Raw genomic sequence first — 55,447 nt, 5'->3', positions numbered from 1 at the left:
CCCACCCCTGCACTGACCGCCTGATCGAACAGGATCACGCGGCAATCACCCGATACACCACCCGTTTGGACTTGACCTCGCAGCGAGTCTTTTCCGTGCGACCGAAAACTGTCGAATAGAAGGAGAATTGGGCTTCGAGATCATTCACCAAGATCTTCGTGAACGAAAACGACTGCTGCGGTGCGGGGGAACGCTGGGCACCCAGAACCTCTTCCCGGCTTCCCAGTTCGAAATGTATATCGAAGACGCGTTCGGTGATTCGGTATCCTGCTGCCGTTCGGGTCAGCGTGTCTCGGTAGACCCCGCACATTCGTACGTCTTGTCGGGGTGTGGGCCTGCTCCCATGTGGAAGACCCTGGCCGTGCAGGTTGTGGATGCGGTATCTCCGTCGATGTCGACGATCATGTTGCCCAACAGATGTTGAGAAGGTCCACAGTGGTCGAGGAACGATCGAATCATCGCGACGGTGGCCACCCGCCCTTCGATCGCCGGCGCGTCGGGACTGCCGTATCGAACGACGACGTCGGGGGCGAACACTTCGTCGAGGCGGCGCCAATCTCGGTCGTCGAGTGCGTAAGCGTATCGATTCACTACATCGGCAATAGCGTCGGATTCAGCTGTCATCGGCCCACGATTCCGGTCGGAAGGCATGAGAAGTACATGGCGGCATCGTAGGGAGGCCGGCCCGGCGGTCTTCGTGTCTTCTCTCGGTGAGCGAAACGAAGAGACGTCGCTTCGGTTCGCCGCGCCGGCGGCACGGCTTTCCCGATGGATGGAATGGCTCGACGATCTGCGGGCGCCGAGCTCCTAGCGTTGCGTGGTCGCGAGTGACCGAAATCGACATCTCGGAGGTGGGCAAGTGTTTTCGGAGCGGGCGTTCTTCTCGTTCATCGAACTGACCGATCCCGACAGGCATCGGGAATACAACGAATGGCATCAGCTGGATCACCGGCCGGAGAATTTGCTGCTACCAGGGGTCGCGTGGGGCGATCGCTGGGCCCGCCGCCGAGACCGCGGCGCAGAGCTCGGGACTGCCGCGGGGGAGCTGGCCGGTACCGACTATATGGCCATGTATTGGTTCCGGCCGCCGTACGAGCAGAGTATCGCCGAATGGACCAAGCTGGGTGAAGACTCCTTCCAGTGGGGGCGGGGCCCGATTCTGCCGGGGATCCGGCGGTCCCTGCTGGCGTTCTTCACTCCGGTGAAAGGCTATGTGGCACCACGGGTTCTGGTGTCGGCCGACGCGCTGCCGTTCCGGCCGAACCGCGGGCTGCACGTCACCCTCACATATCTGGCCGACCCGCACGGTGTGCCCGCGCACGAGCAGTTTCGCTGGCAGGATCGGGTGCGGATCCCCGATCTGCTGGGGTGTCCCGGGGTGGCGGGCGCGTGGTCGTTCGCCCTGCATTCGGTGCAGACGCATCCGACACTGCCGCTCGGGGAGGCACGGCGAGAGTATTCCAGCGGTGCGTTGCGGATTCGCCTGTTGTATCTGGACGGCGATCCCGAGACGGTGTCGAGCGAACTTGCCGAGCATGAGCGGGAATGGGACGCGGCGGGCCGTGGTGCCCCCTGTCCAGAGGCCGAGGAGGTGCTGTTCGCCGCGCCGGTGCATTCGATCGTTCCTTGGCAGGACTGGTAGCGGCGATGCGGAGCGCCGAGTTGTCGTCCAGACAGTCCGGAGGATTGGCCGAGGCGATTCCGGTACGACTCCTCACGCACGCGTCCGGTGCGGCGGCAGGGCGTTTCCGAACCGCGGACAGATCCGGTCCGCGCTCCTCGCACGTGCTAGCGTATGATCGCGCGACCCGGTGAATACCCGTTCGCCGAACCGGTCCGGGAGGTGATGCGGATGCCGTCTGCGAAGCAGCGTGTGACCGCGACCGATGTTGCCCGTTCACTCGGACTGTCGCGCGCGACTGTCGGGTTCGTCCTCAACAACACTCCCGGGCAGACGATTCCGGAGAAGACCAGGCAGCGGGTGCTGGCCGAAGCCGAGCGGCTCGGATACCGGCCCAACCGAGCGGCGCAGACATTGCGCCGTGGCAGTAGTCGCCTGGTGCTGTTGGTGCTGCCCGACTGGCCGGTCGAAGACAGTATGGCGGAGTATGTCGACGAAATGGCTTGTGCGCTGGATCGAGCCGGCTATTCGCTGATCACCTACACCCGCCGGGCGGCGGATCGCTCCCGGCCGCTCTGGGAGTCGGTCACCCCCGACGTGGTGATCGGTCTGGCCGATTTCGATGCGGAAGAACAGGATTCGTTGCGGGCCAGCGGGGTCCGCCGAGTTGTCATCGGAACGGTAGGGCGCTCGGAGGCGGCTGTCGCGGGGGTGGGGTTGCAGGTGGAGCACCTCTATTCCCTGGGGCATCGGCGGCTGGCCTATGCCACCGGCCGTGAGGAGAGACTCGCAGATCTCGTCGCCGCGCGAGTGGCAGCCGCGCAGGGGGCAGCCGAGCGGTTGGGGCTCGAACCGCTCGACGTTCGTGAAGTCGGCACGGGAGAGGCCTCGGCCGTGACGAGTGTCCTGGCCTGGCGTGACAGCGGTGTCACCGGCGTCGTGGCCTACAACGACACCGTGGCGGCGATCGTTGTCGGTGCTGCGATGCGGGCTGGTATCGGTGTCCCGGCACCCTTGGCGGTGATCGGTCACGACGACACCCGACTGGCGGCTGTGTTCGTACCTTCGCTATCGAGTGTGCGGATGGACGCGGCAGGGGTGGCTCGATATACCGCCGACCTCGCATTGCACGCCGCCGGTGAACTCGCCGCGGCGCCGGAGCCGGCGTTGCCGACCATGACGATGATCCGTCGCGAGTCCAGCTAGTCACCGCTAATCGCGTTGTGCTGCAGTGTAATCGCGCAACTCCACATCGAACGTCCCGAACCCGGAGCGTAGACCGGGGCGTTGCTACCGACATTGGAGCCCAGCCGTACTAACACGAGATAGTTAGGCATGTTTCGTGAAGGGTGGCTGCTGTGTTTTCCGGGCGCCTTCCCCGGCCGTATTCCGCTCGGCGGGAAATGCGATGCGCCGCGGGCACGGGCTCAGCCACTCTTACCGGATATGCGAACAGAAATTCCTGCAGTCGTTCCCGCGGCCGACGTCGAGGACTGGACCGGGCAAGCGGATGTCATCGTCGTCGGATTGGGCATCGCGGGGGGATGCGCGGCGGCGGAGGCCGCGGCACACGGCGCGAACGTACTGGTATTCGAGCGGGCTGCGGCCGGCGGTGGTACATCGTCGATGGCCGGCGGCCATTTCTATCTCGGCGGCGGCACCGCGGTGCAGACCGCCACCGGACACACCGACTCCGCGGTGGAAATGGAGAAATACCTCACGGCCGTTTCGCGGGAACCCGATGTGCGCAAGATCCACGATTACTGCGTCGACAGTGTGGCGCATTTCGAGTGGCTGGAAGGTCTGGGCTTTCGCTTCGAGCGGAGCTTCTATCCGGAGAAGGCCGTCATTCAGCCGGGGACCCAAGGCTTGATGTACACCGGCAACGAAAAGGTATGGCCCTTCTGCGAACTGGCTGTCCCCGCGCCGCGCGGCCACAAAGTGCCCGTGGCCGGTGACACGGGTGGAGCGGCGCTCGTGACCGGTCTACTGGTGCAGCGGCTCGAGCAACTCGGTGTCGAGATCCGGTACGAAACCGGAGCACAGCAGCTGATCTGCGATGAGAGTGGAGCCGTGGTCGGAGTGCGCTGGAAACGGTTCGCGGAATCCGGGGCCGTGAAGGCGCGTGCGGTGGTCCTCGCCGCCGGGGGTTTCGTCATGAATCCCGATATGGTGCGGCAATACGTGCCGCAGCTTGCCGAGAAACCGTATCCGCTCGGCTCGTCGTTCGACGACGGCCTCGGTATCCGGATGGGTATGTCGGTTGGGGCTGCCACCGCGCATATGGACCAGTGTTTCGTGACGGCGCCGGTGTACCCGCCTGCCCGGCACCTCACCGGAATCATCGTCAACGCGCAGGGGGAGCGGTTCGTCGCCGAAGACTCCTATCACGCCCGCACCGCCGGATTCGTCTTGGAACAGCCGGATGCGAAGGCATTCCTCATCCTGGACGAATCGCATTTGGCGAAGCGGGATTTCGAACTGGTGCCGTTCATCGACGGGTGGGAGACGGTCGGTGAGATGGAGACCGCGCTCGGCATTCCGCCGGGCAATCTGCAGCGGACGCTGGATGCCTACAACGCGCACGCCGCCGAGCGCTCCGACCCGGAATTCGGCAAGCGGCCCGAGTATCTGGAGGCGCAGGACCGCGGTCCCTGGGCGGCATTCAACCTGTCGCTGGGCGTGGCGTCCTATGCCGGATTCACCCTCGGCGGACTACGGACGACCGTCGACGGACAGGTCGAGCGCCCGGACGGGACCACCGTTGCGGGTCTGTACGCAGCCGGCGCCTGTGCTTCCACGCTGGCTCAAGACGGCAAGGGGTACGCCAGCGGTACACAGCTGGGTGCGGGGTCGTATTTCGGCCGCCGGGCCGGTCGGCATGCGGCGTTCTCGGCCGGCGGAGAAGCGGATTCGTCTCACTCGCGGAGCCCGATGACCAGTTGAGGCCGGCCTCCCCGACGGTGCCGGAGGGGATCGGGCCGTGCCGGGGAGTGTGCCGCTCACCGGGAAAGCGGGTTAAAGCCGTGCGAGCCCGGTGGACATGGCCTTGCTTCCGATACGCATGCTGCCCCAACGGAGAGATTCACATCTTCCCCAACTGCGGCACTGGGTGATGATCAAGCAGCAGGAAGCGTGGGAAGCGGCGGTTCTAGCGTTCCTCCGCCGCTGACAGTGCCGCCGGCGTCGTGTCGGTGATGACCGGCGCCGACATCGCACAGAAACTGTGACACACACGGTCTTTGACGAGCTGCTCGGGGCACTCCGGATCGAACCACCGGTCCACATGTCCCCAGTGCACCGGATGATTCATATAGGGCCCGAGCAGTGTGTCGAGATCGGCGAACTCCTGCTCCCAGACATGGGTCCAGGCCGACGTTCCGGAAGCGTGAGCGACGCGACTGAGCTGCCACGCCCGGATTCCCGGCAGATGTACGGGCATCTGCAGCATCGCGTGTTCGAACCGCCCGAGTTCCGCGGGCGAAGCGGAATCGTCCACGCGTAACAGCAACGTCCGATAGACCGAGGCCGGGCTCGACGAGTTGCGGCGTCCCGCCCGGTCCTGCCCGGGCGATCCACCGCGATATTCGGCGGCATCGACGTGGTGAACGGAGCTGCCGGAGGTCGCCGCGTCGATCGGTGCCCGCCAGCGCGACCATTCCGATTCCGACTCGAATTGCAGGTGGACGAGAAGGTCCCCGCCGTTGCGTGCTCCGGGCAGTGTGGGCGCGACGAGGGTGTACCGAGCGGGAATCGAATCGGCCGCGGCGGTGATGGTGCGTAGTACCGCCGCCCGGTCCGCGGTGTCGTCCAGATGGAGTAGTCGGGTCACCTTATACATGGCACAGCCCTTCTACGACATCGGCCGCGGCGGCCATGGACCGGGACCGTTCGACGATCATGGGGGAGACCGACTGCCACCAATGGGCGTACACCGGATCGTGGCGTCCCTTCACTGCCGCGGCCCACCACTGCTGCGGGCCCTCGACGGTCCAGGTCGCGGTGACGACATTGCTCTCCGCATCGATCCAGGCCGGCGGGCTGACCAGGACGCGGTCCAAGGTCAGACCGCGTTCCCGCGCGCCGGGGGCGTATTCGCTCAAATACGCGTCGATGAAAGCGCGCGCGTGGCCGGGTTTGAGCACTATCCGGTCGATGATGTAGATGGTGCTGTCGCTCATGGTGTTCAACGTAAGTGGTGCGCCGCCGAGTGGGTGATCTCGTTCCCGTCAGCCGGGAGCGGCCGGGGGCAATGGGTCCGGAATGCCTTGTAAGCTCGGCGATTATGGGTGCTGACGTCGATTCTTTCCCCAACTTGCCCGCCACCAGCTGGGCAGTATTGGGGATGTTGTCATTCGGTGAGGAATTGACCGGCAACGAATTGAAGAAATGGGCCGACTGGAGTATCGGATTCTTCTATTGGAGTCCGTCGGTAAGCCAGATCTACGGCGAACTGAAGAAGCTCGAGGACCTGTCGCTGGTGCAGTCCCGACTGGTCGCGGACGAGGGCGTGCGCAACCGGCGGCTGTATCGCATCACCGAGGACGGGCTGCGCGCGCTGCGTAACTGGTCGCGCGATGCCGACGTGGACATGCCGGTGCTCAAACATGGTGTGATGCTTCGCCTTTGGATGGGTCATCTGCACGATCCGGAGCAGTTGAAGCGCATCGTCAGGACCCATATCGACAACCTTCGCGAGCGCGCGCGGCGAGCGGGACGGCACGCCGACCGGTCGGATCCGGAGCCGGGATGGTCGTTCACGCAGATGAGTTTGCGATGGTCGCAGCGCTATTTCGAAGCCGAGATCGAGCTGGCCGAGCAGCTGCTCGCGGATATCGATGCTGCGGCCGAGCATTATCGCTCCTCGGTCGTCACCGACGAATTCGGACTTCCGGTGCCGCGTCATCCCGGAAGTTGGCGTGCTGTGGGCGCTGACGATCCGGACGCGGAGACCGGAACCGACCAGTCAGCCTTCGGCGAGAACGGAGGGCGCGGTCGGTAGCGATCGCAAGATGTTCCTGCGCTGCAACGTCGGAGTCACGAACCGGCCGGCGTTGAGGCTGCGCACGATGGCGGCGGCCGTGAGCTGCACCGGCGTGGTCATGCGGCTGTCGAACGACATCTTGTTGAGCGGACCGCAGATGGACACTGCGGTCCTGGCCTCACCCACCTCCCCGATCGGAGCGGCGATACAGCCGAACCCGGTCGGTGCGCCGTTTCGTTCGACGGCATAACCCAGCTGCCGGACCACCTCGCCGCCCGGTTCGGCGTGGTTGTCGTATGCCAGCAAAGCCTTGCCCAATGCCGTGCGGGCGGCGGGCAGGCGGCCGCCGATGCGCGTCGGAACCTGCGCGGCCAGCCGGCCGCCGATCTTGTCCAGGTACACCACATCGGCGCCGTCGAGCACCGCGAGATGCACCACCATGCCGGTGGCGCGGTACAGGTGATGCAGGTGTTCGCGCGCCGCGGCGTGCACCCGATCTTGGTGGACGGCCAGCGAGCCGAGCTCGACGAGCCTGATCCCCAGGCTGTAGCTGCGGCCCTGGCGCTGCAACCAGCGCAGGCGGACGAGCCGATCGAGCATCCGGTGCGCCGACGAGCGAGGCAGTCCGGTCCGGGACACGATCTCGGTCAGACCGAGACTTTCGTGTCCGTCGAAGGCGTCGAGGACGAGAGTCAACCGGTCGAGGATATTGCTGGGGGTGTTTGCCTCGGCCGCGTGAATCTCCTGCGTAACGGTCATGCTGTGCTCCTCGTTGACCACGGCGACGATCTGACGTGCCTATTTCGATTAGAAAATAGTGGCACATCGACGCCGATCTGTGAAGCGGGTCACGGAGTTTGCTGCCGTCGTGGCAGGTGTGCCGAAATTTCTGCGAACCGTTGTCCCGGTGAACGGGAACCGCCGTCCGCGACCGGGTGTCCGATCCGCACATAATCGCCGCTGACATCGATATGTGATGCACATCATGCGAGGAGCCCGGTGTGCCGACGAACACTCGGCGTGGCTCCTCCTCGCAGAAGGAGATCTCGGATCATGAAACTTGGCGGACTTGCTCGCCACCGGCGAACACTTGCCGGATTCAGCGCATTGGCCCTGATAGGGGCTTTGGGCGCGAGTGCATGTAGCAGCGACGACACCTCGAACAACAGCGCGATCGCCGGTGCCTCGACCACATCGCTGCCGGACAACCCGGCCTCCGGTACACCGGTGAAGATCGGGTTCGTCTCCACCGAGGGCGGCGCGGTCGTCTCGATTCCGGAAATGCGTCAGGGGGCCGAGGCCGCGGTCCAGTATGTGAACAAGAACGCCGGTGGGTTGGCCGGGCATCCGATCGACCTGGTCGTGTGCAAGCAACAGGAGGAACCGACCTCGGCGACCAAGTGCGCCAACGAGTTGGTCGAACAGAAGGTGGCGGCCGTCCTGTCGCCGGGAACCTCGCAGGGTCCGGCCATCGTGCCGATCGTCGCGGGGGCGGGGATCCCCTACGTCACCCTCAACGGTGTGTCGCAGGTGGAGCTGGCCTCGCCGGAATCATCGTCGCTGTCGGCCGGGTTGCCCGGCACGATCACCGCGATGGCGCAGGCGGCCAAGAAACAGAACATGAAGACGTTCACCATCTTCGCCAGTGACGGCGGCGGTATCGGCGCCATGATCAACGCGATGGGCGCTCCGATCTTCCAGGGGGCCGGCGTCGACCTGAAGGTGGTGCCGATCGCCCTCGGCGTGCCGGACCCGACTCCGCTGGTCACCTCCGGACTGTCCGCCAAGCCGGACGGTGTCAGCGTCATCGCCGATGCCGGAACCTGCACCTCGGTGTACAAGGCGATCCAGACCGCCGATCCGAACGTGCAGAAGGTCTACATCCCGACGTGCCTCGATCCCTCGGTCACCAACATCATCGGGATGGACACGGTCAAGGGCAGCATCGGCATCACCGCCACCGACTACCTGTCCGATCGCCCGGATTCGGTGCTCTACCGCTCCGTGCTGCAGCAGTACGCGAAGGATCTGAACGTCACCGGCGCCGCGTCCTCCGGCTACCAGCTCGTCATGGCCCTCGTCGGGGCCACGAAGAATCTGCAGGGCCAGGCCGATGCGGCGGGCATCAAGCAGGCGTTGAAGACGGCCCAGAACGTCGAGATGCCGGCCGGCGGCGGGATCACGTTCACCTGCAACGGCACCGCCGTGCCGCAGATGCCGTCGATCTGCTCGCATCAGATGCTGATCGGCAAGATCAACGACAAAGGTGTCCCGGTGGACCTCGAAGTGACCGGATAGGTCAAGGGTAACAACGGGATTCGGCCAGAGAGATCGCCATGACAGACCATCTTTCCTACCTCGTGCTCGGCCTCGGAAACGGGGCTGTGTACGCGGCCATCGGACTCGCGCTCGTAATGACGTTCAAGAGTTCCGGTGTGGTGAACTTCGCGACCGGCACGGTCGCGCTGTACACCGCGTACACCTACGCCTTGCTCCGCAAGGGGGAGTTGCTGGTTCCGATACCGGGACTGCCCAAGTCCGTCCATCTCGGTGGGCCCCTGGGTGTCATCCCGGCCATGGCGATCTCTCTGGTCTTCGCCGCCGTCCTCGGCGTCCTCTGCTACGCGCTGGTGTTCCGGCCCATGCGGACCGCGTCGGTGGTGGCGAAGGCGGTGGCATCTATCGGGTTGATGATCGTGATCCAGGCGCTGATCGCGCAGCGGGTCGGCACCGGACTCGTTGCCGTCCAGCCGATTTTCGCCCTGGACACCTTCCGGATCGGGGACCGAACCGTGCCCACCGACCGGATCTGGCTCGCGGCCTCGATCATCGGCATCGCGATCGTCGCGACGGTCGTGTTCCGCTTCACCCGCTTCGGTGTCGCGACCGAGGCGGCCGCCGAATCGGAGAAGGGCGCCTACCTGACCGGATTGTCCCCGGACCGGATCGCGTTCAGCAACTGGGCGCTGTCCTCGGTGGTCGCGGGCCTCGGCGGCATTCTGATCGCGCCGCTGGTGGCGTTGAATCCTGTTGCCTATTCGATGTTCATCGTGCCGGCGCTGGCAGCCACCCTGGTGGGCAATTTCAGTTCGATCTGGCTGACCGTTGCCGCGGGCATCGTAATCGGTGCCCTGCAGGCCGAAGCCACCAATCTCCAGGGGCTCTACAGTTGGATGCCGAAATCCGGTACCGCCGAGGCGATCTCGCTGCTGTTGATCCTGGGATTCCTGGTCGTGAAGGGACGTCCGCTGCCCGATCGTGGCAGTGTGGTGCGCAAGGCACTCGGACGCGCCCCGCGACCCGATCACATAGCGATCCCCGCAATGCTGTCGCTGGTGGTCGCCGTGGTGGCGCTGACCGCGACGTCCGGCAGCTACCGGGCCGCCGTCGTCAGCAGCATCATCTTCGGCGTGCTCGCCCTGTCGCAGGTCGTGGTCACCGGATATGCCGGTCAGATCTCGCTGGCTCAGCTCACCCTCGCGGGTGTTTCGGCCTATGCGTTGAGCGTGCTGAACCAGCACCTGGGGATCCCGTTTCCGTTCGCGCCGATCCTGTCCGCCCTGTTCGCGACCCTCGTCGGCGTGGTGGTCGGCCTGCCGGCGCTCCGAGTGCGTGGCCTGCCGCTCACCGTGGTCACGCTGGCGCTCGCAGTCTTCGTCGAAGCGTTCTGGTTCCGCAATTCCGACCTCAACGGCGGTGTCGCCGGTGCGCCGATCGACAATCCCCGGCTGTTCGGCATCGACCTCGGAATCGGTGCGGGACATGCCTATCCGCGCATCGCGTTCGGTGTGTTGTGCCTGGCGGTACTGACGATGGCCGGACTCGGTGTCGCCTGGTTGCGCCGCAGCAGCCTCGGTACCGACATGCTCGCCGTGCGCGCCAACGAACGTTCGGCGGCGGCCGCGGGCATCGATGTGTCGCGCACCAAACTGATCACCTTCGCGATCGGCGCTTTCATCGCCGGGTTGTCGGGTGCTCTGCTCGGCTATCAACAGACTCTTGCCACGCCGGAGCCGTTCGCGGTGTTCGCCGGCATCGGGCTGTTCGCCATCATGTACGTCGCCGGCGTCACCTCGATCACGGGCGCGATCCTGGCCGGTCTCATGGCTCCGGGCGGTGTGATCTACCTGCTGGTCGACCGCTTCCTGCACATCGGTGACTACTACGCCGTACTGAGTGGAATTCTGCTCATCATCACGGTGATGACCAATCCCGACGGCATCGCCAGTCGCCTGCCGCGGGTTCGGTGGCCTGCGCCGCGCCGCGGCGATCGCACCTCGTCCGGCGGGGTGGAGGTGACCGATGCCGTGACGCCGCGCGACACCGACATTCCGCTGCTGTCGGTCGACGGCGTCAGTGTGTCCTACGGTGCGGTGGCCGCGGTATCGAATGTCACCTTCGAGGTGTTCCCGGGTGAGATCGTCGGCCTGATCGGGCCCAACGGCGCCGGCAAGACCACGCTGATCGATGCCGTCACCGGATTTGCCTCGGCGAGTGGTGCCATCACCCTGGACGGCACCGCCATCGCCGGTGCACCGCCTCATGCCCGCGCTCGATCGGGACTGGGCCGCAGCTTCCAGGATGTCGAACTCTACGACGATCTCACCGTCGCGGAGAACGTCCGGGTCGGCGCCGCCCGATCACAGTCGAAACTTCCGGTTGCCCAGTTGGTTTCGCGCACACTGGCCGTCCTCGGACTCGGGGACATGGCCGATGCCGCGGCGGCCTCGCTGTCGCAGGGACAACGGCAACTGGTCTCGGTGGCCCGCGTGCTGGCCGCGGCCCCCGCGGTGGCGCTGCTCGATGAACCCGCCGCGGGACTGGACAACAACGAAAGCCGTTGGCTCGGTGAGAAGTTGCGTTCCGTGCGCGACAGCGGGACCGCGATTCTGCTGGTGGATCACGATATGGAGCTGGTACTCACCATCTGCGATCGGGTGATCGTGCTCGACCTGGGCACGGTGATCGCCAGTGGGCCACCGGAATCGATCCGGACGAATACCGAGGTGCTGCGCGCCTACCTCGGCGTCTCGTCCGACACCGTCGAAGTGGCTTCCGAAGCAGTGCCCGAATTGCAGTCCGGCGCTCTGACCACGCAGGAGGCATAGCCATGACAACAGTGCTGGAATGTCGCGACCTCAGTGCCGGCTACATCAAGCAGCGACCGTGCCTGCGCGGTGTGGACCTGGATCTGCACGCCGGGGAGATCACCTGCCTGCTGGGGCCGAACGGGGCGGGTAAGACCACGTTGCTCTCGACCTTGTCCGGACTGCTGCCTCGCGCCGGCGGTGAGATCCGGGTCGAGGGCGCCGACATCGTGAGCGGACGCCCACGAGCCGCGGTGCGTGCCGGAGTCGTGCTGGTGCCCGACGACCGGGCCTTGTTCCGGCAGTTGAGCACCCGGCAGAACCTGCGTCTCGCCGTAGCAGAGCGCGCCCGGCGCCGGACGGCGATCCCCGAAGTGCTGCAGTACTTCCCGGCCCTGGAGAAGCGGCTGTCGGTCGACGCCGGGCGCCTGTCCGGCGGCGAGCAACAGATGCTGGCCATCGGCCGGGCGATCCTGCAGCGCCCCAAGGTGCTGCTCATCGACGAACTCAGTATGGGACTGGCCCCGGTCATCGTCCGCGAAATCCTGGATGTGCTGCGTGCACTCGCCGACGACGGCATGAGCGTGCTACTGGTCGAGCAGCATGTGCACCTGGCGCTGGGAATCGCCGACCGAGCCGCGATCCTGGTGCACGGCACGGTCGCGGATTCCGATACCGCCGAAGCGCTGCGTGCCGATCCACGCCGAATCGAGCGGGCGTATCTCGGTGAGGCAATCGAGGAGTCGGCCGCGACGGCGGTCTCCTGATCCGGAGCTCGCCATGCGCGGCCGGCACCGGTGCGGACCGGGCACATCGGTGTCGCCGCAGTGGCCGGCCGAAACACCTGTCGCGATGCGGATCGGTCGACCCCGACTGTTCCGCTCCACGGGACGGCATCCGTGTTCGCCGGTAGGTTCGAGGGAGGATTTCGGTACTACCGTTGTCACCTGGTGTGCGCCGGTGGCGTTGTGTCGAGGAGGGCCGGGTATGCGCGGGATCAACCACGTCGTCCTGTACGTGTCGGACCTACAGCGCAGCCTGGACTTCTACGAGGGTGTACTCGGGTTCCGCCGGCTTCCCGGCGCATTTCCCGGCGCTGCCTTTCTGCGCCACGCGGACTCGGCCAACGATCACGATCTCGGTCTGTTCCAGGCCCGTGAGCGCGCGACGCCGGTATCCGGCGCTGTCGGCCTCTATCACGTGGCGTGGGAGGTGGACACCCTGGCCGAACTCGCGGCGCTGCACGAACGTCTCGCCGCGGCAAGGGCTTTGACCGGCACCGGCGACCACGGCTCCACCAAGGCCCTCTACGGGCGCGATCCCGACGGGATCGAATTCGAGGTGTGCTGGCTGGTGCCCGACGAATGTGTCGAGCAGGCCCTGGTGCCGGGTACTCCGCCGACCGCTCCGCTCGATCTCGCCGCCGAGATCGAGCGTTACGGCGCGTCCACTCCGGGCGGTCCCCGCACCGATCCGACCGTGTGGGAGCGCATCGCGGCACGGTACGCGGACGGGTTCTGACAGACCTCTCCCGCTGAATGGGAGGGCGTCGGCTGACGCCGATCGCGGAAACCTATCGTCCTGTCATGCCACGTGCTTGTGACCCAGTTCACCGCCGTGAACCGGGTGCACCGGGCCTCTCGGGCCACCGCCTTCGCACCCTGCGGTAGTCGTGGCTCACGTGTGCTGTGTAGCCGGGAACGCCACGGCTGCACCGACTTTCCGTCCCTATCACCGTTGCTGGAGGGCCTCACAATGACCAATCCCGTCGACACCGTCGCCGCCGCCGTCGCGGCGGCGCAAGCCCCGACCTACGAGGCCCGCAGGATCTCGACCGGATACTCCTGGCCGGAGTGCCCGCGCTGGCACGAGGGCACCTTCTGGTTCTCGGACATGTACACCGGAACGTTGAAGACCCTCGACGCGGACGGCAACGCCACCGTCGTCGTCGACGCGAACGCACGGGCGGCGAAGACCGACGTGCCGATCGTGCTGGGCGGATTCGGCTGGCTGCCCGACGGGCGGCTGATCGTGGTGTCCATGCACGAGAAGCTGGTGCTGATCCACGGCGGGGGCGGGCCCGAGGACCTGTCGGTGTACGCCGACATCTCCGAGCACTGCTCGGCCGCGGCCAACGACATGGTGGTCGACGCCGACGGGCGCGCCTACATCACCCAGCTCGGCTTCGATCTGTTCAAGGGCGAGGATCCCGTTCCGTCACCTCTGATCGTGGTGGAACCGGACGGCACCGTCGGCACTCCCGAGAAGGTCGGTCCGTTGTTGTGCGCCAACGGGATTGCCGTCAGCGCCGACGGGACCCGGGTCTACACCGCCGAGGTGATGGCCTTCAAGATCACCGTGATGGATCGCGCCGCCGACGGCACCCTGTCGAATCCGCGAGAGTTCGCCACCTGCCCGTTCATGCCGGACGGGATCGGCCTCGATGCCGAGGGCGGGGTCTGGGCGGCCATGCCCGGCGGCGGATATGTCGCGCGTTTCACCGAAGAAGGCATCACCGACGCCGTCTCGCTGCCGCTGGAGAACGGCATCGCCTCGGCCTGCCTGCTCGGCGGTCCCGATCGCAGCACCCTGTACCTGACCGCCGGCTACGAGGTCTTCGACTTCGAGAAGTCCGCTCGGGAAGCGCTGGGTGGCATCTGGGTGGCGGACGTGCCGCAGCACGGCGGCGACACCCGTCCCTGATCCCGTCCGAAGCCCACCGAATTCACAGAGCTCGAGGAAAAGATAATGGCAACACTGGATTTCAGCGACCGCATCGTCGTCGTGACCGGCGCGGGCCGGGGCATCGGGCGCGCCCATGCGCTGCTGCTCGCCTCGCGCGGTGCCTCGGTCGTGGTCGGCGACCTCGGTGCGAGCATCGACGGTTCAGGCGTGGACGGTGACGATCCGGCCGCGCAGGTCGTCGACGAGATCACCGCCACCGGCGGCACAGCGGTGGCGTGCGCTGCGGACGTGTCCACCGAGGACGGCGCCCGCGCCCTCGTCGACGCGGCGGTCTCCTCTTTCGGCGGTCTCACCGGCGTGGTGAACAATGCCGGCATCGTCCGCACCGCGCCGTTCGACGAGGTGCCCGACGAGGAATATCAACGCCACCTCGACGTCCACTACTTCGGCACGCTGCGTGTATGCCGGGCGGCGTGGCCGCATCTGCTGCGGGCCGAATCGCCGCGGATCGTCAACACCATTTCGCAAGCGATGCTGGGCAATCCGGGGATGTCGCACTACGGCGGCTCCAAGGGCGCGGTGTTCGGCCTGACCCGCAACCTCGCCCTCGAAGGGCTGGACAAGGGCATCAAAGCGAACGCCGTCGCTCCCGGGGCGGGTACCCGCATGGCCGAAGCCGCCGCCGACACCTTGTCGCCGGAAATCATGGAGTACATGCGCACCTCGCTGCTGCCCGAGCACATCGCACCGGTGGTGGCCTACCTTCTGCACCCCAGCTGCGATGTCACCGGTGAGGTGTTCAACGTGGCCGGCGGCATCGTGAACCGGCTGGCACTGGTCAACACCGTCGGCATCCATGACCCAGGCCTGACAGTCGAGAGCGTTGCGGAGCGGTTCGACCAGGTCATGGCGATCACCCCCGATGCCTTGCCGCAGGTCGTCGCGCCGGCGCAGATGCCGGTGTCCTGACCACCTTCGACAGCCCCGACTGGAGTTTGCTCATGAGTACGACAGAAACGGTCACCCCGACCGAATACCCCTTCGAGCCGGTGCCGCCGAAGGACGCCGTCGATCGTTACCGGGCTATCGCCGCGGAGCGGCCGATGACGAAGATGACGATGCCGTTCGGCGGCGACGTGTGGGTCATCCACCGCAACGCCGCCGCCCGCGAGATGCTCAGTGACGGCCGGTTCGTACGTGAACCGTTCCGCACCGGCGAACGGGTGGTGCCCTACTTCGTGGAATTCCCCGACTTCCTCAGGACGACACTGCAATTCGAGGACCCGCCGCATCACACCAAACTGCGCAAACTCGTCCAGCGCTCGATCTCGCCCAAGCGAGTGAAGGCGATGCGGGATTCGGCCGTCGAGTTCGCCAACCATCTCATCGACGAGATGGTCGCCAAGGGCGCGCCCACCAACCTGGTGCACGACTATGCCGTCGCCCTGCCGATCCAGATGCTGGCCAACCTGCTCGGGGTACCGCCGGAGGACCGTCCGAAATTCCAGAAATGGAGTTCGGCGACCCTCGCGGTGGCGAATATGCCCGAGGAAGAAGTCGTCGCCAACATGACCGAACTGGTCGTGTACATGATGGCGCTGATCGAGGAACGGCGGAAGAGCCCGCGCGAGGATCTGCTCAGCGATCTGGCCAATGCCCGCGACAAGGACGACAGCCTCACCGACGGCGAGATTCTGCCGATCGCGCTGGTGCTCATCATCGGCGGATTCGACAACACCGCGAATTTCATCTGCGCCGGTGTGCTGTCGCTGCTGCGCAACCCCGACCAGCTCGAGTTGTTCCTGCAGGATCCGGACGGCATGGCGCCGACCGCCGTCGAGGAGATTCTGCGCCACGGTCGAATGGCGTTGGGAGACAAGGTCGCCGGTGGTGGCGGTCTCGTGCCGTTCGTCGCCACCGAGGATGTGGAAATCGACGGTCAGCTGGTCGCTCGCGGTGAGGCCGTGATGGTCGACCCGGCGGCGGTGGCTCACGACGGTGTGGCCCTCGAACACGACGACGTCTTCGATATCCGGCGCAGCAACAACCCGCATCTGACGCTGAGCTACGGGCTGCACCACTGCCTGGGCGCGCCCCTGGCCCGGATGGAGATGCAGGTCGGGCTGGCCGAGCTGTTCAAGCGGCTGCCCGGGTTGACACTGCACGGTGAGGCGGTCGTCGACAACGACAACCTCACCCAGCCGATCGTCGATCTGCCGGTCACCTGGTAGGAGCGTGCCGATGCCCAAAGTGTTCTACACCCAGCCCGACGGCCAGGTGCGTGTCGTCGACGGCGCCGTCGGTGATTCGGTGATGTCGACTGCGGTCCGCAACGGCGTGAACGGCATCGTCGGCCAATGCGGCGGAACCTTGTCGTGCGCGACCTGCCACGTGTATCTCGAGCCGGGCGAATGGGGGTACTTCGCCGATCCGTCCGAGGACGAGGACGAGATGCTGGACTGCACGGCCTCCGATCGCGAGGACAACTCGCGGCTGTCATGCCAGCTCACGTTGTCCGACGGTGTCGATCTGCACGTGATCATTCCCGACGAGCAGGTCTGACGATGACCGAATCGCAGGACGGGACCGATGTGCAGGCGCCGCCCCACAGTGTGGTGGTGGTCGGCGCCGCACACGCCGGGGTGCAGCTCGCCGATCGCCTTCGCGCCGGGGGCTACACCGGTGAGCTCACGTTGATCTCGGATGAGCCGCATCTGCCGTATCAGCGCCCGCCGCTGTCGAAGGCGTGGCTGAAGGGTGAGGCCACCGGTGACTCGGTGCTGTTGCGCGAACCGGACTATTACCGCGACCAGAAGATCGAACTGATCGTCGGTGCCCGGGTCACGCACCTGAGCCGCACCCCGGCCGGCGTCGAGGTGCGGCTCACGCACGACGGTGAGAATTCGATCCGGGAATTCGACCGGCTGGTGCTGGCCACCGGCGCGCGTCCGCGGCGTTTGCCGCTGCCCGGCGCGGATCATCCCGATGTGCTGGTGCTGCGCGACCTCGACGATGCCCGCCTGCTCGCCGCGCGGGTGCCGGCCGGGCCCGTCGTGGTCGTCGGCGGCGGCTTCGTCGGTCTCGAGGTCGCCGCCACGGCGCGGGCACTGGGAGCCGACGTGACCGTGATCGAGGCAGGGGAGCGGCTGCTCGCGCGGGCGGTGGGCGCCGACACCGCCGAGGCACTGCTCGCCGCTCACCGAATGATGGCGACCGAGGTGGTGCTGGTAGCGCTGCCGGTGTCCATCGAGCACCGCGACAACAGGATTCACGCGGTACGGCTCGCCGACGGCCGCGAAATCCCGGCGGCGACGGTCGTCGTGGGGATCGGGGCCGAGGCCCGGACCGAGCTGGCCGAGCAACTCGGACTCGACTGCGACGGCGGCATCCTCGTGGACCGGCACTGCCTGGCCTCGGACGGCTGGACTCTCGCCATTGGCGACTGCGCCACCCATGTATCCGAGTCCGGCGCTCGCTACCGGCTCGAATCGGTGGACAATGCGGTCGAGCAGGCCAATGCGGCTGCTGCGGTGCTGCTGGGCCAACCGTGCCCGCAGCGGCCCACCCCATGGTTCTGGTCGGATCAGGGCGATCAGAAGTTGCAGATCGCCGGCCTCATCGGTGGGCACACGTCGATGCTCGTTCGTACCGATCCGCAGCGTCCGCATCGGCGGGTAGCGCTGTACTTCACCGACGATGCGCTGACCGCCGCCGAATGCCTCAACTCCCCAGCGGATTTCGTTGCCTTGCGATCGGCGCTGAGCCGCGGGCATCGGCCGGGGCCGAATGATCTGGCGGACACAGCGGTTCCGCTCAAGAAGCTCCTGGCTCCGGCGCGGAGCTAGGTCTGTGTCGTCGCGATTGTACGGAAATCTGTTATGGCAAAGCTGATCTCGAGCCGCCCTCGGGTGGCGTCGCGGTTGCGTCACATCCGCATCGAAGCCGGTGCGTTGAGGCTCGACTACAAGGCGGGCGCTGAGCAGGCACGCGACGTGGCGTGCGCGCTGACGCAGCTGTCGCCTGATGTCATGGTCACCGTCGACGACGACGTGTGCCGCGATCTGCCGCCTTTGCCGTGTGCTGGATTGTGGTCCTGAGCGTCGTTGCACACGTGCCGGGAAGGCCATTGCGGGCCGGTAGCTCGGCCTCGGCCTCGTCGAATCATCCCATCGCCGAGTGGTCCTCGGCGATGGGAGATCTTTCGAACGTGGTCACACGGGAAGACCGAGTGGCTTCTCGTCGCTGACATCGCTCCGGTCGTCGGTGCTCACCAGCGGGCAACGCGTACCGGTGAAGATGCTGGCCGCGCACAGGTTGCAGTGGATGCACAGCGACGTCTTCGACGACTCCGCTCGGATGCGATTGATCAGATCCGGCTCACGCAGCAGTGCCCGCGCCATCGCCACGAACTCGAACCCGTCGATCATCGCGGTGTTCATGTCGGCGAGGTCGGTGATTCCGCCGAGCAGCACCAGCGGCATGTCCAGTTCGTTGCGGAACTGGCGTGCGTAGTCACGGAAGTAGAGGGGTTCGTACGGGTAGTGCTCGAACACGAAGCGGCCGAACATCTTCATGCCCAGTTTCACCAGACCGCTTTGGGTCTCGGCCATTTCGCGGATCGGTACATCGCCGCGGAACAGATACATCGGGTTGAGTAGCGAGGACCCGCCGGTCAGCTCCAACGCGTCGACATGGCCGTCGCTCTCCACCATCCGCGCGAAGACCAGGGATTCGTCGAGCCACAGACCGCCGGGAACGCCGTCGGCCATGTTCATTTTCGCCAGCACCGCGATCCGTCCGTCCGCTGCCTCGCGGACCGCCTGCAGAATTCGGCGGGCGAACTCCGCGCGACGGTGGAGCGGGCCGCCCCAGGAATCCTTGCGGCGGTTGATCTTCGGGCTGAGGAACGAGCTGGCGAGATAGTTGTGGCCGAGGTGGACCTCCACCGCGTCGAATCCCACCTCGATCGCGTTCCGTGTCGCGCGGGCGTGATCGTCGATGATCCGCCGGATATCTGCTTCGGTTGCGGCGCGATCCAGGCTCATCGACAACGGATTCGGTCGCGTCGACGGGGCCAGCGAGGGCAGACCGGTGGAACGTGAGTTGGCGACCGGACCCGCGTGACCGATCTGCGCGGATATCGCGGCGCCGGTGGCATGCACCGCCTCGGTGAGTCGTCGCAATCCGGGAAGTGCCTCGGGGCGCCAGTAGATCTGATCGTGTTCGGTGCGGCCCTCGGGTGAGACCGCCAGGTAGGCGACGGTGGTCATGCCGGCCCCACCCGCGCCGACCGCCACGTGGAGATCGATCAGCGCGTCGGTGACCAGGGCGTCGGTGGTGACCCCCTCGAAGGTGGCGGACTTGATCACGCGGTTGCGCAACCGGATCGGGCCGAGGGTGGCAGGCGCCAGCGGATCTGGATGTGCGGGCGCGGGCATCGGGGTGACGGACATGGTGGAACTCCTTGTCAGGACTGGTTGGTGGCGGGAGTGCTGCGGTCGCCCCGGACATCCACGGGAGCGTGAATATCCATCCAGCGCAACATCTCGTCGACCACATCCGCGCAGTCGCCCTCTGCGCCGGCATCGGCCCATTCGACCAGTGCGGCGAAGGATGCGGCCTGGTAGGCGGTAGCGAGCGCGCGGCAGATCGCCAGTGGTGCATCCGGGAGGACACCGGATATGTATGTCGCCAGAGTGTCGATCCACGGCCGGTAGGCCAGCGGCGCGATGGCGGCCAGCTCCGGTTCGGCGGAGATCAGGCGCAACCACCGCGGCGCGATCCGGCTGATCCCCGGGTCGTGCGAGACCGATTCGACGACGGCCGCGCGAATGACAGCCGACGGGTCGGCGTTGTCCGTCGCGTTGTCGAGGGCATCGCGAAGCCTGCTCGTGGCGGGCTCGACACCGAGGTAGGCGATATCCGAACGAGACGAGAAGTGACGCAGCAGGGTTCGGGCGCTGATGCCGGTCGCATCGGCCAGATCGCTCCAGCTGGTCGTCGAGTATCCACGTTCGGACCACAGGTGAAGCGCGCATTCGGCGACGGCCCGAGTGTCCAGCACGGACGGACGCCCGCGCCCGCGCCGAGCTGCGGTGTTCGGGGGCATGGCCACAGTTCACCATTTTTGTCGTAGTGTGTCAATATTGCGCGGAGTCGCAGAAGTGGCAGTAGGCAGAGCGGAAAGCAGGCAAGCGATGGGTGTCTATGTCGTGACCGGATCGGCATCGGGAATGGGACGAGCGGTGGCGGACAAACTTCGTCGAGATGGCCACACCGTGGTCGGGGTCGACCTGCGCGACGCCGACGTGGTCGCTGATCTGTCCACCGCCGAGGGCCGGCGCGCGGCTGTCGATGGCGTTCTCGCCGCAGCGGACGGACACCTCGACGGTGCTGTCCTGGCAGCCGGGGTCGGCCCTGCTCCCGGTGCGGAACGCCCGCGCCTGATCTACGAGGTGAACTATCGCGGCGTGATCGAGTTGCTGCAGGGCTGGCGGCCGCTGTTGGCTGCGGCGACCGATGCCAAGGTAGTGGTCTTCGGCAGCAACGCGACCACGACCACGCCCGCGGTCCCCGGCCGCGCGATCCGCGCACTGCTGGCGGGGGATACCGACAAGGCCCTGCGCGTGGTGCGGATATTCGGCCGGAACGCGCCCTCGTTCGCCTACGCGGCGTCGAAGATCGCGGTGAGCCGCTGGGCCCGGCGCCAGGCCGTCACCGCCGCCTGGGCGGGCGAAGGGATCCGGCTCAATGTGCTGGCGCCGGGCGCCATCTTGACGCCGCTGCTGGAAAAACAACTCGCCACTCCACGGGAAGCCGCGGCCATCCGCCGGTTCCCGGTGCCGATCGGCGGTTTCGGCGACGCGGGCGACCTGGCGGATTGGGTGCTGTTCATGCTGTCCGATGCAGCGCGGTTCCTCTGCGGCAGCGTGGTTTTCGTCGATGGTGGCAGTGACGCGTATTTCCGGGCCGACGACTGGCCGCGTGCCGTGCCAGTACGGAAGATCGCCGGCTACCTCCGGCGTTTCCGCGGGTTCGACGCCCGCTGACGGAGTGGGAGGGGTGCGTCGGCGCATCTGCCGGTCACCGACTGGGCCCGGTTCTAGTGCCTCGTCCGAGAAAGCCCTCGGGCTGCTCGTCTTCATCGGAGTGTCGTGGAGGTCGCAGGCGGTATCGGACTGATGGTGCCACGGCTGAGTGCCCTGGCTGCCGCGGGTCTGTCGGTACTCACCGTGCTCGCCGCCGGGACGCAGGCGTTCATCGCCGACAAGCCCTCGATGGGGATCTTCCCACTGGTGCTTGCCGCGATGCATCGACGAGCACCTGTGCCTTCCAACAGAACATTGTGGCAGGCGAGATCCCGATCTCGGCAATCCACTCGGACTGGCTTTGCATGTCGCGGATCCTCGCGAGGACCCGCGCCGCCGGGGCATGCACGACCTTGGTGGCGCTGTCAGCGGGCATGGTCGCCGTCCCCGTAGTAGCCGAGCCGGAGCAGGGTGGTGATCTCGCTGATCAGCGGCATCCGCGGATTGGTGCGGTTGCTCAGGTCCTGGAAGGCGGTCATCGCCAGTTCCGGGAGCGCCGCGAGGAATTCGTCCTCTGGGACGCCGATTTGGCGGAGTGTGCGCGGCACCGCCAGCCGCTCGAGTAGGTCTCGCACCCCCTGGAACAGTCGGCGGCGGCTCTCCTCGGGTTCGTGTCCGCCGAAGACGACCCGGCCGAGCTGGGCGTACTTCTCGGGCGCGACGTAGGCCGAGTAGCCGGGGGCGGGCATGAACTTGGTCGGCAGGCCGGCGTTGTAGCGCAGCGTGTGCGGCAGGAAGACGCCGTTCACGCGGCCGTGGGCGATGCCGAACCGTGCGCCGACGGCGTGCGCCAGAGCGTGGTTGGTGCCGACGAAGGCGTTCGAGAAGGCGAGTCCGGCCAAGGTGGCGGCGTTGGACATATCGGTTCGTGCGGCCAGATCGTGCGGGTCGTCGTAGGCGCGGGGAAGCGCCTCGAAGATCAGCCGCGCGGCCTGCACACAAAAGGCATCGGTATAGGGCGAGGCGAAGATCGAGGCCAGCGCTTCGAGCGCGTGGGTGAGCGCGTCGATGCCGGTGTCGACGGTCAGGGTGCGCGGCATGGAGATGGAGAGCAGCGGGTCCACTATCGCCATGTCGGGCACCAGGGAGTAGTCGACCAGGGTCTCCTTGTGATCGCCCACGGTCAGTACCGCCGCGGGCGAGACTTCCGAACCGGTGCCCGCGGTGGTCGGCACCGCCACCAGCCGCACCATGTGCGGGCTCTGGGGATAGTCGGCCATGCGCTTGCGGGGATCGAGGAACGGCAGCGTGAGGTCCGCGAGATTCGTCTCGGGGTGCTCGTAGAACAGGCGGATCGCCTTCGCGGCGTCGATCACCGATCCACCGCCCGCGGCGATGAGCACATCGGGCCCGAACGCCTCGAGCATCGCGACGCCGCGGCGGATGGCGGCCTCGCCCGGCTCCGGCTCGACCTCGCTGAATATCTTGACGTGCTGAGCGCGCAGCTTGCCGCGTAACTCCTCGACCACGCCGCGCTGTTCGCTCAGCGCGTCAGTGACGATCACGACGCTGTCGCACTCGACGTCGCGCAGGTTCTCCAGCGCGCCCGCGTTGAAGAACGTGTTGGACGGAACCCGGAACCACTGCGGTGGGCTGCGCCGGTAGGACACCGTCTTGATGTTCAACAGCTGTTCGTAGATGGCCGAGGTGTGTCCCAGGCCACCGTGTTCGGTGACCAGGACGGCGGCGTCGATGCCGTGCTGGACGTCGCGGGCGCGCACCAGCCCGAGCACGGGCATCAGCTTCTCGCGCACCAGCGGATGCTCGGCGAGCCGGTCGAGATCTGCGGGCAGCGGAGCGAGCAGCACCTTGATCGACGGGTCCACGGTGAATCCCGCGCGGGCGGCCAGGTCGGGCGCCGCACGGCCTACGGCCTCGAGATTGGCCTTCTCGCCGCACCCGAAGGCAAAATCGGCGAGCGACTCGGCCTGCTCGGCGGTGATCAGGTATGCGCCCATCCGTTCGAATTCGGCGACGGTCTCGTCGTAGATCGCGTCGTCGATGATGCAGGTCTGCTCGGCCGGGCAGATCACCGACGCGTCGAAGGTCTTGGAGATGAGGATGTCGACGACGGCGGCCTTGATGTCGGCCGTTCGATGCAGGTAGATGGGCGCGTTGCCGGGCCCGACGCTGAGCGTGGGCTTTCCGGCCGCGTTGGCCAGAGCGACGATCTTCTGGCCGCCGGTCACCCAGATGAAGTCGACCCCGGGGTGTCCGAACAGATAATGGGTCACCTCATGGGCGGCGTCGGGGACGACCTGCAACGCGCCCGCGGGCATGCCCGCCGCCTCGGCTGCAGCGCGCAGGATCTCGACGGTGCGCTCGCATGATTGGACGGCGAACGGCGAGGGCCGGAATAGCACCGCGTTGCGCGTCTTCGCCGCCACGATCGCCTTGTACAGCACGGTGGAGGTCGGATTGGTAACCGGGGTGATGGCCAGTACCACGCCGATCGGTTCTGCGACCCGCGTGATGCTGCGCTCGACGTCCTCGTCGATGACTCCCACGGACTTCTTGTCACGCAGGTAGTCGTAGAGGAACTCGGTGGCGATGTAGTTCTTCACGACCTTGTCCTCGAAGACGCCGAAGCCGGTTTCCTCGATAGCGACCCGCGCCAGTTCGGCGGCCGACCGGATCCCGGCGCGCACCATCGCCGCCACGATCGCGTCGACCTGCTGCTGGTCGAGTTTGCGGAATGCCTTCGCCGCGACGGACGCCGCGTCGACCATCGCGTCCACCTCGTGGTACCGGGAGATGCCGGTGTCGCCCGGCGCGATGGCGTCGGCGGTGGCGGTCTCACCGCTGCGATGCACGGCTTGGGAGGCTGGGCTGCTCCGGGTATCGGTCATGAGATCTCCTCGCGTGGAGATGCCGGTGTCCTCGGTATCCGAGGCGCATGTTCGCGACGGTACTCCCGCTCGGCGGCGTTGACTGCGGTCTTTGTGCCCTGCTATCGGCAATGCCGCGCCGCGACGGCACTCACCCGGCTGCCGCTGGGCCGAGGCCATCACCACGATCGCTCGTCGCATCCCGGCCGGTCGTTTGCTCGTCTTCGTGATCTTCTGCAACCGCCGCGGACGATCGGAGCCCCCGAGAGTGTGAGATGCCCTCATCTTGGCGAGCGGCCGCCCTGCGTCGGCGATATTGCGGACGCAGGGCACCACTTCGTCACGGGCGGCTGCCCGTAACCGTTGCCGGTCCACAGGACCATCTCGACGAGACCGAGCCAATTGCCGTCCGCGAGGCGGGCCCGCGCATGCTGCGTGAACGGGGTGCGGCTGTCGCCCCGGCGGAACCTTAGCCACGGCGGCAATGTCGAATAGCGTGTGACTACACATCAACCTCACCCCGACGTCGCCGAGCGTTGGACGCAGGCGCATGCGGATCATGTTGGCGCGTATGTACGGCCGTCCGCAATCGTGGTGATGGCTTCGGCGCAGCGGCAACCGGTTCCGATGATCGCGAAGCTCATGCGAGGGCCGACATCAGCCCGCTGTCGGATTCGGCTGCGTCCGGCCGACAGTTGGCCCACTGGGCAAGCGGTCTTCTGAGCGGAATTCGTTGTCGAGGATCAGCGTTCGTCGCGGAACCGCGCCGCGACCAGCGCCCCTACCTCGGCGATCGCCGCACGCCCTCGCGCGACCGATGGCGCCTGCATGGCGAATCCGTGGCCCACTCCCGGGTAACGCAGCTGCACAGTCGGCACGCCTGCCTCTCGGAGCCGGTCGCCGTAGGCTTCGACGCCGTCGCGGATCGGGTCCGCGTAGCCTACGGCGATGATCGCGGGTGGCAGGTCGGCGAGCGAATTCGCCAGTGCCGGAACGCCATAGGCGTCGTCGGTCGAGGGATCGGGGCCGAGGTAGAGACTTTTCATCCAGTCGATGTCCTCGGCGGTGAGGAAGGGGGACGAGCCGAACTCGCGCATCGAGGGGCGGTCGGTGCGGCGCTCGACGCCGGGGTAGAACAGCACCTGCTGCGCGATCGCGGGGCCGTTGTCGTCGCGGCTGCGGAATGTCGTGGCGGCGGCGAGTCCGCCGCCGGCGCTGTCTCCGCCAACTCCGATCCGCGTCGCGTCGACGCCCCAGTTCGATGCCGTGTCGACGGCCCAGCACAGCGCCGCGTATGCCTCGTCGTTGGCGACGGGATAGCGATACTCCGGGGCGAGGCGGTAGTCGACGTTGAACAGCACCGCTCCGGTCGCGTCGGCGATATCGCGGGCGAGGCGGTCGAAGGACTGCAAGGTGCCCATGATCATGCCGCCGCCGTGGAACCACACCAGGGCGGGCGCATCGGATTCCGGTGCGGTCAGCGGATGGTAGACCCGCACCGGGACGGCGCCGTGCGGGCCGTCGAAGGTGGTGTCGCGAACGGTGCGCATGTCGGGGCCGGGGGGACGCACGATGGATTCGAGGGACCGGCGTGCGGCTTCGACTCCGGCGGCGTGCATGGGGCCGGTCTTGTTCGCGCGGACTCGCTCGAGAATCACTTCGACGTCGGGATCCCAGGCGAACTGGTAGGGCTTGTACCCGCTTGATGCGGTCACGGTTCACTCCTCGAGAGGTACGGGAGGCGCGTCGGTTCGCGTGGCGCGCAGCATCATCCCGGTGCTGGTCTCTCCGCCGCGGCGGTGCTCGTTCATCAGCTCGACGAGCCGTTCGTTGTCGTGGCGGGTCAACGCTTCGATCATCTGGTCGTGTTCGGCCACGACGCGGGCGCGCGCGACCGGGTCGTACAGGTAGGCGGCGTGGTAGGGCATCGCGAGAGTCCACAGCCGGCGGATCTCTGCGACGATGAGATTCAGTGGGGATCGCTCGAAGATCACGAAGTGGAAGGCGTGATTGTGCATCCGCATCGCGAGTACATCACCCCGTTCGGCTGCTTCGACCACCTGTTGTGCGGTGTGGGTGGCTTCCGCGAGGGCGTCGGCGGGAAACGCGGGCAGCGACAGCAGCACCTCACGTTCCAAGGCCGCGCGCATCAGATAGATCTGGTCGAAATCCGACTGTTGCAGCCGCGCGACCGTATAGCCCACATTGGGTTCGTGTGCCACCAGGCCCTCGGCGGTCAGATGGCGCAGTGCTTCGCGGATCGGCAACCGGCTGACACCGAGGCGTTCGGCCATCAGGACTTGGCGGATCGGCTGGCCGGGAAGCAACTCCCCGGTCACGATCAGGCGTTCCAGTTCCGCGACCACCCGCCCGGCGGCGCGGCCGACGTCGCGGCTCGTCGGTGCGGGACTTTCAGTCGGTCTGCTCACGGGTCCCCGAAGATACCAGCCGAGCGCCAGGCGCCGATTCGATCGGCGGGGTAACCCATCGCGGTCAGCACCGATGCGGTGTCGGCGCCACGGGCGACCGCAGGGCGGGGGCGGCGGTGCGGCGATCGGCTGAGCGAGATCGGTACACCGACGCCGCGATAGTCCGGCGCTTCGATGAACAGCTCGCGGTGCCTGGCCTGCGCCGACTGCAGAGCCTCGTCGACGGTGTTCACCGAGCTCGCCGCGACACCTGCCTCCTCCAGCCGGGCGGCGAGTTCGGCTCGGGGCCAGGCCGCGATCAGTTCGCCGAGCAGTGCTACGAGTTCCTCCCGATGTGCGTGCCGCTGCGCGTTGGATGCGAAGCGTGGTTCGTCGGCGAGCTCCGGTACACCGAGCGTCTTTGTCAGCGAACGGAATTGGCGGTCGTTGGCGGCGCTGACGAAGAAGTCGCCGTCGGCGGCCCGGAACACCTGATAGGGGACCACGGTCGGATGGAAATCGCCGGTTCGCTGGGGGACGCTTCCGCTGGCGATCCAGTTGGCCGCGTGCGGATGCAGGAGGGAGATGACCGCGTCCAGCAACGCCATATCGACCAGTTGCCCGTGCCCGCTGCGGTCGCGCTCGAGCAGCGACAGCAGGATGCCGTTCACGGCGAGATTGGCGGTGACGATATCGACGATCGGCACGCCGACACGCAGGGGGTTGCCGTCGGGATAGCCGTTGATACTCATCAGGCCGCCGAAGGATTGCAGGACCGCGTCGTAGCCGGGAAGCCCGCCCATCGGGCCGTCGACGCCGAATCCGGTGATGCGGCAGTAGATCAGTCGCGGATACAGCCGACTGAGCACGGTGTCGAAATCGAATCCCCAGCGAGCCATCGTGCCGGCCTTGAAGTTCTCGATGATCACGTCGGCGCCGGCGATGAGGTGACCGAGGATCTCGCGTCCTTCGGTGGTGCGCAGATCCAGGCAGATGTTGTCTTTGCTGTGGTTGAGGCTGCCGTAGTAGGCACTCGTACCGGAATCCACGAACGGTGGCCCCCAGCCGCGGGTTTCGTCGCCCGCCGGCGCCTCCACCTTGATGACCTCGGCGCCCTGGTCGGCCAGCATCTGCGCCGTATACGGGCCGGCCAGGACGCGGCTCAGGTCCAGGACGCGCAGTCCGGTGAGCACGCCGTTGCCGGTGGCGGTGTCGGCGCCGCGCCATGCCGCCCGGCCGTCGATGCGCAACTCGTCACCGGCCTCGGCCGGTGCGGGTGGGGTGATGCTCATCGGGAATTCCCTTCTGCGACAGTGGGTTCGCCGGCCGACTCGGCGCCGACGACGACATCCCACAGGTCCGTGCCCTCGTCGAGGATCTGCCCGGCGAGGACGTCGGCCCAGTAATCTTCGGACCCGTAACGGTCCCGCCAGGCCCACAGCGCCGTGGTGAATCGCCCCAGGCTGTGTTCGGTGGTGAATCCGATCGCCCCGTGGATCTGGTGCCCCGCGGCTGCGACTTCGCGAGCCGATGCCGAAGTCACCGCCTTCGCGGCGGCAATCGAGGCCCGGCGGAGTCGAGGGGCCGACTCCGCGGCCTCGGCTGCGGCAGTGGCTGCCGTCTGCATCAGCGCGGCGCGGGCGGCGAGCCCGGCGAGGCGTTGCTGAATGGCTTGAAATTTCGCGAGTGGACGCCCGAACTGGGTGCGTTCGCCGGCGTAGCGCAGCGTTGCGTCGCGCACCGAACCGGCTACAGCGGCCAGGGCGACCGTATAGGACTGCGCGCCGCGCTGCTCGAGTTCCGTTGCGCCGACCGGTGATTCGGTATAGAGATCGACGGGTGTCGCGTCGAACCGGTAGTCGTCGAGTGCGGCGCCGAGTAGATCGGTGCCGGGCTGCACCTGCACGCCCGGGGCATCGGTGGCGACGATCGCGATCGACGGGAGCGCGGCCGGGGTCGGCGGCTCGAGCAGGACGACCAAACGGGCGGCGTCACGACCGTGCACGACATCGGTGACGATGCCGTCGAGGACGGTGGTGCCGTCCACTTCGCGTGTGCTGCAACGATCGTCGGCGATCACCACGGTGCTCGGCTCGGCTGCCGCCGTACCGGTGCAGTGCGCGAGCAGCGGACTCGCCAGCAGGCTGTGCTCGATCAGGAGGGTGATCGCGCCGCGCCCCGCTGCGGCGTACGCTACCGACAAGGCATCGGCGGATGTGCCGCCGCTTCCGCCCTGGGTCTCGGGAATGCCGATCTCGGTGAAGCCCGCTTCGGCCAGTGCGTCCCAGACAGCGCGGTCGGATGCGATGGCGGGCGTGGTCGTATCGATTCCGATGCGGTCGATCATGTCCGCGACCGCCGCGACCAGTTCGGTATTCGGATAGGTCATCGCAATCCCATTCCGCGCGCGACGATTCCGCGCAAGATCTCGTTGGTGCCGCCGCGCAGCGTGAATGCCGGGGTATGCAGCACACCGGCAGCGAGCAACCGTGCGAACCCGTCGCCGCCGCTGCGGCGCGGTTCGATATCCGTGCACGCGCGAATGGCCTCCACCACATCACCTTCGAAACTCGAGCCGAGATCTTTGACGATCGCGGCGAGCACATCGGGTTTGCGTCCGGCAGCGAGTTCGGTGGTCACGGCCAGCGACATGCGCCGCAGGGCCCAGGCCTGCGCGGTGAGCGATCCGAGGGTGGTGCGTTGCTGCGGTGTAGCTCCCGAGCGGCGCAGTTCCTCGGCCCAGGCGCGCAGCAGCGGCATGGTCGACAGATAGCGCTCGGGCCCGGAACGCTCGTAGGCCAGTTCGCTCATCACCTGCGCCCATCCCGAGCCGCGTTGTCCCAGCAACGTGTCCGCGCCGACGTGCACGTCGTGGAAGACGACCTCGTTGAAGTGCCGGCCTCCGTCGATGCTCTGCAGTGGCCGTACCTCGATGCCGGGCGTGGACAGTTCCACCAGGAACTGCGACAGTCCGCTGTGGCGGTCGCCCGGACCGCCGTCGGTGCGGGCCAGCAGGACCATGGCATGGGCGACGTGTGCGCCGGTGGTCCATACCTTCGTGCCCGAGATCGTCCACGAGCCGTCGGGGCGCTGCACCGCCTTCGTGCGGACGGCGGCCAGATCCGAACCGGCGTCGGGTTCGCTCATACCGATCGCGAAGAACAGCTCGCCGGCGGCGATTCCGGGCAGATATCGCTGCTTCTGCTCCTCGGTCCCGTTGGCGAGGATGCCCGGCGCCATCTGCCGGTCGGCGATCCAATGCGCCGCGACGGGCGCGCCGTGGGCCAGCAGTTCCTCGGTGACGACGAAACGCTCGAGCAATGAACGGCCATGTCCCCCATAGTGTTCGGGCATCGTCATGCCGAGCCAGCCGCGACTACCGAGTTCGGCGCTGAAGGCGGGATCGAATCCGCTCATCCAGTTGTCGGGCGCCGGGGTGAACACGCCGGTGTCGAGTTGTTCGCGCAGAAACGCGCGCACCTCGGCGCGCAACTGCGCCACCTCGGCGGGACCGGCCTGTGACCGGCTGCCGGTAGCGGCGGTCATCGGCCCGGTCCCCGCGATGACCAGGACGCTTCGCCCTTGCGCGACATGGACCACATCTGCACGCCCCGTTCGATTTCCAGCGCCGAGGCCCAGCTCACCGCGGGGGGCCCGAGTTCCAGGCGGGCGCTGGCCATGATGCGGCGGGTGAGTTCGGGATCCGCGGCCGCCGGGCCGGTGAGTTCGGCGATCCGGCCGTCGAGATCGGCTTCCTCCGCCACCAGGTGGGCGAGCCCGCGCTCGACCGCTTCGGTCCCCGTGAGCGAGTGTCCGCACGCCGCCAGTGCAATGGTGCCCGACCATCCGACCGCGCGGCCGAGCAAGGCGAGATGTCCACCGCCGGGGTGGATTCCGCGAGCCAGGAAACCGCTGTCGAGGCGGGCCTGTGGAGTGACGGCCATGAGATCGGTGGCGAGAGCGAGATTCAAGCCCGCGCCGACGGCGCCGCCGGCCACCCGCGAGATGGTGGGAACCGGCAGCGAGCCCACCCGGACGAAGGATCCGTAGACCGCGGAGGTGCGGCGCACCGCGTCCGGGGAGGCGGGATCGGCCGATGACGCCGCCAGATCTCGGGTATCGGCACCGCTACAGAAATACGCGCCGGCCGCGCGCACCACGACCGCACCGATGTCGGTGTCGGTCTCCACGCGCGCGCAGAAGTCGTCGATGAGGGCGGCCATCTCCAGGCTGATCGCATTCTTGCGCCGCGGATTGTTCAGGGTCACAGTGGCGACCCCGTCAGTGAACTCGGTGCGGACCGGCGGTTCGGACGGGGTGCCGACGGGAGTGTCGGACGTCATGCGGCACACGCTAGCAGATTGGATCCAAAATAAAATCCAATAATGATTGACAATCTGCACCAGGCTCGGCGAGTGTGCAAGGGCAGGTCGCCATCCCTGCGATGTGATGGCGCAATCAAGGGAAAGGTGCATTCGTGTTCGAGTTGGATGGACGGATCGCCCTGGTCACCGGTGCTGGCCAGAGCGTGGGCGAGGGGATCGCGACGGTCCTCGCGCGTCAGGGTGCGACGGTTGTGGTGAACGACCTGCACGCCGACCGCGCCGAGCGGGTGGCCGCGGCCATCGCCGGGGAAGGTAATAAGGCGATCGTGCGGGCGTTCGACGTCACCGACTATCGGGCCACGGTCGATGCGGTGCGTTCGGCCGAGGCCGAGCTGGGCGGGCACGTGGACATCCTGGTCAACAACGCCGGTATCGCCGAGGACCGGGTCAGCAAGCCGTTTCGGGAGCTGACGCCGGACCAGTGGGCGCCGTCGATCGACCTCAACATCTACGGCGCGATGAACTGCATCAAAGCGGTCATCGACGGTATGTGCGATGCCGGCTGGGGACGCGTCGTGCAGATTTCTTCGGGTAGTGCGCGCACCGGACAGAACATCAACGTGTCGATGTACGCGACCGGTAAGAGCGGTATCGAGGGCTTCATCCGCCACCTCGCCGCCGAGACCGGCCAGTACGGCGTCACCGCCAACATCGTGGCGCTCGGCCTGCAAGCCAACCTGGTGGACAAGATGCCGCCGGAGCAGATCGAGCGACTGATCGCGGGAGTGCCGATCGGGCGACTCGGCGACCCGATCGAGGTCGGCGCGTTCTGTGCCTACCTCGCCTCGAACGAGGCGGGCGGGATGACCGGGCAGACCCTGGACTTCAACGGCGGATCGCAGACCCGATGACCGTTGCGCCGACCACCCTGTCGCTCACCGCGATCCGGGTATCGGATCTGCCCGCCGCTACCGAGTTCTACACCGCCGGTTGCGGATTCACCGAGGAACGATCGATTGCCACCGATGCCTTCGATGCGGTGATTGTGCGTGCCGGGACGGCCGGGATCCAGTTGATCGCGCCGCGCGCGAATGCCACGGCACCCGACCACGGCAACATGCTGGTGAAGCTGGTGCTCAACACCGCCGACGTCGCCGCACTGCTGGCCCGTGGGTGCGCACACGGTGGCACCCAGGAAATGCCCGCCACCGTGCTGACGGAATTCGGTTGCACGATCGGCAAACTCCGTGACCCCGACGGTTACCTCATCGAGGTTGTCGGGCCCGCTGAACTACAGGACCGCTGAGCGGGAAGTCCGGGCGTGGTGGCGATCCACGGCATTTAGCGTGGCGCCGTTCACGCCCGGACCGGAGAATGGAGCAATGCGGCGATGACCTGGGGTAATTCATACGACGTCATAGTGGTGGGCTCGGGTGGCGCCGCCCTCGCGGGCGCACTCGCCGCGGCCCATCGCGGTCTGTCGACCTGCGTAATCGAGAAGACCGATCGCTTCGGCGGCACCTCGGCGTATTCGGGCGGCAGCGTGTGGCTGCCCGGTAACCATGTGCTCGAGCGGCAGGGCGTCGAAGACTCGGTCGGCGCGGGACTGACCTACTTCAGCTCGCTCGTAGGTGAACACACCCGCCCGGAGGTACAGCGCGCCTACCTCGAAACCGGCCCGGTCGTCGCCGACTTCCTCGAGAACACCGTCGGTATCCCGCTCGAACACCGACCCTTCCCCGACTACTTCGACGCGCCCGGACGAAGTGCCAACGGGCGCAGTATCTTCGCCGGCGTGATATCCGCCGAAGAGGTCGGCGATCGACTGACCGACATCCGGCCGATGGTGGCGGCCGACCAGTTCGGCATCGAGCTGGACCGGTCGATGCTCGACGGCGGTCAGGCCTGGATCGCGCGCATGGTCCTCGCCCTCGACGCGACCGGCAACGCCGACCTGATGCTGTCCACACGCGTCACGGAACTGGTCCAGGACGAGTCGGATCGGGTGACCGGCGTCGTGGTGGCCGGCCCGGCCGGCACTCCGACTCGGATCGAGGCGCGTGCCGGCGTTCTGCTCGCCGCGGGTGGCTACGAACGTTCGGCGGAGCTGCGCCGGACCTGGCAGGACATGCCCACCGCGGACTGGAGTTCCTCGCATCCGGACACCGGGACCGGCGACGCGGTGTCGCTCGCACAAGCGGCAGGCGCCGCCCTCGACCTGCTCGATCAGTCGTGGTGGTGTCCGGCCACGCTGTTCCCCAACGGGCACGCCGCATTCACCCTCGGGGTGCGCGCCGGAATCGTCGTCGACGAGACCGCGCAGCGCTTCGCCAACGAGATGCTGCCCTACGATCGCATGGGCCGGGAGATGCGGGAGCGGATGCGCCTGGGGCACGGTGACGGCTTCTGGTTCATCTTCGACAACCGATTCGGTGACGACCTGCCCGCCATCTGCGTCCCCGTCCCCGACCGGGCGGAGATGTCGGAGGCCGGACTGTGGCACACCGCCACCGATCTCGCCGGTCTCGCCGCGGCGATCGGCGTCGACGCCGAGCAGCTGACCGAGACGGTACGCCGGTTCAACGAATTCGCCGGGCGCGGCAAGGATGACGATTTCGGTCGCGGAGAGGATCCGTTCGGTCGCTTCTTCGTCGGCGCCGCCTCGCCCGAACCGTGTCTGCTTCCTCTCGACGGTGCACGATTCCATGCGGTGCGCCTGGTCCTCGGCGACCTCGGAACCAAGGGCGGCGCCGTGATCGATCGCGAGGGCGCAGTGCAGCGGCCCGACGGATCGGTGATCGCCGGGTTGTACGCCGCAGGTAATTCCGCGGCTTCGGTTGCGGGGCCGGTATATCCCGGTCCCGGTGTCCCCCTGGGGTCCGGCATGGTCATGGCCTATCGAGCTGTCTCGGATATGGCAGGGCGGCTCAGCGCCGCGGACGCCACCGCATCCTGATCGAGGCTCGGGCCGCGACGTACAAACCGTCGCGGCCGAGCCGCATCAATGGGAGGCCAAGTCGGCTGCTACGCAGCGATCCCAGATCTCGCGGGCCGCCATCCGCACCGGACCGACGAGTTTGCGGTAGTCGAGCGTGGTGACCGACGCGCAGACGGAGATACCGGCGAGGTTGCCGTAGATATGGTCCGCCGGGCCGATGGATACCCCGACACAGCCGAGTCCGGCGAAGGCTTCTCCGCGATCGAACGCGGCGCCGCGCTCCCGGATGACGGCGAGTTCCTCCTTCAGCCGGGCGTCGGAGGTGATGCTCTGCGTGGTGCGTCGCACGAGTTCACCGGTAGCCATGTGGTGCAGGGTCTGCACGATCTGCGGATTGTTCGCGGTCTCGCTGAATGCGATCTGTGCCTTGCCCACGGCGGTCAGGTGGGCGGGCACCCGCTGTCCCACGGCCGTCGGGGTGGGTCCTGATGCGCGTCCGTTGACCTTCGCGAGGTAGACGGTGTCACCGTGGTCGACCACACCCAGCTGGATGGTGAACCCGGTCTGCTGGGCGAACGCCTGCATCACCGGACGCGCTCCTTGCAGCAGACGATTCTGATTCAGGGCCGCCTGTCCCATTTCGTAGGCTTTGACGCCGAGTTCGTACGTCTGCTCGGGCGAGCGTGCGAGCCAGCCCGCGCTCGCGAGCTGTTCGAGCAGCCGGTGCACCGATGAGCGGGGCAGACCGGTCCGGGAGGTCACCTGGGCCAAGGTCAGCGGCCCTACTCCATTGAAAGTCTCCAGCACCAGCGATACCCGCTCGACCACCGAGACCGGGACCCCGGCAGTGCTTGTTGTTCTCACCAGACCTCCCACCAGCCACGTCGCTGTGATGCTCGCCACGGTACTACCACGTGCATGTGCACGTCGAACAGCCGTGACGAGCGCGGGCACGACGATCGCACGGATATGGGATCGGCATCGGACGACCTTCCCGATGAGCGAGATATCGCCCTTTTTCGCCGATTTTCGCGGCATAGCCTGCCGTGGCCCCCGGCTCCGGGATCCGGGCGCGTAGTGCTGACCACGATCAGGAGTGCGGATGTCCACGAAGACGAGTACCGATCCGGAGTCCCGCGCCGATGCGGCGGAAGCGACGGCGGCAACTCGCGTCGCCCGGGTCCGGATCACCGAGATCGTCGAAGAGACTGCCGAGGCGCGATCGTTCGTCGTCGAACCGCTGGCCGGCATGACGAAAACGGAGTATCGCCCGGGGCAGTTCCTCACCATCCGAGTTCCCGACATCGGTACCGGCTCGGCGCGGTGCTATTCCCTGTCGAGTTCACCGCACACCGACCCGGCGATGAAGTTCACCGTCAAACGGGTCGCGGGCGGCCACGGGTCGAACTGGCTCTGCGACACGGTGCGGATCGGTGACGAACTGGATGTGCTTCCGCCGGCCGGCACCTTCGTCCCGGCCTCCCTCGACGAGGCCCTGGTCCTGGTGGCGGGCGGCAGCGGAATCACGCCGGTCATCGCGATCGCGAAATCGATCCTGTTCGGCGGCGCGGGCGACGTGGTCTTGATCTACGCCAACCGCGACCAGGAGTCGGTCATCTTCGCGGCGGAGCTGCGTGAGCTGGAAAACCGTTTCCCCGAGAGGTTTTCGGTGATCCACATCCTGGAGTCGGTGCAGGGCTACCCCAGTCGCCGGGCGCTGTCGATACTGCTGCGCCCGCTGCGCGACAGGTCGGTCTACATCTGCGGCCCGGCACCGCTGATGGACCTCACCGCCGAAGTATGTGGACAAACGGGTTTCGCGGCCGCGCGCGTGCACTCCGAGCGGTTTCTGTCCCTGCGGCGCGAGCCGTTCGCGGCCGACGATCAGAACGAGGTGGCCGGCTCCGGCGAGGTCGTCTGTCAGGTGCGTGTGTCGATCGACGGCGCCGACCGGCAGGTGCCGTGGACGGCCGGGCGCAAACTCCTCGATGCCTTGCTCGCCGCCGGGATCGAGGCGCCGTATTCGTGCCGCGAGGGCGCGTGCAGCGCCTGCGTCTGTTCACTGACCGAAGGGCGAGTGACTCTGGCGCACAACGAGATTCTGACCGACGACGATCTCGCCGACGGGTACATCCTGGCGTGTCAGGCCGAACCGGTGAGCGACGAGATTTCGATCGAATACTGATCGGAGCGGCGCCGGCTCGGCGTCGCCGCCGGATCGAGGCGAAAACCCGTCCCATTCAGTAGGAGACCCACGTCACACCCTCGCTGCCGCCTGCGACGCTGATCCCACCGCGAAAGGTTGCCTACTCGCAACCGTCTGACCAGGAGGTATCGTGAATTCCGCGACCGACGCCAAAGACAAGATCCGCGTGATCGACAGCGGTGTACCGCCGCAGCGATTCGCTCGCGGCTGGCACTGTCTGGGGCTGGTCCGCCACTTCGACGACGGGCAGCCGCACCAGATCTCGGCTTTCGGCACCGAACTGGTCGTATTCCGCGGTGAGGATGGAAAACTCAACGTGCTCAACGCCTTCTGCCCGCACATGGGTGGAAATCTGGCGCAAGGCACGGTGAAGGGGAATGACATCGCCTGTCCGTTCCACGACTGGCGCTGGCGCGGCGACGGCAAGTGCGCGGGCATTCCCTATGCGCGGCGGGTTCCGCCGCTGGCGCGGACCAAGGCGTGGCCGACCAGGGAGATCAGCGGCCAGCTGTTCGTCTGGAACGACCCGCAGGGCCGCACACCGCCCGCCGAGCTCGAGGTGCCGGAGGTGCCGACCTATGGCGATCCGGGCTGGACGGACTGGGTCTGGAACCACGTGGACGTAGAAGGCTCGCACTGTCGCGAGATCGTCGACAACGTCGTCGACATGGCTCACTTCTTCTACGTCCACTACGGCATGCCGACATATTTCCGCAACGTGTTCGAGGGACACACCGCGAACCAGCTGATGCGTTCACGGCCCCGCGCCGATGCCGTCGGAGTCAGTCAGAGTACCAACTACAGCCTCGAAAGCCAGTCGGACGCAACGTATTACGGGCCGTCCTACATGGTGGACAAGTTGTGGAGCGGAGGTGTGGATCCGGACGGCGACCCGAATATCTACCTCATCAACTGCCATTACCCCGTCACCCCGACCTCGTTCCGGTTGCAGTACGGGGTGATGGTGCGCAAGCCGGTCGGAATGGACGACGAGGCCGCCGACCAGATCGCGGCCGCGGTCGCCAAGGGCGTGGCGATCGGCTTCGAGCAGGACGTCGAGATCTGGAAGAACAAGGCGCGCATCGACAATCCACTGCTGTGTGAGGAGGACGGGCCGGTCTATCAGCTGCGCCGCTGGTACGAACAGTTCTACGTCGACGTCGAGGACATCAAGCCGGAAATGGTCAACCGATTCGAATTCGAGATCGATACCGAACGCGCACTGCAGAACTGGCAGGCCGAGGTGGACGCCAACCTCGCCGCCGGACGCAGTGCCATCGCCCCCAAGTTGTCGTCCGGCCGCTCGGAAGCGGTTACCGGTTCCTGACCCCGATTCAGCCCTTCCAGCTTCGACCAGGAGTACCTCAGATGTCCTACGCAGTGCTCGACAACATCATCGCGATCGCCGACGAAATCCGTGCCGGCGCCGAAGAAGGGGAGTCGCTCGGCCGGCTGCCCGATGATATGGCCAAGGGCCTCAAGGATGCCGGGCTGATCCGGCTGTTGCAGCGCAAGAAGTACAACGGCTTCGAAGCGCATCCGCGGGTGTTCGCCGAAACCGTGATGAGGACCGCCGGCATCTACGGTTCCGCGGGCTGGGTCGGCGGCATCGTCGGGGTTCATCCGTGGCAGTTGGCCTTCGCCGATCCGAAGGTGCAGGAGGAGGTCCTCGGCGCCGACGGTGACACATGGCAGGCGTCGCCGTATATGCCCGGCGGTGTGGCGGTGCCTCGCGACGGTGGCTATGTCCTCAACGGCCGGTGGCAGTTCTCCTCCGGCACCGATCATTGCGACTGGATCTTCCTCGGTGCGCTGGTCGGAGGGGACGACGGAAAACCACTGATGCCGCCGCGGGGACTGCATGTGATCCTGCCCCGCTCGGACTACGAAATCGTTCCGGACTCCTGGAACGTGGTCGGGCTGCGTGGCACCGGCAGCAAAGACATCATCGTCAAGGACGCGTTCGTTCCGGACTACCGGGTGATGGATTCGGCGAAGGTCATCGACGGCACCGCGGCCAAGGAGTACGGGGTCACCGAGACGTTGTACAAGATGCCGTGGTCCACCATGTTCCCGCTGGGCATCACGTCGGCGACGATCGGTATCTGCGAGGGACTGCTGGCGGCCGGGATCGAGTATCAGCGCGATCGGGTCGGTGCGGCAGGCACGCTCGTCAAGGACGATCCCTATGTGCTGCACGCACTTGCGGAATCCGCGTCCGAGATCGACGCCGCCCGCCAGCAGCTGCTGGCCAACGTCGACCGCATCTACGACATGGTGGATCTCGGCGAGGAGATCGACTTCGAGACTCGGGCCCGGGTGCGGCGGGACCAGGTACGTGCTGCCTGGCGCGCCGTTCGTGCCGCCGACGAGATTTTCGACAGGGCCGGCGGCAACGCCCTTCGTATGGACAAGCCGCTGCAGCGGTTCTGGCGGGATGCACATGCCGGCCTCCATCACGCGATCCACGTCAGCAGCACCACCTATCACGCGGCGGCGATGGCCTCCCTGGGAGTCGAGGTGCCGCAGGGCCCGCTTCGCGTGATGATCTGATTCGTTCCCGAAAGGAACACCTGCACCGATGACCGAAATCAAGGGACTCGGATACGTCCGAGTGCTCGCCACCGATATCGACCGCTGGCGCGAAGTGGGTTTCGAGGTACTGGGATTGGATGCGGTAGGGCGCGCCTACGACCAGGTGATGGCCCGCGACTGCCCGGTGTCCTCCACGCTGGGCCGGCACACCAACGACAAGATGGTCTCGTTCTACGGGCGGGTGCCCGGCGGCTGGGATATCGAGTACGGCACTGGTGGCGTACCGGTCGACGAGAACTATTACACCGCCGAGGAGATCACCGCCGATAGCTACTGGGGCCACGAATGGATGTGGGCCCGGCAGCTGAAGCAGGCGCAGCAGGCCGAAGCGCAGCAGGCGTCCGTCGCCGTCTGACCAGCCGCGACCGGCGTTCGCCGGTCGAAGTCGCACAACTCGATCCCACTCAGCGGTGTTGCGGGCCCGGCCGGCCCGCTGGGTGGGAACGCGTCGTTTCCGGGGGAAGTACGCCACTTACGGTGTGGCTCAATCGATCACCTCATCGAGGGAAGTGAATCCAGTGACAAATCAGGACAGCGAATTCGACGCCGTGGTCGTCGGGGCGGGGATCTCCGGGCTCTACGCGGTGTACAAACTGCGCGGCCGCGGCATGCGCGTGCACGGCTTCGAATCCGCCGAGGGTGTGGGCGGAACGTGGTACCACAACCGATACCCGGGTGCGCGCTGCGATGTCGAAAGTATCGACTACTCATACTCTTTCGACGACGAACTGCAACAGGAGTGGACCTGGTCGGAACGGTTCGCCACGCAGGCGGAGATCCTGCGCTATCTCGAGCACGTCGCCGACCGGCACGATCTGCGCTCGGCCTACGACTTCCTGACTCGAGTGACCGCGACCGTCTACGACGAGCAGGCCCAGCGCTGGACCATCTCCACCGACACCGGCCGCACCGTGACCGCGCGCCTCTGCATTCTGGCGACAGGAGTGCTGTCGGCGACGAACAAGCCCGACATCCCGGGCCGCGACACGTTCGCCGGGGAGAGCTACCACACCGGCGAATGGCCGCACGATCCGGTCGATTTCACCGGTAAGCGGATCGGCGTCATCGGCACCGGCTCCTCGGGTATCCAGGCCATCCCGGTGCTCGCCGAGCAGGCCGAACACCTCTATGTCTTCCAGCGCACCCCGAACTATTCGATTCCGGCAGGTAATCGGCCACTGGACCCGGAGTTCGTGGCCGAGGTGAAGGCCAACTACGCCGAACGGCGGCGACTGTCGCGCCGCAGCGGTGGCGGCACACCCAACAGTCCGCACCCGAAAGGGGCACTCGAGGTCGACGCCGCGGAGCGGACCAGGATCTACGACGAGTGGTGGCAGCGCGGGGGTTATCTGTTCGCCAAGGCCTTCCCGGACCAGACGACGAGCCTGGCCGCCAACGACACCGCGCGCGAGTACGTCGAGGCGAAGATCCGTGAGATGGTGCGCGATCCGCAGGTCGCCGATCAGCTCATCCCGAACGACCATCCCATCGGCACCAAGCGGATCGTCACCGACGACGGCTACTTCCACACCTACAACCGCGACAACGTCACCCTGGTGAATCTACGCACCACCCCGATCGCCGAGATCACCGAGACCGGCGTGCGCACCGCGGAGGCGTCCTACGACCTCGACGTGCTGATCTTCGCCACCGGTTTCGACGCGATGACGGGTTCTTTGTCGCGCATCGATATCCGGGGCCGCGGCGGGCGTGAACTGCGCGAGGAGTGGGCGGCGGGACCGCGCACCTACCTCGGGCTGGCCATGGCCGGATTCCCGAACATGTTCATTCTCGCCGGGCCCGGAAGTCCCAGCGTGCTGGCCAATATGGTGTTGATGGCCGAACAGCACGTCGACTGGATCAGCGACTGCCTGGACTACCTCGACGAGCATGGTTTCACCACGATCGAGGCCGATGAGGAATCGGTCGGCGAATGGGTGACCGAGTGCAACGAGGTCGCCGCGCGCACGTTGTTCCCCACTGCCAACTCCTGGTACATGGGCGCCAACATCCCCGGCAAGCCTCGCGTTTTCATGCCCTACATCGGCGGTTTCGGCAAATACAACGAGATCTGCGCGGAGGTCGCCGCGGCCGGCTACAAGGGCTTCGAACTGAGCGGCACCCCGGCACCGGCCGCCCCCTGATTCCGGCCGCAATTCCCGCGGACGGCGTGAGCGTGCCGTCGCGTACCCATCGAACGAAGTAAGGACGTGGTCTCTATGGGCGGACAACGACGGTCCGACCTGCATCCCGATGTCGAGGCGATGCTGTCGGCACTGGAATCGTTTCCGGATGTCACCGAGCACGACCCCGCCGAATTGCGCGAGATCATCGTGTCCCGGCGGGCTCCGCTGACACATATGCCCGCCATGCGTCTGGCGGAGGACCGGGTGATCGCGGGACCGGGTGGAGACCTGGCGCTGCGCCTGTACGTGCCGGAAATCCATGTGCCGAAACTGCTTCCGGTAGTCGTGTTCGCCCACGGCGGTGGTTTCGTCTTCTGCGATCTCGACAGTCACGACGAGTTCTGCCGATCGATGGCGCAAGCCGTCGGTGTCGCCGTGGTGTCGGTGGACTATCGGCGTGCTCCCGAGCACCCCGGCCCCGCGGCGATGGAGGACATGTACGCGGCGGTGCAGTGGGCCGCCGCCCATGCCGGCGAATTCGGCGGTGACGCAACTCGACTCGTTGTCGCCGGAGACAGCGCGGGCGGCAATCTGGCGGCGACGGTGAGCCTGGCCGCGCGCGATCGCGGCGGTCCGCGGATCGCGGGGCAGGTCCTGCTCTATCCGGTGATCGACGACGATTTCGGTACCGAGTCCTACCAGCGCTACGGCGAGGGGTACTACAACACGACCACGGCCATGCGCTGGTATTGGCAGCAGTACGCGCCGCAGGGCACCGACAGTCCGTATCTTGTGCCCAGCCGGGCCGAGTCCCTGGCCGGATTGCCGCCGGCGGTGGTGGCCACCGCCGAGTTGGATCCGCCGTGCTCGGCCGGTGAGGATTACGCGCGCCGTCTCGCCGATGCCGGGAACGCGGTAACCGCCCACCGCTTCGATGGGCTGTTCCACGGATTTCTGACCTTCCCGAGCCTGTCACTGACCGAGCCTGCGCGCCAGCACCTTTGGCACATGATGCGTGAGCTTCTCGCCTCGGCGGCGGTGCCCGATTCACTGTCCCAGTGATGCCCGATTCACTGTCCCATTGAGCGGAAGCGGTGGCCGAGCGGGACTGGTCGGCAGCCCACGATGGATGCGGGTGTGAACCCGGACACAGCGAATGCGGAAGGTAAGCATGACACAGCGACTCAGTGGCAAGAAAGCCCTGGTCACCGGTAGTAGCCGCGGAATCGGACGAGCGATCGCGCAGCGTCTGGCGGCTGAGGGCGCGACGGTGGTGGTCACCGCGCGCTCACATGCGCCGAGCCCTGCGGTGCGTGCGGGCGCGACCCATCTGCTGGCCGGTTCGCTGGACGAAACCGTGCAGTTGATCGAGGCCGCGGGTGGCCGCGCGGTGGCGATCCCGGCCGACCTCGAGGACGCCGAACAACGCGGCCGGCTGATCGACACAGTCGTCGCGGAACTCGGCGGCATCGACATCCTGGTCAACAACGCCGGTTTCGCCGATTACAGCTCGATCGAGCAGATGAGCGACGCGACGTTCCATCGGACCGTGCAGCACTATCTCGAAGTGCCGTTCGTACTGAGCCGGGCGGCGATTCCCCATCTGCGCAAACAGGGGGCCGGCTGGATCGTCAACATCGGTTCCTCGACCGGGCTGAGTCCGATCCGGCCGTTCCGGGAGTACAACAAGACCTCCGGGGATGTCGTCTACGCCTCGGCCAAGGCCGCGCTGCATCGTTTCACGCAAGGCCTGGCGGCGGAGCTGCTCGACGACGGAATCGCGGTCAACGCGGTCGGCCCGTCGACGGCGATCATGACTCCGGGTGCGTCGGCACTACTGCCCGAGGGCTACGAGACCGAGCCGGTGGAGTACCTGGCGCAAACCGTGCTCGAGATGTGCACGGTGCCGGCGGCCGACCGCACCGGCCTGGTGGCCTTCAGCCTCCATTACCCGTATACGACGCACACTCCGGTGATGTCGCTGGACGGCAGCGCCGAATTGCCACGGCGAGAACCACCTTCGTGGGCGAACCCGAACATTCTTCCGGAGGGCGTGTGATGACCGCGGCCGCCCGGGAACGATTCTCGCGGGGCACCGCGGTGGTGACCGGCGCTGCAGCCGGTATCGGCCGTGGCCTGGCTCGACATCTCGGCAGCCTCGGCATGACCGTGGTCGTCGCCGATATCGATGCCGGTCGTGCGGCAGAGGTCGCGGCCGAGATCGTCGCCGAGGGCGGCGGTGCCGAGGGGTACGGGGTAGATGTGGCCGACGAGGCCGCCGTCGACACCATGGCGGCGGCGATCTTCGACCGGCACGGCAGCGTCGAGCTGCTGATCAACAATGCCGGAGTGGAGTCCTCGGGACTGCTCTGGGAGATCGACCCGGCCCGATGGCGGCGGGTGATGCAGATCAACGTCGACGGCGTCTTCTACTGCCTGAAGTCCTTTGTGCCGCATATGATTCGAGCCGGATCCCCGTCGTGCATCGCGAACCTGTCCTCGGTGGGCGGCCTCAACACCGTCGCCGTGCAGTCGCCGTACATCGTGAGCAAATTCGCGGTGCAGGCGATGACGGAATGCCTGCATCAGGATCTGTCGATCATCGGCGCGCCGATCCAGGTCAGTGCCGTGGTGCCGCATTCGATCCGCAGCGAGATCTTCCTCGCCGCGCAGCGCGAAGCACCCACGTCCGATCCCACCGCCAATGCGGTGTTCGCCGCCATGCAGCGCGACAACGTCGAAAAGGGACTCGACCCGCTCGCGGCAGCCGAGCACATGGTCGAACAGATCGCCTGCGGGCAGTTCTGGGTCTTCTCCGACGACGAGATGTGCACGGCGTCGGCGACCAGGCGTGGCGACCAACTGCTGAATCTGCGCCCGCCCGCGAATCCACGAGACATGCTCGCCCGGATGGGCGTGCCACTCCCGGAAGGTAACTCATGACAGAGACCATCGTCACCGGCGTCCCATTTTCCTCCGACGCTACCGCCGCCTCCGATCCGGAGGCCGCACTCCACCGGGCCATCGACGAGTGCGAGGTGGCGCCGCTGCTCATGTCGATGGTGCACGTAACCGGCGACGTGGGACTGCTCGACGAATTCGGTCCGCGCCTGACGATCGAGGAGCCGGGCAATCACTACCGCACCGGCACGCGTCCGACGGTCCCGCCCGGCACCTATCCCGACGATGTCGCCGCGGACATCCGCGCCCGCGCGCGCGAGGTCTTGACGCCCGATTCGGTTGCAACCCTGGATGTTCCGGACGACGAGCTGTTCCAACGCATGGCGACGGTCTGCACCGCGCAGCGGGTGGACGACGAATTCGTGCCGATACTGCTGGAACAGGCCGGATTCACCAAGGATCGGCGCCATGTCCCGGTGACGGTCACCCCGCCCGCGGACTTCGACGTCGTCGTGATCGGCGCCGGGATCGTCGGCATCAACGCCGGAATCAAGTTGGCGGAAGCGGGTTTTCCGTTCACCATCTTCGAGGAGCGCGACGATATCGGCGGCACCTGGCAGCGCAACACCTATCCCGGCGCGGCTGTGGACACCCCGAGTCACTACTACTCCTACTCGTTCGAGCTGAACCCGAACTGGTCGCGGTATTACCCGACCGGACCGGAATATCAGGAATACCTGCTCGGTGTAGTCGAGAAATACCGGCTGCGCGAGCACATTCGATTCGGCACCCGCGTGCGATCGGCCACCTGGCTGGACCAGGAGAACCGCTGGGAGGTCGTCACCGAGGATCGCGACGGTGAGCTGACCCACCACCGCGCCCGCGCGGTGATCACCGCGCTCGGCATGCTCAATTCCCCCAACATTCCGGATGTGCCGGGTAAGGACACCTTCGCCGGGACGCTCGTGCACACCGCCGAATGGGATACCGAGATCGATCTGCGCGGCAAGCGCGTGGTCGTTCTCGGTACCGGCTGCACCTCGGTGCAGGTCGTAGCGAGCATCGTCGACGAGGTCGACACCCTTGACGTGGTCGTGCGCAGTCCGCACTGGCTGGTCCCGGAGAAGACGGTCGGCGGCGACGTCCCGGCCGGCGAGAAGTGGGCGATGGCCCATCTGCCCTTCTACGACAAGTGGTTCCGGCTGCGCACCTATTGGTTCGCCTCCGACAACCTTTATCCGCTGCCGCGTATCGACAAGGAATGGGCGGCCACCCACCTGTCCGCATCGCCGGCCAACGACATGGTCCTGCGCACCGCGCAGGAGTATCTGCGCAACAGCTTCCCGGACCGGCCGGATATGGTCGAAAAGCTGACTCCCGATTTCCGCCCCTACGCGAAGCGGATCGTCAAAGACCCCGGATTCTTCAAAGCGCTGAACCGCGACCACGTGCACCTGCACAGGGCCTCGTTCGAGCGAATCACACCCGACGGTGTCGTGACCACCGAGGGCACCGTCATACCCGCCGACGTGATCATCCTCGCGACCGGATTCGAACTGCAGTTCACCACCACGATCGACATCGCCGGCCGCGACGGCGCGACGCTGGCGCAGATCTGGAAAGGCGGCGAGGACCCGCGGGCGTACCTGGGAGTACAGGTTTCCGGATTCCCGAACCTGTTCATCACCGCCGGGCCGAACTCCGCGCCCAATCACGGTGCTGGACACAACATCACCGGTGAGGAGCAGGTCCACTACATCATCGAGTGCCTGCAGTACTTGCTCGAGAACGACCACGCCGCGATGGATGTCGAGCCGCGGGCGCAGGACGAGTACAACGAGCGCGTCGACGAGGCGCTCGACGAGACCGTATGGGTGCACCCCGGCGCGCAGGTCAACGGGTACTACCGCAATTCCGCGGGGCGTGCGGTCGTGCCGTGCCCGTGGCGGCTCGTCGACTACTGGACCATGCTGCGCGCCCCGCACCCCGAGGATCTGACCTTCCTGCCGCATCGAAAGGTATTGTCGTGACCGCGAATTCGATTCCCGATGTTCTCGCCCCGGCTCGGTTGGGCTCGGTGACGCTGCGCAACCGAACCATCAAATCCGCGACCTTCGAGCACATGGCCCCGGGTGCGCTGGTCAGTGATCAGCTCATCGAATTCCACCGGCAGGTGGCTGCCGGGGGAGTCGGGATGACGACGGTCGCCTATTGCGCGGTGGCGCCGGAAGGTCGTACCGAGGCCGATCAGCTCTGGATGCGCGACGAGGCGATACCCGGCCTGCGCCGGCTCACCGACGCTGTCCATGCCGAGGGGGCGGCAGCGTCGGCCCAGATCGGTCACGCCGGACCGGTGGCGAACGCGAAATCCAACGGCTACCCGGCGTTGTCGGCGTCGCGGCGGATCAGCCCGATGGGTCCGCAGCTCACCCATGCCGCGACACTCGCCGATATCGCCCGGATCCGCACCGCTCACGGCACCGCGACCCGGCTGGCGATCGAATCGGGATTCGATGCCGTGGAAATCCATTTCGGCCACAACTACTTCGCGAGTTCGTTCCTGAGCCCGGCCCTGAACCGGCGCAAGGATTCCTACGGTGGCTCACTGCGCAATCGCGCCCGCCTCGTTCGCGAGGTCGCCGCGGAGGTGCGCGAGGCCGCAGGGGACCGCATCGCGGTACTGGCCAAACTGAACATGGACGACGGTGTGCCGGGCGGGTTCTGGCTCGACGAGGCAATCCAGGTCGCGCAGTGGCTGGAAGCCGACGGCAGTCTGGACGCCATCGAACTCACCATCGGCAGTTCCCTGCTCAATCCGATGTATTTGTTCAAAGGCGAGGCACCGCTGAACGAATTCGCCGCGGTCATGTCACCGCTGATGCGGTTCGGCGTGAAGGTCGCGGGCAAATTCTTCCTGCACGACTATCCGTACGAAGATCTGTTCATGCTCGACGCGGCGCGCCAGATCCGGGCGAACGTGTCGATGCCGCTCGTGTTGCTGGGCGGCATCACGGACAAGGCTGCTATGGACACCGCGATGGCCGAGGGATTCGAATTCGTCGCGATGGCTCGTGCCCTGCTGCGCGAGCCGGATCTGATCAACCGGATCGCGAAGGATAACCAGACGAAGTCGTTGTGCATCCATTGCAACAAGTGCATGCCGACGATCTTCTACGACACGCACTGCGTATTGGCCGTGCCGCAATCGGCCGCGCGATGACCATCCGTCCGCTCGACTGCGAGCAGTGCGGCCAGCGCGTGCTGATCGAGAAATTCAGTGCGGCGCACACGTCTGTCCAGTGGACCGGCGAGGCCGGACGATGCCCGGTGATCGCGGCCCAGGGCCGGGGTGTGGGGCATCAGGAACGCGGCTGCGATGTCCTGCGTCGCCGGATCGACCGCGCGGTGCGCGAACACGCCCTGCCGGAATCCAGAATTCAACTGCCGACCGGTGACGATATCCCGCGGCTGCACTGAGAAACGCGCGCCGGGTGAGCCCGCGACCACGCGGGCGCACCCGGCCTGAGCGCTTACGAGACGGAGTCCGATTCTGCTGCGGGCAGCGCCTTTTTGCACCATGCCAGCTCGGCTTCGCCGAGAGTGCCGAGTTCCATGGCACGTCGGCACCACTCGGGAACGAGCCGGACGAATTCGGCGGGATCGTAGATATCTTCCTCTTTGGAAAACTTTCCATTCCCGGCGTAGGTCAGAATGCTGATGTTGTCGGCGCCCATCTGTGAGCCGTCACCCGGATCGCGCATCAGATTGTTCAGCTTCACCACGATCACACCGTTGACGTCGTCGATCAGATGCCAATAATCGGGAAACGAGGTCATCGCGGAACCCGGAAACTGCGCGAGGGTCGGCTCGGCCCACGCCCAGATGGCGTCGGGTCCTTTCAGAACTCCGACCATTTGCTCGTGATATTCGGCGTCGGGGGTGAACAGGTCGACGAATTCGCGCCAGCTGCCCGTGCCCGAGGCCGCGCGGGTGACCGTCGCATGCCAGGTCTGAAACGCCGATTCCAGTTCTTCTCTGCTCCACGTGTTACTCATGTCCGGACGCTAACCGGGCACCGGCCGGTGCGACAGAAGCCGTTTCCGCTCAGCGGAATTCGCGGGCTCTCCCACTGAATGGAAGACCACGTTCGACTGCCGTTCGCGCGAATCTAGGTTGGGGCAATCCGTCCCACCCCTGAGAGTGGAGTTCCGAATCATGGCGAAGAAGCCGATGCCCCCGCTCACGACCGCCCACGAGGTGATCGTCGACCTACTGGTCGTCGGTTCCGGCACCGGTATGGCCGCGGCGCTGGCGGCCCACGAACAGGGGCTGTCGAGTGTGATCGTCGAGAAAACCGCTTATGTGGGTGGTTCGACCGCGCGGTCCGGTGGTGCGTTCTGGATTCCGGGTAACTCCAGCCTGCCCGATTCGGACCCCGATCTGGCCGAGGCGCGCGCATATTTGCGGTCGGTCGTTGGTGATACCGCTCCTGCCGAGCGTGGGCAGGCTTTCCTCGATGCCGGTGCCGCGGCGGTCGAGATGCTCGAGCGGACCACGCCGATGCGATTCTTCTGGGCGAAGGGCTATTCGGACTACCACCCGGAGGAGCCCGGCGGCCGGGCAGAGGGCCGGACGTGCGAGTGCCGCCCGTTCGATGCCTCGATCCTGGGGGAGCAGCGTCCGCGGCTGCGTCCCGGTGTGATGGAGGCGCCGGTGCCGATGCCGGTCACCGGCGCGGACTACAAGTGGATGAATCTTGTTGCGCGCAAACCGATCAAGGCGTTCTCGCGCATTCTGCGGCGGGCGGCCCTCGGTATCGGCGGCATGGTGATCGGACGCGAATATCTGGCCGGGGGACAGGCTTTGGCAGCGGGTCTGTTCGCGGGCGTGCTGCGAGCGGGAATTCCGGTGTGGACCGAGACCAGCCTGGTCCGGCTGATTCGTGACGGCGACCGGGTCGCCGGCGCGGTGGTGCGCCAAGGTGATCGTGAGGTCACGGTGACCGCGCGGCGAGGGGTGGTGCTGGCCGCCGGAGGCTTCGATCACGATATGGCCGCGCGGTACAAGTTCCAGTCGCCGCGGCTCGATGCCGACGCCAGTCTGGGATCCGAGGGCAACACCGGTGACGCCATCACTGCGGCCCAGGAACTCGGTGCCGGGACCGCGCTGATGGATCAGGCATGGTGGTTTCCCGCTTTCGCGCCACTGCCCGGCGCGGCGCCGCTGGTCATGCTCGCCGAACGCTCGCTGCCGGGCTCGTTCGTCGTCGACCAGACCGGCCGGCGCTTCGTGAACGAGGCGATGGACTACATGTCGTTCGGACAGGCCCTGCTGTCGCGGGAGCGGCGAGGAGATCCGGCCGAACAGATGTGGCTGGTATTCGATCAGCGTTACCGCAACAATTACATCCTTGCCGGACAGTACTTTCCCCGCCAGCCCCTTCCGCAGGCCTGGTTCGAGTCCGGTATCGCCCACCGTGCCGACGATCCCGCTGCACTCGCGCGGGCTATCGGGGTACCCGAGGACGCGTTCACCGAGACCTTCCAGAACATGAACCGCTACGCCGAGACCGGAACCGATCCGGAATTCGCGCGCGGCGCAAGCGCCTACGACCGTTATTACGGCGATCCCACCGTTTCGCCGAACCCGAATCTGGCACCGCTGCGGAAAGCCCCGTACTACGCGGTCAAGATGATTCTCAGCGATCTGGGCACCTGCGGTGGGGTGGTCGCCGACCAGGACGCGCGGGTCCTGCGTGAAGACGGCGGCGTCATCGAAGGGCTGTACGCGATCGGCAACACCGCCGCGAACGCCTTCGGCGCCAGCTATCCCGGAGCCGGGGCGACCATCGGCCAGGGGCTGGTCTTCGGGTACATCGCCGCGCGCCACGCCGCGCAGGAGACGACCGAGCCGGCCTAGACGACAATGGTGAAAAGCGCTCCACTCCAACGCATATCGATGAAGACGATCGGCGCCGGCAGCCGGCACGGGCCGCCGTCGACCGATCCGGAGGCGGCATGAACGACACGACCGAAGAGTGGCTGGGACTACAAGACAAGGTTGTGCTCATCACCGGAGCGGGCCGCGGCCGAAGTGCCGCACACGCCCACCGATTCTCGATGCCCGGCGCCCGGGTCGTACTGGGCGACACCGGACAGGAGCAGCAGTAGTGGCCCGCGCATCGGAAAACAACGGACTGGGGGCCTCGGACTACAAGGCGGTGCTGGGCCATTTCTGCAGCGGGGTCACCGTGATCACAGCGATCTCCGCCGGCAAACCCGTCGGATTTACTTGCCAGTCGTTTTCGTCACTGTCCCTGGATCCGCCGCTGATCTGTTTCTGCCCGGCCCGCACCTCCTCGACCTGGCCACATATCCGGGAATCCGGACAGTTCTGTGTGAACATCCTCGCTGCCGACCAGCAAGGGTTGTGCCGGCAGTTCGCGATGAGCGGCGCCGACAAATTCGCCGGAATCACCTGGCATCCCGCGGCGAACGGCGCCCCCAGGCTGGAGGGAGCGATCGCGTCACTGACCTGCGCGCTGGAGCGTGAGGTCGACGGCGGTGATCACACCATCGTGATCGGCCGGGTGATCGAAGCGGACGTGCAGCATGCGGGCCCTCCGCTGCTGTTTCATCGCTCCGCATTCAAACAGCTGGCCCCCGAACCCGATCCACGGTCCAGCACATGGATGCCACTGGACACCTGGCGGTGGGGGTGAGGCAGCACGGTTTTCGAGGAATCGAACTATGCATGCCTCACCGACGGTGTCGAACACCGGACTCTGCAACGCATCGGTCTGTCCGACGCACACCGCATGCGCGCGGTACCGAATTCTCCTGTGCGGCAATCAGGTTCACGTATCCATCACCTCGGATTCGTGGTCGACGACCTCGCGTCGCCTACTCGATGGCCTCGGACGAGGACAACAGCGTCGCGGGGATGGATACGACCGCGCTGATACCGCCGTACTCGGATTCGGTCAGCCGCACCGACAGTCCGTGCTGTCCGGCGAGTGCGGCCACCACGAACAGGCCTAGGCGGAAGTCGCCTGTCAGTGCGGCGATGCCGAAATCCGGTGCCGCCGAGAGAAGCTCGTTGCGCCGCCCCAATTCTGCGGGCTCCATGCCGAGCCCTTGGTCGCACACCGCCAAGCGCACATCGCCACCGATCACACGGCCGTCGACGCGCACCCGCGACTGTGGCGGGGAGAACGCGGTGGCGTTGTCCATCAGTTCCGCCAGCAGGTGAACGACGTCGGCGACCACATGACCGGCGATTCGCACATCGGGCAGTCGGGTGATGTCCACGCGCTGGTAGTCGGTGGTTTCGGCCGCAGCGCTGCGCACGATGTCGAACAGCGACACCGGATTGCGCCAGCGCCGGGCGGGGCGTTCCCCACCGAGGATGATCAGGTTTTCGGCATTGCGTCTGGCGCGGGTCGCCAGGTGGTCCAGTGCGAACAGGGTCTGCAGATAGTTCGGATCATCGGCGTCACGTTCTGCCTGGTCGAGCACCTCGAGTTGCCGGTGCACCACGAGCTGGCTCCGATGGGCGATGTTGACGAAGACAGCCCGGACGCCGTTACGGGTGGCAGCCTCCGAAGCGGCAGCCGATATCGCCGCGAACTGTGCCTGGTTGAAGGCGGCGGCCACATCCCCGATCTCGTCGGCGCCCGGATCGAGTCGGACGACTTCATTGTCGATCTGCACCTGCTCTCCACGGCGTAAACGGCTCATGATGGCGGGCAGGCGTCGCTCGGCCAGGTCGGTGGTGTCGGTGCGCAGGCGCACCAGCCGGCGAGCCAGCCGGTCCGCGGCGACGAGCGCGGCCGCGACCGCGATCACCGCGATGGCAACCGCCGCGAAAGCGGCGAGCATCGAGCGGTGCGAGATCCGGTCACCGGCCGCTTGCGCCGACGCCCCGGCGGCGGCATTCTGCGCGCGCCAGAGTTCGAGTAGTCCGGATGTTGCGTGCGCGGCTGCTTCCGATGCGGCGTCGCCGACGATGCCGGCTCCGGGCGCGGCGACGATCAGCGCATCTTCGGCGGCGATGGTCGTGCGCCAGTCGCCGCTGTCGGACAACGCGCGCAGCCGATCTCGCTGCGGACCGGAAAGCTGCCATGCCAAGTGGTCCAGCGCGATCCGGTAGTAGCCGACCTCACGGGTGAAACGCTGCAGCTGTTCGGCGGTGAATCCGCGGGGTGTGGCCGCTGCGGCCAGCGCATGAGCCCGGGACATCGCCTCTACCGCGCGAAACATGGACAGCCCGGTACTCAATTCCCGCGCGGTGGCCGTATCGGGTGCGCGCTGCGCCGCGACGGCCGATCCGGTGGTGATGACCTCGACTGCTCGGTTGTAGTAATCGTAGGCATCGTCGGCGTTCAGCGTGCCGGCATCGATGCCCGAGCGGGTGGCGGGCAGCTTCGCGAGTACCGTCACGGAGTTGCCGAGGACGTCGCGGAATCCGGTGGGATCGATAGCGGCCAGCGCCTCGCCCATAGGAGTGAGGTCGGCAAGCGCGTGGTCGACGTGCGCGCGTGCCGATGCAAGAGTCGGGACCGGCTGTGCCCGCTGGGCGGCCACCATGGTCAGCTGCCGTTCCTGTTGCATCGCTTCGACCATGGTGACCACCGGCTCGAGTGCGCGACGGTTCTGGGCCGCCCAATCACGGGCGTGCTGGCCGGTTTGCAGGAAGTGACCTGCGGCGCCTACGGCGACGAGCAACAACGACATGCAGGGAATGGCCGCCACCGCGACGACGCGGGTGCGGATGCCGATCCGGGGCCTGAACACGGCCGAACGCTAAGGTGGCCACGTCTGCTTCCGGAGCCGGAATCCCGTTGAGCGGAAGTATTTTCGAAATCGCTTCCGGAATTGCTTCCGACCGCCTGTCACATGTGTGAGCCGCCGTCGATGCGGACTTCGGCGCCGGTGACGAAGTATGCGTCGGCGGAGGCGAGCATCGCGACCACCGCGGCCACCGCGTCCGGCTGGGCGAAAATGGCGCCGTCGGGAAGCGGCAGCATCGGCGCGGTCTTGCCGAACAGGGCGAAGTCGGCGTCGGCGGGTAGGCCAGGGCCCACGCTCTGCTTGGCTTCGCCGGTGCCGTCGGTCATGCCCGACGAGATCGAGCCCGGCTGAACGGAATTGAAGCGGATACCCTGCTTGCTGAATTCCATGGCCAGCGCGTGGGTCATCGCCTGGATACCGCCCTTCGAGGCCGCGTAGGCCGACATGTACGGGTGAGCGAACTGCGCCGAGGTGGAGCTGAAGTTCACCACCGCCGGGCCGGTACCCTCGCGCAGCGCCGGCAGGGCTTCCCGGATCACCACGAAGGTGCCGATGAGATTGATTCGGATCACCTGTTCGAAGTCGGCCACGGTGGTCTGCTCGAAGTGTGCCGAGCGCAGAATCCCTGCCGCGTTCACCAGTGCGTCGAGGCCGCCGAGCTCCCGGACCGCTTCGGCTACACCGGTTTTCACCGATTCCTCGGCACCGATGTCCATGACGACGGTGGTCAGGCGCTCTGCGTCGCCGCCTGCTTTGGCGTGCGTATCCTTCAGGCCGTCGGCGCTGATGTCCGCGGCCGCGACCCGGCCGCCCTCGGACAGGATGCGCAGAACCGTCGCCTGTCCGATTCCGGATCCGGCCCCCGTCACCAGGACTCGGCGATCGGCGTAGCGCTGCAGCGTAGTCATTGTGGTGGTACTCCTTTGTTCGTCACCGATGCGCTCAGCATGCTCAGGCGCAGCGATTGTTCAACAGGGTGATTTCACTGGCCGGGATACTGGTTGCGATGCGCCGCGATCCAGTCGGTGATTGTGCGTATCGTCGCAGCGAAGGCGGGATGGTCCGGCCGGTGTACTCGGTATTGCCGATGCTGTAAGCGACCGAAAGCGTTGAGCTGCGGAGAGGGTCGTCGTCCCGGTCGCAGGCGTATTACTTCCTGCCCCGGAGGACGTGCAGGTCGATAATGGTGACCACGCTTCCGCTGAGCGGGAAATTCGCTCAGCGCCTTCGTATCACGCCGGTAACGTCCGCCGGGCGAACAGATTCGGGAGGTCGCGAAACGCCGCACCCTGTCCGAGAGAAGCGCAGTGGAGCCGGCCGAAGGCCGCGCGGACACCTTGCGGGCCCGACATGTGATTCGCCCTGCCGCGCCGGGCGATGCGCAGCGACAGATGGAAGGAACTCCGATGGGCACGTCGACACAGCAGCACCCCATGGAGACCGTTTTCGACATGGTGCTTGCCGAGCTGCGTACCCGTGGGATCGCCTGCAGCGAACCGACGGACCCGATCACCGACCCGGCATTCATCGCGCTGCTCACCGAAACCTATGCGATGGCGCCGCACGAGTATCCGGCCGATGCGCCGCTCGACGTCCCCGCCTCCCAGCCGTGATCGCATTACCGCCGGATGCCGCCGAAACTGCGCTGCTGCCGACCTTCCGGATAGGCGTTGCCGAGAGTCCGCTCTTCTCGCCTGACACTCACACCGGACCGAGTCGGACTCCGCTCGCGCAACTGCTGCGCCAGCCGAGACGCTTGCGGGCTGGATCTCGCTGTGCCTTGAACGAAGGAGATTGCCGATGAGTATCGTTCAGAAGATTTCCACCCCCGCAACGACACCGGAAAATCCGGATGCGGGACCGTTGGTGGTCGACGGCCTGGTTGGTCTGCGTGGTGCAGCCGGCGCTGTGCTCGGCCCTACGAATTGGGTCCTGATCGACCAGCAACGGATCGACGGCTTCGCCGAAGTGACGGGCGATCACCAGTGGATTCATGTCGACGTCGAACGCGCGAAAAGCTCACCGTTCGGGTCGACGATCGCGCATGGATATCTCACGCTGGCGCTGTGCAATCTCTTTCTGCCGCAACTGATCAACGTTCGGAACGTCTCCATGGGGGTGAACTACGGCGCCGACCGCGTCCGGTTCCCGGCTCCGGTGCCGGCGGGGTCGCGCGTGCGTGGTAGCGGCGAAATCCTGGCGTGCACCGACGTGCCAGGAGGGGTGCAGGCCACTATCCGAGTGACTGTGGAAATCGAAGGATCAGCAAAGCCGGCATGTGTAGTCGACAAACTGAGCCGCTGGATCGAATGACGGCGCGTTGCGCAACCGACGACCGCGGCAGGTGCGAGACCGGCGAAAAAGGATTCGGCAAGAAGTGAGGATGTATGCGGCTAGTACTCCAGCCGGACTTCGTAGACAACGATTCTGCTGTTCAGGGTGCCGGGAGTTGGGCGGCCACCGCGTGATCAGGTTGTGTTTGTGTGGGACACAACTGAATTGGCGGTGGCCGTGTTCGACAGCGTAGCCGCCCCACGGTGGCGGCGACAGTTCGACGAGTTCACCGGCGCGATCGGGTCACGGTTCGCGCGAGCCGAGACCCGTGCGACTGCCGGGCGGATGCTGACCGGGCTGATATCGGAGCTGCCGGCCAAGAACTGCTGGACACTGGCCGAGTATGCCGGTGATCGCTCGCCGGATGCGATGCAGCACCTGCTCGCGTCCGCGGTCCTCGACGAGGACGGGTTGCGAGATGACCTGCGCGACTACGTGGTCGGGCATTTGGGCGAGGTCGACGCGACACTGGTGGTCGATGAGACCGGCGACCTGAAGAAGGGTGTGCACACGGTCGGGGTCCAGCGTC

Annotated in this window: 52 protein-coding genes and 1 pseudogene; 36 read left to right on the top strand and 17 right to left on the bottom strand. The window is 66.6% G+C overall.

Annotated elements, in window-relative coordinates; all coding sequences use genetic code 11:
- Positions 1-282: 282 nt before the first annotated feature.
- A complete protein-coding gene (locus A5789_RS35250) occupies positions 283-624 on the bottom strand; it encodes a nuclear transport factor 2 family protein (protein WP_195063936.1) in 342 nt (113 codons plus the stop codon).
- Between the two features lie 235 nt (positions 625-859).
- On the opposite strand from A5789_RS35250, the gene A5789_RS02595 reads away from it, so the two are divergent.
- The 3 genes from A5789_RS02595 to A5789_RS02585 all read left to right on the top strand — a co-directional run bounded on the left by A5789_RS02595 (position 860) and on the right by A5789_RS02585 (position 4,567).
- Positions 860-1,642: a hypothetical protein gene (locus A5789_RS02595; RefSeq protein WP_064902529.1), complete on the top strand. Its 783-nt coding sequence runs from the start codon at positions 860-862 to the stop codon at positions 1,640-1,642.
- A 210-nt stretch (positions 1,643-1,852) separates the two neighbouring features.
- Positions 1,853-2,827 (top strand): LacI family DNA-binding transcriptional regulator, encoded by a 975-nt coding sequence (locus A5789_RS02590; protein WP_082940426.1) that lies wholly within the window; start codon positions 1,853-1,855, stop codon positions 2,825-2,827.
- A gap of 240 nt (positions 2,828-3,067) precedes the next feature.
- Positions 3,068-4,567, top strand: a complete 1,500-nt coding sequence (locus tag A5789_RS02585) for an FAD-binding protein (protein ID WP_064902528.1) — start codon at positions 3,068-3,070, stop codon at positions 4,565-4,567.
- Positions 4,568-4,772: 205 nt separating this feature from the next.
- On the opposite strand, the gene A5789_RS02580 is transcribed toward A5789_RS02585, so the two are convergent.
- Positions 4,773-5,462 (bottom strand): Dabb family protein, encoded by a 690-nt coding sequence (locus tag A5789_RS02580; RefSeq protein ID WP_064902527.1) that lies wholly within the window; start codon positions 5,460-5,462, stop codon positions 4,773-4,775.
- On the bottom strand, positions 5,455-5,802 hold the full coding sequence (locus tag A5789_RS02575) for a hypothetical protein (protein ID WP_064902526.1): 348 nt from the start codon (positions 5,800-5,802) through the stop codon (positions 5,455-5,457). The genes A5789_RS02580 and A5789_RS02575 overlap by 8 nt, the downstream gene beginning before the upstream one ends.
- A gap of 104 nt (positions 5,803-5,906) precedes the next feature.
- On the opposite strand from A5789_RS02575, the gene A5789_RS02570 reads away from it, so the two are divergent.
- Positions 5,907-6,623, top strand: a complete 717-nt coding sequence (locus A5789_RS02570; RefSeq protein ID WP_063013234.1) for a PadR family transcriptional regulator — start codon at positions 5,907-5,909, stop codon at positions 6,621-6,623.
- Here the strand turns inward: A5789_RS02570 and A5789_RS02565 are convergent.
- A complete protein-coding gene (locus tag A5789_RS02565; RefSeq protein WP_064902536.1) occupies positions 6,588-7,364 on the bottom strand; it encodes an IclR family transcriptional regulator in 777 nt (258 codons plus the stop codon). The two genes, A5789_RS02570 and A5789_RS02565, sit on opposite strands and share 36 nt — an antisense overlap.
- 294 nt (positions 7,365-7,658) lie before the next feature.
- Between A5789_RS02565 and A5789_RS02560 the strand changes: the two genes are divergently transcribed.
- From A5789_RS02560 to A5789_RS02515, 10 genes are all read left to right on the top strand, one after another.
- Positions 7,659-8,903 (top strand): ABC transporter substrate-binding protein, encoded by a 1,245-nt coding sequence (locus tag A5789_RS02560; protein WP_063013232.1) that lies wholly within the window; start codon positions 7,659-7,661, stop codon positions 8,901-8,903.
- A 38-nt stretch (positions 8,904-8,941) separates the two neighbouring features.
- A complete protein-coding gene (locus A5789_RS02555) occupies positions 8,942-11,713 on the top strand; it encodes an ATP-binding cassette domain-containing protein (RefSeq protein WP_064902525.1) in 2,772 nt (923 codons plus the stop codon).
- A gap of 2 nt (positions 11,714-11,715) precedes the next feature.
- Complete coding sequence (locus tag A5789_RS02550) at positions 11,716-12,459, top strand: ABC transporter ATP-binding protein (protein ID WP_064902524.1); 744 nt, start codon at positions 11,716-11,718, stop codon at positions 12,457-12,459.
- A gap of 220 nt (positions 12,460-12,679) precedes the next feature.
- Entirely contained in the window at positions 12,680-13,213 is a 534-nt protein-coding gene (locus A5789_RS02545; protein WP_063013226.1) for a VOC family protein, read from the top strand.
- 234 nt (positions 13,214-13,447) lie between these two features.
- Positions 13,448-14,395, top strand: coding sequence for an SMP-30/gluconolactonase/LRE family protein (locus A5789_RS02540; protein ID WP_064902523.1), 948 nt, complete (start codon positions 13,448-13,450; stop codon positions 14,393-14,395).
- Positions 14,396-14,440: 45 nt separating this feature from the next.
- Complete coding sequence (locus tag A5789_RS02535) at positions 14,441-15,346, top strand: SDR family NAD(P)-dependent oxidoreductase (RefSeq protein ID WP_193615625.1); 906 nt, start codon at positions 14,441-14,443, stop codon at positions 15,344-15,346.
- Positions 15,347-15,378: 32 nt separating this feature from the next.
- On the top strand, positions 15,379-16,608 hold the full coding sequence (locus tag A5789_RS02530; protein WP_064902521.1) for a cytochrome P450: 1,230 nt from the start codon (positions 15,379-15,381) through the stop codon (positions 16,606-16,608).
- Positions 16,609-16,618: 10 nt separating this feature from the next.
- On the top strand, positions 16,619-16,939 hold the full coding sequence (locus A5789_RS02525) for a 2Fe-2S iron-sulfur cluster-binding protein (protein ID WP_063013218.1): 321 nt from the start codon (positions 16,619-16,621) through the stop codon (positions 16,937-16,939).
- Between the two features lie 2 nt (positions 16,940-16,941).
- The gene (locus tag A5789_RS02520; protein ID WP_064902520.1) at positions 16,942-18,222 is read left to right on the top strand and encodes an NAD(P)/FAD-dependent oxidoreductase; all 1,281 of its coding nucleotides are present in this window, start codon (positions 16,942-16,944) and stop codon (positions 18,220-18,222) included.
- A 33-nt stretch (positions 18,223-18,255) separates the two neighbouring features.
- A complete protein-coding gene (locus tag A5789_RS02515) occupies positions 18,256-18,474 on the top strand; it encodes a hypothetical protein (protein WP_063013214.1) in 219 nt (72 codons plus the stop codon).
- Between the two features lie 114 nt (positions 18,475-18,588).
- Here A5789_RS02515 and A5789_RS02510 read toward each other — a convergent pair whose 3' ends face one another.
- Entirely contained in the window at positions 18,589-19,830 is a 1,242-nt protein-coding gene (locus A5789_RS02510) for an NADH:flavin oxidoreductase (protein WP_227463139.1), read from the bottom strand.
- A gap of 14 nt (positions 19,831-19,844) precedes the next feature.
- A complete protein-coding gene (locus tag A5789_RS02505; RefSeq protein WP_227463140.1) occupies positions 19,845-20,441 on the bottom strand; it encodes a TetR/AcrR family transcriptional regulator in 597 nt (198 codons plus the stop codon).
- 133 nt (positions 20,442-20,574) lie between these two features.
- Here A5789_RS02505 and A5789_RS02500 point away from each other — a divergent pair, with 133 nt between their 5' ends.
- Positions 20,575-21,426, top strand: coding sequence for an SDR family oxidoreductase (locus A5789_RS02500; RefSeq protein WP_063013208.1), 852 nt, complete (start codon positions 20,575-20,577; stop codon positions 21,424-21,426).
- Positions 21,427-21,558: 132 nt separating this feature from the next.
- Positions 21,559-21,858, top strand: a complete 300-nt coding sequence (locus tag A5789_RS35240; protein ID WP_228795478.1) for a hypothetical protein — start codon at positions 21,559-21,561, stop codon at positions 21,856-21,858.
- Here the strand turns inward: A5789_RS35240 and A5789_RS02495 are convergent.
- The 7 genes from A5789_RS02495 to A5789_RS02465 form a co-directional block, all read right to left on the bottom strand.
- Positions 21,831-24,314 (bottom strand): iron-containing alcohol dehydrogenase, encoded by a 2,484-nt coding sequence (locus A5789_RS02495; RefSeq protein WP_064902519.1) that lies wholly within the window; start codon positions 24,312-24,314, stop codon positions 21,831-21,833. The genes A5789_RS35240 and A5789_RS02495 overlap by 28 nt on opposite strands.
- Before the next feature lie 722 nt (positions 24,315-25,036).
- Positions 25,037-26,008 (bottom strand): alpha/beta hydrolase, encoded by a 972-nt coding sequence (locus A5789_RS02490; protein ID WP_064902518.1) that lies wholly within the window; start codon positions 26,006-26,008, stop codon positions 25,037-25,039.
- A gap of 3 nt (positions 26,009-26,011) precedes the next feature.
- Positions 26,012-26,722: a GntR family transcriptional regulator gene (locus A5789_RS02485; protein WP_064902517.1), complete on the bottom strand. Its 711-nt coding sequence runs from the start codon at positions 26,720-26,722 to the stop codon at positions 26,012-26,014.
- Entirely contained in the window at positions 26,719-27,993 is a 1,275-nt protein-coding gene (locus A5789_RS02480) for a CaiB/BaiF CoA-transferase family protein (RefSeq protein WP_064902516.1), read from the bottom strand. Before A5789_RS02480 ends, A5789_RS02485 begins: the two co-directional genes overlap by 4 nt.
- The gene (locus A5789_RS02475; RefSeq protein WP_064902515.1) at positions 27,990-29,090 is read right to left on the bottom strand and encodes an acyl-CoA dehydrogenase family protein; all 1,101 of its coding nucleotides are present in this window, start codon (positions 29,088-29,090) and stop codon (positions 27,990-27,992) included. Before A5789_RS02475 ends, A5789_RS02480 begins: the two co-directional genes overlap by 4 nt.
- A complete protein-coding gene (locus A5789_RS02470; RefSeq protein ID WP_064902534.1) occupies positions 29,087-30,247 on the bottom strand; it encodes an acyl-CoA dehydrogenase family protein in 1,161 nt (386 codons plus the stop codon). The genes A5789_RS02475 and A5789_RS02470 overlap by 4 nt, the downstream gene beginning before the upstream one ends.
- On the bottom strand, positions 30,244-31,044 hold the full coding sequence (locus A5789_RS02465; RefSeq protein ID WP_063013196.1) for an enoyl-CoA hydratase-related protein: 801 nt from the start codon (positions 31,042-31,044) through the stop codon (positions 30,244-30,246). Before A5789_RS02465 ends, A5789_RS02470 begins: the two co-directional genes overlap by 4 nt.
- Positions 31,045-31,178: 134 nt before the next feature.
- On the opposite strand from A5789_RS02465, the gene A5789_RS02460 reads away from it, so the two are divergent.
- The 3 genes from A5789_RS02460 to A5789_RS02450 all read left to right on the top strand — a co-directional run bounded on the left by A5789_RS02460 (position 31,179) and on the right by A5789_RS02450 (position 33,982).
- A complete protein-coding gene (locus A5789_RS02460) occupies positions 31,179-31,937 on the top strand; it encodes an SDR family NAD(P)-dependent oxidoreductase (protein WP_030517585.1) in 759 nt (252 codons plus the stop codon).
- Complete coding sequence (locus tag A5789_RS02455) at positions 31,934-32,332, top strand: VOC family protein (RefSeq protein ID WP_063013194.1); 399 nt, start codon at positions 31,934-31,936, stop codon at positions 32,330-32,332. Before A5789_RS02460 ends, A5789_RS02455 begins: the two co-directional genes overlap by 4 nt.
- Positions 32,333-32,416: 84 nt before the next feature.
- Positions 32,417-33,982 (top strand): FAD-dependent oxidoreductase, encoded by a 1,566-nt coding sequence (locus tag A5789_RS02450; protein ID WP_064902514.1) that lies wholly within the window; start codon positions 32,417-32,419, stop codon positions 33,980-33,982.
- A 45-nt stretch (positions 33,983-34,027) separates the two neighbouring features.
- On the opposite strand, the gene A5789_RS02445 is transcribed toward A5789_RS02450, so the two are convergent.
- Positions 34,028-34,828 (bottom strand): IclR family transcriptional regulator, encoded by an 801-nt coding sequence (locus tag A5789_RS02445; protein ID WP_063013265.1) that lies wholly within the window; start codon positions 34,826-34,828, stop codon positions 34,028-34,030.
- Between the two features lie 238 nt (positions 34,829-35,066).
- On the opposite strand from A5789_RS02445, the gene A5789_RS02440 reads away from it, so the two are divergent.
- From A5789_RS02440 to A5789_RS02390, 11 genes and pseudogenes are all read left to right on the top strand, one after another.
- Complete coding sequence (locus A5789_RS02440; protein WP_082940423.1) at positions 35,067-36,149, top strand: ferredoxin--NADP reductase; 1,083 nt, start codon at positions 35,067-35,069, stop codon at positions 36,147-36,149.
- 151 nt (positions 36,150-36,300) lie between these two features.
- Positions 36,301-37,497 carry a Rieske 2Fe-2S domain-containing protein gene (locus tag A5789_RS02435; RefSeq protein WP_064902513.1) on the top strand — a complete coding sequence of 399 codons (1,197 nt, stop codon included), beginning with the start codon at positions 36,301-36,303 and terminating at the stop codon, positions 37,495-37,497.
- Positions 37,498-37,538: 41 nt separating this feature from the next.
- Positions 37,539-38,723, top strand: a complete 1,185-nt coding sequence (locus A5789_RS02430) for an acyl-CoA dehydrogenase family protein (protein WP_064902512.1) — start codon at positions 37,539-37,541, stop codon at positions 38,721-38,723.
- Positions 38,724-38,742: 19 nt separating this feature from the next.
- A pseudogene (locus A5789_RS02425) lies at positions 38,743-39,120 on the top strand (VOC family protein); the annotation flags it as partial.
- A 163-nt stretch (positions 39,121-39,283) separates the two neighbouring features.
- Positions 39,284-40,909 (top strand): NAD(P)/FAD-dependent oxidoreductase, encoded by a 1,626-nt coding sequence (locus A5789_RS02420; protein ID WP_064902510.1) that lies wholly within the window; start codon positions 39,284-39,286, stop codon positions 40,907-40,909.
- A gap of 75 nt (positions 40,910-40,984) precedes the next feature.
- A complete protein-coding gene (locus A5789_RS02415) occupies positions 40,985-41,953 on the top strand; it encodes an alpha/beta hydrolase (protein ID WP_063013182.1) in 969 nt (322 codons plus the stop codon).
- Between the two features lie 109 nt (positions 41,954-42,062).
- Positions 42,063-42,950, top strand: coding sequence for an SDR family NAD(P)-dependent oxidoreductase (locus A5789_RS02410; RefSeq protein ID WP_063013180.1), 888 nt, complete (start codon positions 42,063-42,065; stop codon positions 42,948-42,950).
- Entirely contained in the window at positions 42,950-43,834 is an 885-nt protein-coding gene (locus tag A5789_RS02405) for an SDR family NAD(P)-dependent oxidoreductase (protein WP_064902509.1), read from the top strand. Before A5789_RS02410 ends, A5789_RS02405 begins: the two co-directional genes overlap by 1 nt.
- Positions 43,831-45,822 carry an NAD(P)/FAD-dependent oxidoreductase gene (locus A5789_RS02400; RefSeq protein ID WP_064902508.1) on the top strand — a complete coding sequence of 664 codons (1,992 nt, stop codon included), beginning with the start codon at positions 43,831-43,833 and terminating at the stop codon, positions 45,820-45,822. Before A5789_RS02405 ends, A5789_RS02400 begins: the two co-directional genes overlap by 4 nt.
- Positions 45,819-47,012 carry an NADH:flavin oxidoreductase gene (locus tag A5789_RS02395; protein WP_064902507.1) on the top strand — a complete coding sequence of 398 codons (1,194 nt, stop codon included), beginning with the start codon at positions 45,819-45,821 and terminating at the stop codon, positions 47,010-47,012. The genes A5789_RS02400 and A5789_RS02395 overlap by 4 nt, the downstream gene beginning before the upstream one ends.
- Complete coding sequence (locus A5789_RS02390) at positions 47,009-47,269, top strand: hypothetical protein (protein WP_064902506.1); 261 nt, start codon at positions 47,009-47,011, stop codon at positions 47,267-47,269. The genes A5789_RS02395 and A5789_RS02390 overlap by 4 nt, the downstream gene beginning before the upstream one ends.
- 53 nt (positions 47,270-47,322) lie before the next feature.
- Here the strand turns inward: A5789_RS02390 and A5789_RS02385 are convergent, their stop codons facing one another.
- Positions 47,323-47,847 carry a nuclear transport factor 2 family protein gene (locus A5789_RS02385; RefSeq protein WP_064902505.1) on the bottom strand — a complete coding sequence of 175 codons (525 nt, stop codon included), beginning with the start codon at positions 47,845-47,847 and terminating at the stop codon, positions 47,323-47,325.
- A 160-nt stretch (positions 47,848-48,007) separates the two neighbouring features.
- On the opposite strand from A5789_RS02385, the gene A5789_RS02380 reads away from it, so the two are divergent.
- The 3 genes from A5789_RS02380 to A5789_RS02375 all read left to right on the top strand — a co-directional run bounded on the left by A5789_RS02380 (position 48,008) and on the right by A5789_RS02375 (position 50,513).
- Positions 48,008-49,711 (top strand): 3-ketosteroid-delta-1-dehydrogenase, encoded by a 1,704-nt coding sequence (locus tag A5789_RS02380; RefSeq protein ID WP_064902504.1) that lies wholly within the window; start codon positions 48,008-48,010, stop codon positions 49,709-49,711.
- Positions 49,712-49,809: 98 nt separating this feature from the next.
- A complete protein-coding gene (locus A5789_RS36250) occupies positions 49,810-49,962 on the top strand; it encodes a hypothetical protein (RefSeq protein ID WP_156747591.1) in 153 nt (50 codons plus the stop codon).
- Positions 49,962-50,513 (top strand): flavin reductase family protein, encoded by a 552-nt coding sequence (locus tag A5789_RS02375; RefSeq protein WP_063013168.1) that lies wholly within the window; start codon positions 49,962-49,964, stop codon positions 50,511-50,513. Before A5789_RS36250 ends, A5789_RS02375 begins: the two co-directional genes overlap by 1 nt.
- 181 nt (positions 50,514-50,694) lie before the next feature.
- Here A5789_RS02375 and A5789_RS02370 read toward each other — a convergent pair whose 3' ends face one another.
- Both A5789_RS02370 and A5789_RS02365 read right to left on the bottom strand, forming a co-directional pair.
- Positions 50,695-52,587 (bottom strand): ATP-binding protein, encoded by a 1,893-nt coding sequence (locus A5789_RS02370; protein ID WP_064902503.1) that lies wholly within the window; start codon positions 52,585-52,587, stop codon positions 50,695-50,697.
- Between the two features lie 98 nt (positions 52,588-52,685).
- The gene (locus A5789_RS02365) at positions 52,686-53,492 is read right to left on the bottom strand and encodes an SDR family NAD(P)-dependent oxidoreductase (RefSeq protein WP_064902502.1); all 807 of its coding nucleotides are present in this window, start codon (positions 53,490-53,492) and stop codon (positions 52,686-52,688) included.
- Positions 53,493-53,891: 399 nt separating this feature from the next.
- Between A5789_RS02365 and A5789_RS36245 the strand changes: the two genes are divergently transcribed.
- The 3 genes from A5789_RS36245 to A5789_RS36240 all read left to right on the top strand — a co-directional run.
- Positions 53,892-54,197, top strand: coding sequence for a hypothetical protein (locus tag A5789_RS36245; protein ID WP_064902501.1), 306 nt, complete (start codon positions 53,892-53,894; stop codon positions 54,195-54,197).
- A gap of 187 nt (positions 54,198-54,384) precedes the next feature.
- Positions 54,385-54,897 (top strand): MaoC family dehydratase, encoded by a 513-nt coding sequence (locus A5789_RS02355; protein WP_082940422.1) that lies wholly within the window; start codon positions 54,385-54,387, stop codon positions 54,895-54,897.
- Between the two features lie 258 nt (positions 54,898-55,155).
- A partial coding sequence (locus tag A5789_RS36240) for a transposase (protein ID WP_231956624.1) occupies positions 55,156-55,447 on the top strand: 292 nt, incomplete at its 3' end.

It is taken from the genome of Nocardia sp. 852002-51101_SCH5132738, assembly GCF_001665695.1.
Taxonomy (GTDB): domain Bacteria; phylum Actinomycetota; class Actinomycetes; order Mycobacteriales; family Mycobacteriaceae; genus Nocardia; species Nocardia nova.
The sequence above is the reverse complement of the archived record's forward strand: the minus strand, read 5'-3'. Positions and strand labels throughout refer to the sequence as shown.

Excerpts from the sequence above, each read along its gene's own strand:
- A5789_RS35250 (WP_195063936.1), bottom strand. The coding sequence starts at position 624 with ATGACAGCTGAATCCGACGCTATTGCCGATGTAGTGAATCGATACGCT.
- A5789_RS02590 (WP_082940426.1), top strand. The coding sequence starts at position 1,853 with ATGCCGTCTGCGAAGCAGCGTGTGACCGCGACCGATGTTGCCCGTTCA.
- A5789_RS02585 (WP_064902528.1), top strand. The coding sequence starts at position 3,068 with ATGCGAACAGAAATTCCTGCAGTCGTTCCCGCGGCCGACGTCGAGGAC.
- A5789_RS02580 (WP_064902527.1), bottom strand. The coding sequence starts at position 5,462 with ATGTATAAGGTGACCCGACTACTCCATCTGGACGACACCGCGGACCGG.
- A5789_RS02575 (WP_064902526.1), bottom strand. The coding sequence starts at position 5,802 with ATGAGCGACAGCACCATCTACATCATCGACCGGATAGTGCTCAAACCC.
- A5789_RS02570 (WP_063013234.1), top strand. The coding sequence starts at position 5,907 with ATGGGTGCTGACGTCGATTCTTTCCCCAACTTGCCCGCCACCAGCTGG.
- A5789_RS02565 (WP_064902536.1), bottom strand. The coding sequence starts at position 7,364 with ATGACCGTTACGCAGGAGATTCACGCGGCCGAGGCAAACACCCCCAGC.
- A5789_RS02560 (WP_063013232.1), top strand. The coding sequence starts at position 7,659 with ATGAAACTTGGCGGACTTGCTCGCCACCGGCGAACACTTGCCGGATTC.
- A5789_RS02555 (WP_064902525.1), top strand. The coding sequence starts at position 8,942 with ATGACAGACCATCTTTCCTACCTCGTGCTCGGCCTCGGAAACGGGGCT.
- A5789_RS02550 (WP_064902524.1), top strand. The coding sequence starts at position 11,716 with ATGACAACAGTGCTGGAATGTCGCGACCTCAGTGCCGGCTACATCAAG.
- A5789_RS02545 (WP_063013226.1), top strand. The coding sequence starts at position 12,680 with ATGCGCGGGATCAACCACGTCGTCCTGTACGTGTCGGACCTACAGCGC.
- A5789_RS02540 (WP_064902523.1), top strand. The coding sequence starts at position 13,448 with ATGACCAATCCCGTCGACACCGTCGCCGCCGCCGTCGCGGCGGCGCAA.
- A5789_RS02535 (WP_193615625.1), top strand. The coding sequence starts at position 14,441 with ATGGCAACACTGGATTTCAGCGACCGCATCGTCGTCGTGACCGGCGCG.
- A5789_RS02530 (WP_064902521.1), top strand. The coding sequence starts at position 15,379 with ATGAGTACGACAGAAACGGTCACCCCGACCGAATACCCCTTCGAGCCG.
- A5789_RS02525 (WP_063013218.1), top strand. The coding sequence starts at position 16,619 with ATGCCCAAAGTGTTCTACACCCAGCCCGACGGCCAGGTGCGTGTCGTC.
- A5789_RS02520 (WP_064902520.1), top strand. The coding sequence starts at position 16,942 with ATGACCGAATCGCAGGACGGGACCGATGTGCAGGCGCCGCCCCACAGT.
- A5789_RS02515 (WP_063013214.1), top strand. The coding sequence starts at position 18,256 with ATGGCAAAGCTGATCTCGAGCCGCCCTCGGGTGGCGTCGCGGTTGCGT.
- A5789_RS02510 (WP_227463139.1), bottom strand. The coding sequence starts at position 19,830 with ATGTCCGTCACCCCGATGCCCGCGCCCGCACATCCAGATCCGCTGGCG.
- A5789_RS02500 (WP_063013208.1), top strand. The coding sequence starts at position 20,575 with ATGGGTGTCTATGTCGTGACCGGATCGGCATCGGGAATGGGACGAGCG.
- A5789_RS35240 (WP_228795478.1), top strand. The coding sequence starts at position 21,559 with ATGGTGCCACGGCTGAGTGCCCTGGCTGCCGCGGGTCTGTCGGTACTC.
- A5789_RS02495 (WP_064902519.1), bottom strand. The coding sequence starts at position 24,314 with ATGACCGATACCCGGAGCAGCCCAGCCTCCCAAGCCGTGCATCGCAGC.
- A5789_RS02480 (WP_064902516.1), bottom strand. The coding sequence starts at position 27,993 with ATGAGCATCACCCCACCCGCACCGGCCGAGGCCGGTGACGAGTTGCGC.
- A5789_RS02475 (WP_064902515.1), bottom strand. The coding sequence starts at position 29,090 with ATGACCTATCCGAATACCGAACTGGTCGCGGCGGTCGCGGACATGATC.
- A5789_RS02470 (WP_064902534.1), bottom strand. The coding sequence starts at position 30,247 with ATGACCGCCGCTACCGGCAGCCGGTCACAGGCCGGTCCCGCCGAGGTG.
- A5789_RS02465 (WP_063013196.1), bottom strand. The coding sequence starts at position 31,044 with ATGACGTCCGACACTCCCGTCGGCACCCCGTCCGAACCGCCGGTCCGC.
- A5789_RS02455 (WP_063013194.1), top strand. The coding sequence starts at position 31,934 with ATGACCGTTGCGCCGACCACCCTGTCGCTCACCGCGATCCGGGTATCG.
- A5789_RS02450 (WP_064902514.1), top strand. The coding sequence starts at position 32,417 with ATGACCTGGGGTAATTCATACGACGTCATAGTGGTGGGCTCGGGTGGC.
- A5789_RS02440 (WP_082940423.1), top strand. The coding sequence starts at position 35,067 with ATGTCCACGAAGACGAGTACCGATCCGGAGTCCCGCGCCGATGCGGCG.
- A5789_RS02430 (WP_064902512.1), top strand. The coding sequence starts at position 37,539 with ATGTCCTACGCAGTGCTCGACAACATCATCGCGATCGCCGACGAAATC.
- A5789_RS02415 (WP_063013182.1), top strand. The coding sequence starts at position 40,985 with ATGGGCGGACAACGACGGTCCGACCTGCATCCCGATGTCGAGGCGATG.
- A5789_RS02410 (WP_063013180.1), top strand. The coding sequence starts at position 42,063 with ATGACACAGCGACTCAGTGGCAAGAAAGCCCTGGTCACCGGTAGTAGC.
- A5789_RS02405 (WP_064902509.1), top strand. The coding sequence starts at position 42,950 with ATGACCGCGGCCGCCCGGGAACGATTCTCGCGGGGCACCGCGGTGGTG.
- A5789_RS02400 (WP_064902508.1), top strand. The coding sequence starts at position 43,831 with ATGACAGAGACCATCGTCACCGGCGTCCCATTTTCCTCCGACGCTACC.
- A5789_RS02390 (WP_064902506.1), top strand. The coding sequence starts at position 47,009 with ATGACCATCCGTCCGCTCGACTGCGAGCAGTGCGGCCAGCGCGTGCTG.
- A5789_RS02385 (WP_064902505.1), bottom strand. The coding sequence starts at position 47,847 with ATGAGTAACACGTGGAGCAGAGAAGAACTGGAATCGGCGTTTCAGACC.
- A5789_RS02380 (WP_064902504.1), top strand. The coding sequence starts at position 48,008 with ATGGCGAAGAAGCCGATGCCCCCGCTCACGACCGCCCACGAGGTGATC.
- A5789_RS36250 (WP_156747591.1), top strand. The coding sequence starts at position 49,810 with ATGAACGACACGACCGAAGAGTGGCTGGGACTACAAGACAAGGTTGTG.
- A5789_RS02365 (WP_064902502.1), bottom strand. The coding sequence starts at position 53,492 with ATGACTACGCTGCAGCGCTACGCCGATCGCCGAGTCCTGGTGACGGGG.
- A5789_RS02355 (WP_082940422.1), top strand. The coding sequence starts at position 54,385 with ATGAGTATCGTTCAGAAGATTTCCACCCCCGCAACGACACCGGAAAAT.